This window comes from Acidovorax sp. FG42 (assembly GCF_057809195.1).
Genome location: NZ_JBMDJM010000007.1, coordinates 113196 through 169133 on the forward strand (window position 1 = coordinate 113196; position 55938 = coordinate 169133).

The 55938-nt window shown below is 66.8% G+C and carries 52 protein-coding genes and 1 tRNA gene (2 of these 53 running past the window's edge); 22 read left to right on the forward strand and 31 right to left on the reverse strand.

Features of this window, described 5'->3' with window-relative positions; translation table 11 throughout:
* The 4 genes from ACODSM_RS09765 to ACODSM_RS09780 form a co-directional block, all read right to left on the reverse strand.
* Window positions 1-915 carry the 5' portion of a LysR family transcriptional regulator gene (locus ACODSM_RS09765; RefSeq protein WP_056746814.1) on the reverse strand. It extends 27 nt beyond the left edge of the window, so the window shows 915 of its 942 coding nt (coding positions 1-915); it begins with the start codon at window positions 913-915; the stop codon falls past the left edge of the window.
* A 32-nt stretch (window positions 916-947) separates the two neighbouring features.
* Entirely contained in the window at window positions 948-1412 is a 465-nt protein-coding gene (locus ACODSM_RS09770; protein ID WP_015015512.1) for a MaoC family dehydratase, read from the reverse strand.
* A gap of 96 nt (window positions 1413-1508) precedes the next feature.
* On the reverse strand, window positions 1509-2126 hold the full coding sequence (locus ACODSM_RS09775; protein WP_488805121.1) for a nucleotide-binding protein: 618 nt from the start codon (window positions 2124-2126) through the stop codon (window positions 1509-1511).
* A gap of 129 nt (window positions 2127-2255) precedes the next feature.
* Window positions 2256-2894: a LysE family translocator gene (locus ACODSM_RS09780; RefSeq protein WP_488805122.1), complete on the reverse strand. Its 639-nt coding sequence runs from the start codon at window positions 2892-2894 to the stop codon at window positions 2256-2258.
* A 256-nt stretch (window positions 2895-3150) separates the two neighbouring features.
* Here ACODSM_RS09780 and kefC point away from each other — a divergent pair, with 256 nt between their 5' ends.
* From kefC to ACODSM_RS09800, 4 genes are all read left to right on the forward strand, one after another.
* Window positions 3151-5067, forward strand: a complete 1917-nt coding sequence (kefC, locus tag ACODSM_RS09785) for a glutathione-regulated potassium-efflux system protein KefC (RefSeq protein WP_488805123.1) — start codon at window positions 3151-3153, stop codon at window positions 5065-5067.
* Between the two features lie 97 nt (window positions 5068-5164).
* Window positions 5165-5809, forward strand: coding sequence for a trimeric intracellular cation channel family protein (locus ACODSM_RS09790; protein ID WP_488805124.1), 645 nt, complete (start codon window positions 5165-5167; stop codon window positions 5807-5809).
* A 105-nt stretch (window positions 5810-5914) separates the two neighbouring features.
* Window positions 5915-6601, forward strand: a complete 687-nt coding sequence (locus ACODSM_RS09795; protein ID WP_488805125.1) for a transglutaminase-like domain-containing protein — start codon at window positions 5915-5917, stop codon at window positions 6599-6601.
* Window positions 6601-7062, forward strand: coding sequence for a PaaI family thioesterase (locus ACODSM_RS09800; RefSeq protein WP_015015518.1), 462 nt, complete (start codon window positions 6601-6603; stop codon window positions 7060-7062). The genes ACODSM_RS09795 and ACODSM_RS09800 overlap by 1 nt, the downstream gene beginning before the upstream one ends.
* Before the next feature lie 48 nt (window positions 7063-7110).
* On the opposite strand, the gene ACODSM_RS09805 is transcribed toward ACODSM_RS09800, so the two are convergent.
* Complete coding sequence (locus tag ACODSM_RS09805; RefSeq protein WP_488805126.1) at window positions 7111-7998, reverse strand: LysR family transcriptional regulator; 888 nt, start codon at window positions 7996-7998, stop codon at window positions 7111-7113.
* Between the two features lie 133 nt (window positions 7999-8131).
* Here ACODSM_RS09805 and ACODSM_RS09810 point away from each other — a divergent pair, with 133 nt between their 5' ends.
* Window positions 8132-8734 (forward strand): short chain dehydrogenase, encoded by a 603-nt coding sequence (locus ACODSM_RS09810; RefSeq protein WP_488805127.1) that lies wholly within the window; start codon window positions 8132-8134, stop codon window positions 8732-8734.
* A gap of 96 nt (window positions 8735-8830) precedes the next feature.
* On the opposite strand, the gene ACODSM_RS09815 is transcribed toward ACODSM_RS09810, so the two are convergent.
* From ACODSM_RS09815 to ACODSM_RS09835, 5 genes are all read right to left on the reverse strand, one after another.
* Window positions 8831-9835 carry a Bug family tripartite tricarboxylate transporter substrate binding protein gene (locus tag ACODSM_RS09815; protein WP_488805128.1) on the reverse strand — a complete coding sequence of 335 codons (1005 nt, stop codon included), beginning with the start codon at window positions 9833-9835 and terminating at the stop codon, window positions 8831-8833.
* A 146-nt stretch (window positions 9836-9981) separates the two neighbouring features.
* The gene (locus ACODSM_RS09820) at window positions 9982-10725 is read right to left on the reverse strand and encodes an SDR family NAD(P)-dependent oxidoreductase (RefSeq protein WP_488805129.1); all 744 of its coding nucleotides are present in this window, start codon (window positions 10723-10725) and stop codon (window positions 9982-9984) included.
* Window positions 10722-11930 (reverse strand): 3-oxoadipyl-CoA thiolase, encoded by a 1209-nt coding sequence (gene pcaF / locus ACODSM_RS09825; protein WP_488805130.1) that lies wholly within the window; start codon window positions 11928-11930, stop codon window positions 10722-10724. The genes ACODSM_RS09820 and pcaF overlap by 4 nt, the downstream gene beginning before the upstream one ends.
* Before the next feature lie 43 nt (window positions 11931-11973).
* Window positions 11974-12636, reverse strand: coding sequence for a 3-oxoacid CoA-transferase subunit B (locus ACODSM_RS09830; RefSeq protein WP_488805131.1), 663 nt, complete (start codon window positions 12634-12636; stop codon window positions 11974-11976).
* A 29-nt stretch (window positions 12637-12665) separates the two neighbouring features.
* Window positions 12666-13367, reverse strand: a complete 702-nt coding sequence (locus tag ACODSM_RS09835) for a 3-oxoacid CoA-transferase subunit A (protein ID WP_488805132.1) — start codon at window positions 13365-13367, stop codon at window positions 12666-12668.
* Window positions 13368-13465: 98 nt separating this feature from the next.
* Between ACODSM_RS09835 and ACODSM_RS09840 the strand changes: the two genes are divergently transcribed.
* The gene (locus ACODSM_RS09840; protein ID WP_488805133.1) at window positions 13466-14266 is read left to right on the forward strand and encodes an IclR family transcriptional regulator; all 801 of its coding nucleotides are present in this window, start codon (window positions 13466-13468) and stop codon (window positions 14264-14266) included.
* Between the two features lie 159 nt (window positions 14267-14425).
* Here the strand turns inward: ACODSM_RS09840 and ACODSM_RS09845 are convergent, their stop codons facing one another.
* Entirely contained in the window at window positions 14426-14647 is a 222-nt protein-coding gene (locus ACODSM_RS09845) for a hypothetical protein (RefSeq protein ID WP_015015527.1), read from the reverse strand.
* A gap of 225 nt (window positions 14648-14872) precedes the next feature.
* Between ACODSM_RS09845 and ACODSM_RS09850 the strand changes: the two genes are divergently transcribed.
* Window positions 14873-15307 carry a DUF1841 family protein gene (locus ACODSM_RS09850; RefSeq protein WP_488805134.1) on the forward strand — a complete coding sequence of 145 codons (435 nt, stop codon included), beginning with the start codon at window positions 14873-14875 and terminating at the stop codon, window positions 15305-15307.
* Window positions 15308-15373: 66 nt separating this feature from the next.
* Entirely contained in the window at window positions 15374-15835 is a 462-nt protein-coding gene (locus ACODSM_RS09855) for a hypothetical protein (protein WP_488805135.1), read from the forward strand.
* A 62-nt stretch (window positions 15836-15897) separates the two neighbouring features.
* Here the strand turns inward: ACODSM_RS09855 and ACODSM_RS09860 are convergent, their stop codons facing one another.
* Window positions 15898-17160 carry a putative Na+/H+ antiporter gene (locus ACODSM_RS09860; RefSeq protein ID WP_295938154.1) on the reverse strand — a complete coding sequence of 421 codons (1263 nt, stop codon included), beginning with the start codon at window positions 17158-17160 and terminating at the stop codon, window positions 15898-15900.
* A gap of 217 nt (window positions 17161-17377) precedes the next feature.
* On the opposite strand from ACODSM_RS09860, the gene ACODSM_RS09865 reads away from it, so the two are divergent.
* Entirely contained in the window at window positions 17378-17866 is a 489-nt protein-coding gene (locus tag ACODSM_RS09865; protein WP_295938156.1) for a DUF3429 domain-containing protein, read from the forward strand.
* Between the two features lie 67 nt (window positions 17867-17933).
* Here the strand turns inward: ACODSM_RS09865 and ACODSM_RS09870 are convergent, their stop codons facing one another.
* Window positions 17934-18596 carry a c-type cytochrome gene (locus tag ACODSM_RS09870; protein ID WP_110960166.1) on the reverse strand — a complete coding sequence of 221 codons (663 nt, stop codon included), beginning with the start codon at window positions 18594-18596 and terminating at the stop codon, window positions 17934-17936.
* 106 nt (window positions 18597-18702) lie between these two features.
* Between ACODSM_RS09870 and ACODSM_RS09875 the strand changes: the two genes are divergently transcribed.
* The 7 genes from ACODSM_RS09875 (at window position 18703) to ACODSM_RS09905 (ending at window position 28248) form a co-directional block, all read left to right on the forward strand.
* Window positions 18703-19557, forward strand: a complete 855-nt coding sequence (locus ACODSM_RS09875) for an AAA family ATPase (protein WP_015015541.1) — start codon at window positions 18703-18705, stop codon at window positions 19555-19557.
* On the forward strand, window positions 19558-19797 hold the full coding sequence (locus ACODSM_RS09880) for a hypothetical protein (RefSeq protein WP_488805136.1): 240 nt from the start codon (window positions 19558-19560) through the stop codon (window positions 19795-19797).
* 20 nt (window positions 19798-19817) lie between these two features.
* Window positions 19818-20414, forward strand: a complete 597-nt coding sequence (locus ACODSM_RS09885) for a GNAT family N-acetyltransferase (RefSeq protein WP_209818291.1) — start codon at window positions 19818-19820, stop codon at window positions 20412-20414.
* Between the two features lie 24 nt (window positions 20415-20438).
* A complete protein-coding gene (locus tag ACODSM_RS09890; RefSeq protein ID WP_015015544.1) occupies window positions 20439-21626 on the forward strand; it encodes a vWA domain-containing protein in 1188 nt (395 codons plus the stop codon).
* A gap of 139 nt (window positions 21627-21765) precedes the next feature.
* Window positions 21766-23703 (forward strand): autotransporter assembly complex protein TamA, encoded by a 1938-nt coding sequence (locus ACODSM_RS09895; RefSeq protein WP_488805137.1) that lies wholly within the window; start codon window positions 21766-21768, stop codon window positions 23701-23703.
* A 5-nt stretch (window positions 23704-23708) separates the two neighbouring features.
* On the forward strand, window positions 23709-28118 hold the full coding sequence (locus tag ACODSM_RS09900) for a translocation/assembly module TamB domain-containing protein (protein ID WP_488805138.1): 4410 nt from the start codon (window positions 23709-23711) through the stop codon (window positions 28116-28118).
* Window positions 28119-28173: 55 nt separating this feature from the next.
* A tRNA-Arg gene (locus ACODSM_RS09905) sits at window positions 28174-28248 on the forward strand.
* Between the two features lie 119 nt (window positions 28249-28367).
* Here the strand turns inward: ACODSM_RS09905 and ACODSM_RS09910 are convergent.
* Entirely contained in the window at window positions 28368-28763 is a 396-nt protein-coding gene (locus ACODSM_RS09910; RefSeq protein ID WP_488805139.1) for a hypothetical protein, read from the reverse strand.
* 168 nt (window positions 28764-28931) lie between these two features.
* Window positions 28932-29834: an EamA family transporter gene (locus ACODSM_RS09915; RefSeq protein WP_488805140.1), complete on the reverse strand. Its 903-nt coding sequence runs from the start codon at window positions 29832-29834 to the stop codon at window positions 28932-28934.
* A 100-nt stretch (window positions 29835-29934) separates the two neighbouring features.
* On the opposite strand from ACODSM_RS09915, the gene ACODSM_RS09920 reads away from it, so the two are divergent.
* Entirely contained in the window at window positions 29935-30426 is a 492-nt protein-coding gene (locus ACODSM_RS09920; RefSeq protein ID WP_488805141.1) for an Lrp/AsnC family transcriptional regulator, read from the forward strand.
* A gap of 20 nt (window positions 30427-30446) precedes the next feature.
* Here ACODSM_RS09920 and ACODSM_RS09925 read toward each other — a convergent pair whose 3' ends face one another.
* The 3 genes from ACODSM_RS09925 to ACODSM_RS09935 form a co-directional block, all read right to left on the reverse strand.
* Window positions 30447-31439, reverse strand: a complete 993-nt coding sequence (locus ACODSM_RS09925) for a 2-dehydropantoate 2-reductase (protein WP_488805142.1) — start codon at window positions 31437-31439, stop codon at window positions 30447-30449.
* Window positions 31440-31667: 228 nt separating this feature from the next.
* On the reverse strand, window positions 31668-33017 hold the full coding sequence (locus ACODSM_RS09930; RefSeq protein WP_488805143.1) for an ATP-binding protein: 1350 nt from the start codon (window positions 33015-33017) through the stop codon (window positions 31668-31670).
* Window positions 33017-33676, reverse strand: a complete 660-nt coding sequence (locus ACODSM_RS09935) for a response regulator transcription factor (protein WP_015015552.1) — start codon at window positions 33674-33676, stop codon at window positions 33017-33019. Before ACODSM_RS09935 ends, ACODSM_RS09930 begins: the two co-directional genes overlap by 1 nt.
* A gap of 203 nt (window positions 33677-33879) precedes the next feature.
* Here ACODSM_RS09935 and ACODSM_RS09940 point away from each other — a divergent pair, with 203 nt between their 5' ends.
* On the forward strand, window positions 33880-34923 hold the full coding sequence (locus ACODSM_RS09940; protein ID WP_488805144.1) for an ABC transporter substrate-binding protein: 1044 nt from the start codon (window positions 33880-33882) through the stop codon (window positions 34921-34923).
* A 51-nt stretch (window positions 34924-34974) separates the two neighbouring features.
* Here ACODSM_RS09940 and ACODSM_RS09945 read toward each other — a convergent pair whose 3' ends face one another.
* The 10 genes from ACODSM_RS09945 to ACODSM_RS09990 all read right to left on the reverse strand — a co-directional run bounded on the left by ACODSM_RS09945 (window position 34975) and on the right by ACODSM_RS09990 (window position 46279).
* On the reverse strand, window positions 34975-36498 hold the full coding sequence (locus tag ACODSM_RS09945; RefSeq protein WP_015015554.1) for a DegQ family serine endoprotease: 1524 nt from the start codon (window positions 36496-36498) through the stop codon (window positions 34975-34977).
* 151 nt (window positions 36499-36649) lie between these two features.
* Window positions 36650-37633: a catalase family protein gene (locus ACODSM_RS09950; RefSeq protein WP_488805145.1), complete on the reverse strand. Its 984-nt coding sequence runs from the start codon at window positions 37631-37633 to the stop codon at window positions 36650-36652.
* A 79-nt stretch (window positions 37634-37712) separates the two neighbouring features.
* Entirely contained in the window at window positions 37713-38825 is a 1113-nt protein-coding gene (locus ACODSM_RS09955) for an aldose epimerase family protein (protein ID WP_488805146.1), read from the reverse strand.
* A 9-nt stretch (window positions 38826-38834) separates the two neighbouring features.
* On the reverse strand, window positions 38835-39764 hold the full coding sequence (locus ACODSM_RS09960) for a DMT family transporter (RefSeq protein WP_488805147.1): 930 nt from the start codon (window positions 39762-39764) through the stop codon (window positions 38835-38837).
* Between the two features lie 83 nt (window positions 39765-39847).
* Entirely contained in the window at window positions 39848-41422 is a 1575-nt protein-coding gene (gene garD, locus ACODSM_RS09965; protein ID WP_309822172.1) for a galactarate dehydratase, read from the reverse strand.
* A gap of 69 nt (window positions 41423-41491) precedes the next feature.
* The gene (locus ACODSM_RS09970) at window positions 41492-42784 is read right to left on the reverse strand and encodes a TRAP transporter large permease (protein ID WP_056066169.1); all 1293 of its coding nucleotides are present in this window, start codon (window positions 42782-42784) and stop codon (window positions 41492-41494) included.
* Window positions 42785-42988: 204 nt separating this feature from the next.
* Window positions 42989-43477 (reverse strand): TRAP transporter small permease, encoded by a 489-nt coding sequence (locus ACODSM_RS09975; protein ID WP_015015560.1) that lies wholly within the window; start codon window positions 43475-43477, stop codon window positions 42989-42991.
* A gap of 73 nt (window positions 43478-43550) precedes the next feature.
* Complete coding sequence (locus ACODSM_RS09980) at window positions 43551-44528, reverse strand: TRAP transporter substrate-binding protein (RefSeq protein ID WP_015015561.1); 978 nt, start codon at window positions 44526-44528, stop codon at window positions 43551-43553.
* A 42-nt stretch (window positions 44529-44570) separates the two neighbouring features.
* Entirely contained in the window at window positions 44571-45452 is an 882-nt protein-coding gene (locus tag ACODSM_RS09985) for an SMP-30/gluconolactonase/LRE family protein (RefSeq protein WP_488805148.1), read from the reverse strand.
* A gap of 8 nt (window positions 45453-45460) precedes the next feature.
* Window positions 45461-46279: an NAD-dependent epimerase/dehydratase family protein gene (locus ACODSM_RS09990; protein ID WP_056637251.1), complete on the reverse strand. Its 819-nt coding sequence runs from the start codon at window positions 46277-46279 to the stop codon at window positions 45461-45463.
* A 122-nt stretch (window positions 46280-46401) separates the two neighbouring features.
* Here ACODSM_RS09990 and ACODSM_RS09995 point away from each other — a divergent pair, with 122 nt between their 5' ends.
* The 3 genes from ACODSM_RS09995 to ACODSM_RS10005 all read left to right on the forward strand — a co-directional run bounded on the left by ACODSM_RS09995 (window position 46402) and on the right by ACODSM_RS10005 (window position 51106).
* Window positions 46402-47130, forward strand: coding sequence for a FadR/GntR family transcriptional regulator (locus ACODSM_RS09995; RefSeq protein ID WP_015015564.1), 729 nt, complete (start codon window positions 46402-46404; stop codon window positions 47128-47130).
* A 309-nt stretch (window positions 47131-47439) separates the two neighbouring features.
* Complete coding sequence (locus tag ACODSM_RS10000; protein ID WP_488805149.1) at window positions 47440-48879, forward strand: aldehyde dehydrogenase family protein; 1440 nt, start codon at window positions 47440-47442, stop codon at window positions 48877-48879.
* 436 nt (window positions 48880-49315) lie between these two features.
* Entirely contained in the window at window positions 49316-51106 is a 1791-nt protein-coding gene (locus ACODSM_RS10005) for a sensor histidine kinase (protein WP_488805150.1), read from the forward strand.
* A 37-nt stretch (window positions 51107-51143) separates the two neighbouring features.
* Here ACODSM_RS10005 and ACODSM_RS10010 read toward each other — a convergent pair whose 3' ends face one another.
* Window positions 51144-52781, reverse strand: a complete 1638-nt coding sequence (locus ACODSM_RS10010) for an ABC transporter permease (RefSeq protein WP_488805186.1) — start codon at window positions 52779-52781, stop codon at window positions 51144-51146.
* Between the two features lie 121 nt (window positions 52782-52902).
* Here ACODSM_RS10010 and ACODSM_RS10015 point away from each other — a divergent pair, with 121 nt between their 5' ends.
* A complete protein-coding gene (locus ACODSM_RS10015; RefSeq protein WP_488805151.1) occupies window positions 52903-53967 on the forward strand; it encodes an ABC transporter ATP-binding protein in 1065 nt (354 codons plus the stop codon).
* A gap of 84 nt (window positions 53968-54051) precedes the next feature.
* Here ACODSM_RS10015 and ACODSM_RS10020 read toward each other — a convergent pair whose 3' ends face one another.
* Window positions 54052-55284 (reverse strand): Yip1 family protein, encoded by a 1233-nt coding sequence (locus ACODSM_RS10020; RefSeq protein WP_488805152.1) that lies wholly within the window; start codon window positions 55282-55284, stop codon window positions 54052-54054.
* A gap of 196 nt (window positions 55285-55480) precedes the next feature.
* Window positions 55481-55938, reverse strand: the 3' portion of a protein-coding gene (locus tag ACODSM_RS10025) for a lysophospholipid acyltransferase family protein (protein WP_488805153.1). Its footprint extends 280 nt past the window's final position; the window shows 458 of its 738 coding nt (coding positions 281-738); its start codon lies off the right edge, out of view; its stop codon occupies window positions 55481-55483.

Here is a 55938-nt window from a genome sequence, read left to right on the forward strand (position 1 = left end):
CATGGCGCGGGGCACATGTTCGGTCAGGAAGTCCAGAAACACCCGCGTGCGCGCGGGCAGCATGCGGCCCGAGGGCAACGCTGCGTAGATCGTGTAACGCGAAAAGATCCAGCCCGGCAGGATATGGACCAGCTCGCCCCGGGCCAGGTGCTCCTCGGCCAGCAGGCGCGACGTGACAGCCACGCCTGCCCCATCCACAGCGGCGCGCATCAGCAGCTCGGTGCTGACGGACTGCAGCACCGCCGGTGCGTCCACCTCTTCGTCTGGCACATCCGCCCGCAGCGACTGCAGGCGCAGCTTGCGGCCAGGCCCTGACTGCAGGCGCACGGGCGCGCTCGAGTCGCGCAGGTAGTCGTGGTGAATCAGGTCTTGCGGCTCGCGCGGAATGCCCCGGCGCTCCAGGTAATCGGGGGACGCCACCACAATCGCCTCACCCTGCACCAGAGGACGCGCGACGATGTTGGCATCAAAGTCCTCGCCCGCCACCATGATGGTCACGTCGAACTCATCCACACGGCTGGAGGCATAGGCGTCCATGCTGATGTCGAGCATGAGCTTGGGATAGTAGGCATGCCACACCGCCACCATGGGGGCCAGAAAGTTGGTGGCCAGCACCGGCGCCGCCACGATGCGGATGGTGCCGCGCAGATCGCGCGTGCTGGCGGCAGCGGCGGCCTCGGCGTCGTCGATCTCGTGCAGGATGGCGCGCACCCGCTGCAGGTACGACTCCCCCGCGTCGGTGAGCGCCAGCTTGCGGGTGGTGCGCTGCAGCAGGCGTGTGCCCAGGTGCTGCTCCAGCTCGGCCACCATGCGGGTGACCACGGGGGGCGACATGTCCATGGCGCGGGCGGCGGCGGCAAAGCCGCCCTCCTCCACCACGCGTTCGAAAATTTTCATGGCTTGCAGGCGGTCCATGGTTCAGACCTCCTGCCCGCTGGTGGCCCGGCTCAGGCCGGGGCGCCGAAGTTGCGCGCCAGCGACTCGGCCACGCACACCGGCTTGTCGCTGCCCTCGCGCTCCACGGTCACCAGCCAGGTCATCTGCATGCCATCGGGCGCCACGGGCTCGGCAGCCTGCAGCGTGAGGCGCGCGCGCAAGCGGCTGCCCACCGGCACCGGTGCCGTGAAGCGCACCTTGTTGAGCCCGTAGTTCACGCCCATGCGTGCCCCCTCGATCGTGAGGCCCACCTCGAAGAACTTGGGAATCAGCGACAGCGTGAGAAACCCGTGCGCAATGGGCGCGCCAAATGGCCCGGCCTTGGCACGCTCCGGGTCCACGTGGATCCACTGGTGGTCGCCCGTGGCCTCGGCGAACAGGTTGACCTGTTCCTGCGTGATGGTGATCCAGTCGGTCACAGCGACCTCCTGGCCCACGCAGGCGCTGACTTCGGAATAAGAGCGGAAGATTTTCATCGTTGCAATGTAGCCCCGCGCTCTGGCGCGCCTTGTCTGCCGGGTGACAGGTGTTTTCCCGGGGGAGTGGATGTACGTCGTGCTTCACGCTGTCCTTCAAGAATTGAGCCACGAGCAGATCCCTTGCCACTGCTCCAGGTCGCGCGCAACGCGGCCAGGGGCCACGTCAAACAGCGTGAGTCCGTGCGCTGCCAGGTGGATGTAGTTTTGCGTGTCGCGCAGATAGCCCAGCACCGGAAACCCCAGGCTGTCCACAAAGTGGTGCAGCTGCTCGGCCGCCTTGGTGCGCGCATCCACCCGCATGCCGACGATGCCCACCGGCACCCCGGCGGCGTGGCGGTGCTCGGCCAGCTGGTCCAGGAAGGCGCGCGTGGCAAAGATGTCGAACACGCTGGGCTGCAGCGGCACGATGACCTTGTCGGCCAGCTTGAGCACGTCGTTCAGGCGCCAGCCGTGCAGGCCGGCGGGCGTGTCGAGCACCGCGTGGGTGGTGCCCTTGGGCGGGCGGCTGATGACGTCCGAGCTGGTGTCCCAGCTGCCGATGGGGCGCGCAGCGGGCGGGCGCAGGCCCAGCCACAGCCGGGCGGACTGCTGCCGGTCGGTGTCGCCCAGAATCACGGGATGCCCCTGGCTGGCAAAGTAGCCCGCGATGTTGGTGGACAGCGTGGACTTGCCCACGCCGCCCTTCGGGTTGGCGACAACAACTACTGGCATGACAAGCTCCTTGGAATCTGCAGGTCCATGAAAATACAAGCCAAATCAGCTTCAAGCGCAATATCCATATGCGCTTGCAGCTATCAAATCAGAAGCATCCCCTGACACCCCAGCGGTGCCGCAGCCGCCTCAGGCGTGCTCGCCACCGCGCTTGACGAAGAACAGCCCCGCCCCCACCGCCATCAGCAAACCGCCAAACACGCGGTTTTGCGCCCGCACCGCCCGCGCGCTGCGCATCAGACGGCGCAGGGCACTGGCCCCCGCAGCGTAGCCGTGCATGACCACCACGTCCACCGTCACGGTGGTGGCGGCCATCACCAGCAGCTGCGTCCACAGCGGGCGCGTGTCGGTCATGAACTGGGGCAGCACGGCCACCATGAAGATGATGCCCTTGGGGTTGGTGGCGTTGGTCAGAAAACCTGTGAGGCAGCGTTTTTGCCAGGTGCCCGCCGACTCGGTCTTATCCCCTTGCACCGGCGACTTGTCGCCAGCCCGCCACTGGCAGAAGCCCACATAGATCAGGTAACACGCGCCCAGCACCTTGACGATGCTGAACGCCACCTCGGACGCCAGCAGCAGCGAGCCCACGCCCGCCCCAGCAATCAGCAAAATCAGCAGCAGCCCCAGCTGCAGGCCCAGGATGGTGGCGCCCGTCTTGCGCACGCCAAACGACAGACCATGGCTCATCGACAACACAGCCCCCGAGCCCGGCGACACCGCAATCAGGCAAGACGCCGCAAAAAAAGCCAGCCAAGTCTGCAGATCCATGGGTCACCGTGCCTGTGTGCGAAGAAGGGCCCGCATCTTAGCAACGCAGGGGCCCCGGCACCATGACCTGCATAAAAACAGGCGCAGGCGCTAGATAATCATACCCGAACAGCTATCAAATATATAGCGCCACAGATCCACCACACGGCAACCGCCCCGACGCCTTGCGGCGGTGCCAGAATCTGGCACACCCGCCCCGCACATCGGGAGCGCGGTGTTCTGCCTCCCCACGACGACCTCCAGCGCACTCTGCCCCATGGAACACGCCCCCACCTGGCTCACCTACGGTTTCCTGTACCTCACCGCCGCCGTGCTGGCCGTGCCCATTGCCAAGGCGCTGGGCCTGGGCGCCATCATTGGCTACCTGGCGGCAGGCATCGCCATCGGGCCCTGGGGCCTGGGGCTGGTCAGCAACGTGCAGGACATCCTGCACTTCGCCGAGTTCGGCGTGGTGCTCATGCTCTTTCTGGTCGGGCTGGAACTGCAACCCAGCCGCCTGTGGGCCCTGCGCCGCCCCATTTTTGGCACTGGCACGGCCCAGGTGCTGGGCTGCGCCGCCGTGCTGTTTGCACTGGGCGCGCTGGCCGGCCTGCCCTGGCGCGTGAGCCTGGTGGGCGCGCTGGGACTGGCGCTGTCGTCCACAGCCATTGCGTTGCAGTCGCTGGCCGAGCGCAACCTCATGCGCACGCAAAGCGGACAGGCGGGCTTTTCGATCCTGCTGTTCCAGGATGTGGCGGCCATCCCCATCCTGGCCCTGCTGCCGGTGCTGGGCGCAGCCGCTGGTGAAGGCGCGGGCCACACACCGGGCGAGATGGTGCTGGAGGTGCTCAAGATCGTCGGGGTGATCGCGGCCATCATCCTCGGCGGGCGCCTGCTGCTGCGCCCCGTGCTGCGCTGGATCGCCAAGAGCAAAACCCCCGAAATCTTCACCGCCGCCGCGCTGCTGCTGGTGGTGGGCATTGCCTACCTGATGGTGCTGGTGGGCCTGTCGATGGCGCTGGGCGCCTTCCTCGCCGGCGTGCTGCTGGCCGACAGCGAATACCGGCGCGAGCTGGAGGCCGACATCGAGCCCTTCAAGGGCCTGCTGCTGGGGCTGTTCTTCATCGCCGTGGGCATGAGCATTGACTTCGGTGTCATCTTGCGCTCGCCGGGCCTCATGGCTGCCATCCTGGTCGGCTTCCTCGCTGCCAAGGCGGTGGTCATCTACGCCCTGGCCAAGGTGGTCGAGATTCCCTACCAGGAGCGCCCCGTCTTCACCCTGCTGCTGGCCCAGGGCGGAGAGTTTGCATTTGTGGTGTTCCAGGCCGCTGCGGGCGCCAGCGTGTTCCCGGCAGAGACCGCCTCGCTGCTCATCGGTGCCGTGGCGCTGTCCATGCTGATCAGCCCGCTGCTGCTGGTGCTGCTGGACCGCGTGCTGCTGCGTCGCTATGCCCAGCTCAAGACCGCCAAGCCCCAGGCCGAGGAAATCTCCGAACCCCAAGAGGCGCCCATCATCATCGCGGGCTTCGGCCGCTACGGGCAGATCGTCTCGCGCGTGCTGCTGGCCCAGGGCATCCCCACCACCGTGCTGGACCACAGCGTCGACATGCTGGAGGTGGCGCGCACCTTTGGCTACCGCGTGTTCTACGGCGACGCCACCCGCCTCGACCTGCTGCGCATTGCCGGGGCCGAACACGCGCGCATCCTGGTGGTGGCCGTGGACGATGCCGAGCAGTCCCTGCAAATCGCCAAGCTGGCGCGCGAGCACTTCCCCCACCTGCAGATCGTGGCCCGCGCACGGGATGTGACCCACTGGAACAAGCTGCGCGACCTGGGCGTGACACTGGTGCAGCGCGAGCTGTTCGAGTCCAGCCTGCAAAGCGCCCACACCGTGCTGGAGCTGATGGGCCTGCCCCCCGCGCAGGCCACCGCCATCACCCAGCGTTTTCGCACCCACAACATCGCGCTGGCCGACCGCATGTACCCGCACCACAAGGACCGGGCCAAGTTCATCGCCGTGGCGCGCGAAGGCCGCAACCAGTTTGCGGAGCAGATGGCGCGGGAACGGCAGGAGAGTGCGGCGATGAATGCGGCGGGGGTGGAGTACCCGGGGTATAGCGGAATCGCAGAGGGAGAGAGGCGCGGCGGAGCAGAGGACGCACCGGAGGTAGAAAAGCAGACTTCAAACCGCTGAAGAAGAGAGATTCCCGGTTCCATATTTCATAGTGTTTGTTCCTCAAGCTGTTACTGCTTATAGCGACTTACCCCATTGCCCCGCCGTAATCGTGCCCATGAACATCCCACTCGACGTCCCATGGATTCAGACCCTGCGCCTCATCCTGGAGGTGGCTGCCACCGTGGCGTTCGCACTGTCGGGCGTGATGGCCGCCGCGCGCAAGCGGCTGGATGCCGTGGGCGTGTGTGTGGTGGCCTTTGTGGCAGCGTTCGGCGGGGGCACGCTGCGCGACCTGTTGCTGGACCAGCGGCCCTTCTTCTGGATCCGCCACACCGAATTTGTGTGGGGCATTCTGGCTCTGTGCATTGGCGCCATGCTGTTCATGCGCCAGCGGCACTTTGAGCCCACCGAACGCGCCATGCTGCTGCCCGATGCGATCGGCCTGGGCCTGTTTGCCGCCGTGGGCGTGGACATTGCCACCGCCATTGGCATGCCGCCCATCATCAGCGTGATGATGGGCGTGACCACCGGCGTGTTCGGCGGCGTGCTGCGCGACGTGTTGTGCAACGAAGTGCCCCAAGCTTTCAGCGACCACCGGCCCTACGCCCTGTGCGCATTTGCCGGTGGCTGGGCCGATGTAGCCCTGCGCCACCTGCAGGCGCCCGACTGGGCGCCGCTGGTGGCCTGCGTGCTGCTCACCGCCGGGCTGCGCGGGCTGGCGGTGTGGCGCAACTGGGAGCTGCCTGCGTGGCGGGTGTGACCAAGCCTGCCAGCCCTGGCGCAGCAAGGCTGGCGCACCTGTGACAGCATCGGGTGCCCGAGGCCCGCACACTGGCCTCCGTCCGACTGCAGGAGACACACAACAATGACCACCGCACCCACGCCCGCACACCTGCGTGCCACGGCCCTTATCGACAGCGACGCACCTTCGATCCAGGCCTTTGCTGCCCAGCACGCGCGCGGCACCACCGACCGCGAGCGCGCCGTGGCCCTGTACTTGGCCGTGCGCGACGGCTTTCGCTACGACCCTTACCGCATCGACCTGTCGCCCCAGGGCATGACCGCCAGCACCGTGCTGGCCAACGGTTACGGCTGGTGCGTGCCCAAGGCCGCGCTGCTCACCGCTGTGTGCCGCGCAGCGGGCATCCCCGCGCGCATGGGCTTTGCCGACGTGCGCAACCACCTCAGCACCGAGCGCATGCGCGAGACCATGAAGACCGACCTCTTCATCTGGCACGGCTACACCGACATCTGGCTCGATGGCGCCTGGCGCAAGGCCACGCCCGCGTTCAACATCGAGCTGTGCGAGCGCTTTGGCCTGCTGCCCCTGGAGTTCGACGGCGAGAACGATTCCATCTACCACCCGTTCGACAAGTCGGGCGCACGCCACATGGAATACGTGCACCAGCGCGGCGCGTTTGACGACATGCCCCTCGCGCAGATCGTGGCCGACTTTCGCATGGTGTACAGCGGCTGGCTGCAGGGCGACGCCACCCGCAGCAGCCTGCAGGACGCTAGTTTTGCCAACGACATTGAAAAGGAAGCCCGCTGATGACGCACGCCCCCGAGAACGCCACCACTGCCCCCCTTCCCGAGGGCTTTGCCCCGCTGGTGGCGGGCGGCCCTTACATCCAGCACAACGGCCCGCTGTATGTGCTGCACCAGGGCAACGTGGTGAAGTTCGGCTTTCGCGTGGAGCCGCGCCACACCAATCCCATGGGCAACCTGCACGGCGGCATGATGGCCACCTTTTGCGACATGCTGGTACCCCTGTCGGTGCACCGCAAAAGCGACCAGGTGTCAAACCGCTTCCTGCCCACCATCAGCCTGCAGATTGACTACCTGGCCCCCGCCCCGCTGGGCGCCTGGGTGGAGGGCGAGGCCGAGCCGCTGCGCATCACACGCTCGCTGGTGTTTGCGCAGGGCCTGGTCACCGCCGACGGCGTACCCTGTGCGCGGGTGAGCGGGGTGTTCAAGATCGGGCCTGAAGTGCCCAGCAACGCGGTGGAGTGAGCGGCCCTGGGCCGCAGGCCACGGTAGTCCAAACCTGAACCGCACCGCTCAGGCGGTGCCCAGCGCAGCCACCACAAACTCCACAAACCGCGCCAGCTTGGGCAGTTGCCGCCGGTCGGGCGCATAGACCAAGTGCACCGGGCGCGGCACGGGCAGGCAGTGCTGCATCACCGGCACCAGCGCACCGCTGGCCAGGTCGTCGGCCAATAGCACTTCGGGCTGCATGATGAGGCCCAGGCCGCGCAGTGCCGCCTGGCGCAGGCCGTCGCCCTGGTTGCACACAAAGCGTGCGTTCTCAGGCCAGAAGAACTCCTCCTTGCCGTCGCGCAGCGTCCACTCCACCCGGCGTTGCCACACCGAGTGGCTCAGGCACTGGTGCTGCGCCAGGTCGGCCGCGCGCCTGGGCGTGCCGTGGCGCTGCAGGTAGGCAGGGGCCGCGGCAATCACCATGCGGTAGGGACGCAGCGGGCGTGCCACCAAGCCCTCGTTCACCACCTGGCCAATGCGCACGGCCACGTCAAAACCCTCGCCTGCCAGGTCCACCACACTGTCGGTGAGCTGCAGGTCCACACGCACCTGGTCGTGGCGCTGCAGAAAGTCGGCCACCAGCGGCGCGATCACGTGGTTGCCCAGCGTGAACGGCGCACTCACCCGCAGCAGGCCCTGGGGCACGGCGCGGCTGCGCTCCACGGCGGACTCGGCCCAGCGCACCTGCTCCAGCACGCGTTTGCTGTCTTCGTAGAACGCAGCACCCACCTCGGTCAGGCTGTTCTGGCGCGTGCTGCGCTGGAACAGGCGCGCGCCCAGGTGGGACTCCAGCTGCTGGATGTGCTTGCCCACCATCACGGCGGAGATCTGCAGCTGGCGCGCGGCGGCGGCAAAGCTGCCCGCCTCCACCACAGCCACCATGACTTCCATGTTGCGCAGCTTGTCCATGGCAACCCCCTCAATTACTAATCAATAGTTAGCACAATCATAACTTGCAGGCACTTTATGCATTGATTGATTAGCAAAAGAATCAGGTTGTCAGTTCCTCATCAACCCCTTTTTCACACCCAAGGAAAACACCATGTCCAAGATTCTTCTCATCGGCGCCAGCGGCACCATCGGCCAAGCTGTGCAGGCCAACCTGGGCGCACGCCACGACGTGATCACCGTGGGCCGCAGCAGCGGTACGCACCGCGCAGACTTCTCACAGCCAGGCGCGGTCTCCCAACTGTTCGAGGCCGTGGGCAAGGTGGATGCCATCGTGAGCACGGCGGGCAATCTGCACTTTGGCCCGCTGGCCGAGATGACGGCCGAGCAGTTCAACATCGGCCTGCAGGACAAATTGCTGGGCCAGGTGCAACTGGCGCTGGTCGGCCAGAAGTACCTGAACGATGGCGGCTCCATCACACTGATCAGCGGCGTGCTTTCCACCGAGCCCATCCGCAACGGCGCCAGCGCCACGGCGGTGAACGCGGCCATCGAAGGCTTTGTGGCCGCCGCAGCCATCGAGCTGCCGCGCAGCCTGCGCATTAACGCCATCAGCCCCACGGTGCTGGCCGAGTCGATGGGCAGCTACGGACCGTTCTTCCCAGGGTTCGAGCCAGTGCCCGCCGCGCGCGTGGCGCTGGCCTACCAGCGCAGCGTGGAAGGTGCGCAGACGGGGCGTGTGTACCGGGTGCAGTGAGCCCGGCTGCCTGATATAAAACAAAAATAGCTGCTACCGCCTGTTGTACACGCGGTAGCAGCTATCAATTTGGTAGCTGAAAAATCTCAGTAGCGCTTAGTCCAGGCTCGCCCCAGATTCCTTCACGACCTTGCCCCACTTCACCGACTCGGCCTGGATGAAGGCAGCAAACTGCTCAGGCGTCTCGCTGTAGGTCTCGGCGCCTTGCTCGTTGATCTTCTTCTTCACGTCGGCCTGGTTCAGCACCTTCACCAATGCGCCGTTGAGCTTGGCCAGCACCGGCGCAGGCGTTCCGGCGGGCGCAAACATGCCAAACCACGAGGTGGCTTCATAGCCGGGCACGCCCGCTTCGGAGATGGTCGGCACGTTGGGCAGCTCAGGCGAGCGCTTGGCGGTGGTCACCGCAATCGGCACCAGCTTGCCGCTGCGCACATGCTGGATGGCCGAGGGCATGTTGTCGAACATGATGCCGATTTGGTTGCCCAGCAGGTCGGTCACGGCCGGTGCGCTGCCCTTGTAGGGCACGTGCACCATGTCCACCTTGGCGAGGCTCTTGAACAGCTCGCCCGACAGGTGGATGGAGCTGCCGTTGCCCGACGAGCCAAAGTTGACCTTGCCGGGGTTGGCCTTGGCGTAGGCGATCAGTTCCTTCACCGTCTTGTAGGGCTGGGCGGGGTTGGCCACCAGCAGGTTGGGCACATTGGCCACGCGCGTCAGCGGCGCGAAGTCCTTGATAGGGTCAAACGGCATCTTCTTGTACAGGCTGGCGTTGATGGCGTGGGTGCCCACCGTGCCCATGAAGAGGGTGTAGCCATCTGCCGGCGCCTTGGCCGCCATGGCGCCGCCGATGTTGCCGCCCGCGCCCGCGCGATTGTCCACGATGACCGACTGGCCCAGCTCGGTGGTCAGTGCCTGGCCGATGATGCGGGCCAGGATGTCGGTGGTGCCGCCTGCGGCGAAGGGCACGACGATGGTGACGGGCTTGCTGGGGTAGGCCTGGGCCATTGCGGCGCTGCTGCCCAGCAGGCCGATACCTGCGAGGGCGGTGACAGCGGCGGCCGATAGCGCGAACCGGCGGGTGGTTTGGATGGAACGGGTCATGGTTTGTCTCCTTCAAGAAGGTGGATGAAAGGGGTCTCACGGACGCGGCATCCGGCCGCGCCGTGGCCTCAACCGGGCGCCGAGGCCTCCGGGCGAGAACAGGGGTGCGCCCCTTGCAGGGCGGCAGGGAAGATCAGTTCAGGTTGTCAAACAGGCGCCACTCCCAGCGTGGTGCCGCCGCACACGTACAACACCTGCCCGGTCACAAAACCGTTGTCGGGCGAGAGGAAAAACAGCGCCGCGCGCGCCACGTCATCGGGCGTGCCCATGCGGCCCACGGCGATGCTGTTCAGGATGCGTTGCGTTTGCGGCGCTCCGTCGGGGTTGCTCTGTCGGAAGAGTTCGGTGGCAATCGGGCCTGGACCAATCGCGTTGACGGTGATGCCGTCGCGCCCCAGCTCCATGGCCAGCGTGCGTGTCATGCCGATCATTCCGGCCTTGGTGGCGGAGTAGACGATGCGCTCGCCCTTGCCCAGTGCGGCGCGCGACGACATGTTGACGATGCGGCCCTGGCCGCTCGCGCGCAGCGTGGGCAGGAACGCTTGCACCAGCAGCATGGGCGCGCGCAGGTGCAGGCCCACCACGTCATCCAGCTGCGCCGTGGTGGCGGTGTCGATGGTGCCGGGGCGCGTGGCGCCCGCGTTGTTCACCAGTGCGGTGACGTTGTGCTTGGCCGCAATCTCGGCCGCACGTTCCCGGGTCGATGCCTCGTCGGTCAGGTCGCCCTGGTAGGACGTAAGCAGCGGGTGGCTCCAGGTGGGCAGCACGTAGTCCAGGTTGACCACGGCGTGGCCCTGGGCCAGCACGGCTTCGGCAATCGCGCGGCCGATGCCGTTGCTGGCACCGGTGATGACGGTGACCGGTGTGGGGTTGCGCTCAATCACGGTCACACGCGCTCCAGGATCACGGCAATGCCTTGGCCCACGCCGATGCACATGGTGCACAGCGCGTACTTCCCGGCGTGTTCGTGCAGGCGATTGACGGCGGTGGTGACCAGGCGCGCGCCGCTGGCACCCAGCGGGTGGCCCAGCGCAATGGCGCCGCCCCAGGCGTTCACGCGCGCGTCGTCGTCCTTGATGCCCAGCGCGCGCAGCACAGCCAGGCCTTGCGCGGCAAAGGCTTCGTTGAGTTCGATCACATCCATGTGATCGATGGTCAGGCCCGTCTGCGCCAGCACCTTCAGCGTCGCGGGCGTGGGGCCAAAGCCCATGATGCGCGGCGCCACACCGGCCACGGCCATGCCCACCACGCGGGCGCGGGGCTTGAGGCCGTACTTGGCGGCGTTGGCTTCATCGGCCAGTAGCAGCGCGCAGGCGCCGTCGTTCACACCCGATGCGTTGCCCGCCGTCACCGTGCCGTCAAGCCGCACCACGCCCTTGAGCTTGGCCAGCGCTTCCAGGCTGGTCTCGCGGGGGTGTTCGTCTTGGCTGACGATGATGGCGTCGCCCTTCTTCTGCGGGATGTGCACGGGCACGATCTCGCGCGCCAGGTGCCCAGCCTTGATAGCAGCCACGGCGTTGAGCTGGCTGCGCAGGGCCATCTGGTCCTGGGCTTCGCGCTCAATCTTGAAGTCCGTCGCCACGTTCTCGGCAGTTTCGGGCATCGAATCGACGCCGTACTTTTCTTTCATCAGCTTGTTGATGAAGCGCCAGCCAATCGTCGTGTCATACACCGCGTTGTTGCGGCTGAAGGCCGACTCGGCCTTGGGCATGACGAAGGGCGCGCGGCTCATGCTTTCCACGCCGCCGGCAATCATCAGGCCCGCCTCGCCCGCCTTGATGGCACGCGCTGCTGTGCCCACGGCATCCAGGCCCGAGCCGCACAGGCGGTTGATGGTGGCACCGGGCACGTCGATGGGCAGGCCCGCGAGCAGGCTGCTCATGTGGGCCACGTTGCGGTTGTCTTCACCAGCCTGGTTGGCGCAGCCGTAGAGCACGTCGGTCACTGCGGCCCAGTCCACGCCGGGGTTGCGGTCCATCAATGCCTTGATGGGGATGGCGCCCAGGTCGTCGGTGCGCACGCTGGACAGGGCGCCGCCGTATCGGCCGAAGGGGGTGCGGATGGCGTCGCAGATGAAGGCTTGGCGGGTCGTCATGGTTTTTGTCTCCTCGGTTCTCGGGTGGGTTTGATAGGTGCGGTCAGGCCGCCGTGGTCTGCGGGGCCCGGATGGGCAGGCCCACCAATTGCTCCAGCTCCGCCAGCGACAGGCCGGGCACGGTGTCGATGAGCTGCAGCCCGGTGGGCGTGCAGGCCAGTGTGCACAGATGGGTGTAGATGCGCTTCACGCACGCGACACCGGTGAGCGGGTAGCTGCATTGCGTGACGATCTTGCTCGCGCCCTGCTTGGTCAGCAGGTCCATCATCACCCAGGTCTGCTTGGCTCCAATCGCCAGGTCCATCGCGCCGCCCACGGCGGGGATGGCGCCGGGCTCGCCGGTGCTCCAGTTGGCCAGATCGCCCGTGGCCGACACCTGGAACGCGCCCAGCACGCAGATGTCGAGGTGGCCGCCGCGCATCATCCCAAAGCTGTCGGCGTGGTGGAAGTACGCGCCGCCGGGCAGCAAAGTTACGGGCTGCTTGCCCGCGTTGATGAGGTCGTAGTCCTCCAGCCCCACAGCGGGCGCGGGGCCCATGCCCAAAATGCCGTTTTCGCTTTGCAGGATGACCTCGCGGCCGGGAGGAATGTGGTTGGCCACCAGGGTGGGCTGGCCGATGCCCAGGTTGACGTAGGCGCCGTCGTGGATGTCTTGCGCCACGCGTTTCGCCAACTCGTCCTTACTACGCTTTTGATAGCTGCTCATGCTTATTCTTTCTGCGCTTGCGGCCGATATCACGCGAATTTCTTGAATCCGCCCGCCTGCGTGGCCGTGCGGTCGATCTTCACGACATGCGTCACGTAGATGCCGGGGGTGACTATGGCTTCAGGGTCTAGCGCGCCCAGCTCCACCACCTCGTGCACCGTGGCAATCGTGGTCTTGGCAGCCGTGGCCATCACGGGGCCAAAGTTGCGCGCCGACATGCGGTAGGTGAGGTTGCCCCAGCGGTCGCCCTTTTCGGCCTTGATCAGGGCCACGTCGCCGTGGATGGGGTACTCCAGCACGTAGTGTTTGCCATTGATCTCGCGCGTCTCCTTGCCCGCCGCCAATTCAGTGCCGTAGGCCGTCGGGCAGAAGAAGGCGCCAATGCCCGCGCCCGCAGCGCGCAGGCGCTCGGCCAGATTGCCCTGGGGCACGAGTTCGAGTTCGAGCTTGCCGCTGCGGTACAGCTCATCGAACACATAGCTGTCGACCTGGCGCGGAAAGCTGCAGATGATCTTGCGCACCTGCCCGGCCTTGAGCAGCGCGGCCAGACCCTGGTCGGCATTGCCGGCGTTGTTGTTGACCACCGTGAGGTCACGCGCCCCCTGGGCGATGAGGCCGTCGATCAGCTCACCCGGAATGCCGGCCGTGCCGAACCCGCCTATCAACACCGTGGCACCATCCTTCACCCCCGCAAGGGCCTGGGCCACCGAGTCCGCCAGTTTGTTGATCATTGCAACGCTTTCTTGGTTTGCTTGTATTGTCTCGTTTCTCTGAAATTTGTTCGTATATAGAACAAATGTTCGCTTAAAGAATTATAGTTGGCATACGTATGAATTTCCAAACCCCTGAAGCCAAAGACCCCAAACCCAGCGACAGCTATGTGCAGTCGTTCGCGCGCGGGCTGGAGGTGATCCGCTCGTTCAGCGCGGCCACACCGCAGCAAACCTTGAGTGAAGTCGCCGCGCAGACGGGCCTGACCCGCGCAGGCGCGCGCCGGATCCTGCTCACGCTGCAGACGCTGGGCTATGTGGAGACGGACGGCAAGCTGTTTCGCCTGAGCCCGCGCATCCTGGACCTGGGGTTTGCATACCTGTCCTCGCTGCCCATCTGGAACCTGGCCGAGCCGGTGATGGAAGACCTCGTGGAAGAGGTGCGCGAGTCGTCATCGGCCGCCGTGCTCGACGGCCTGGACATCGTCTATGTGCTGCGCGTGCCCACGCACAAGATCATGCGCACCACGCTGGGCGTGGGCTCGCGCCTGCCCGCGTGCTGGACCTCCATGGGCCGCATGCTGCTGGCCGGGTTGCCGGATGATGAATTGCAAGCCCGGCTGGAGGACCACCCCCTGCAGCGCTTTACCGAGCACACCACCACGGATATGGAGGCGCTGCTGGCGCACATCCGTCAGGCGCGGCAGCAAGGCTGGTGCCTGGTGAACCAGGAGCTGGAAGAGGGATTGATTTCGATTGCAGCACCGCTGACCAATCGCACAGGGCAGACGGTGGCGGCGCTCAACATCAGCGGTCAGGCCAATCGCACGAGTGCGGCCATGATGCAGGAGAGCCTGCTGCCCGCGCTGCTGAGTGCGGCGCGGACCATTTCGCGCATGATGGGAGCGCCAAGGGGGTAGGCGCCTATGGATGAACGGAACATCCTCAACGGGAGTTGGGGGTCACCCATCGTGACGAGCGCCTGAAACTGAAGCTCCAACACTCGTCTTACGTGGATAGGGCAAGGGCCGGAGCCGCAACCCCAGCCGCTCGCCATGACGGGTGAACGATGGGTGACCTCAGTTCTTGCGAAAGCCCAGCACCAGCACCACGCCGCCCAGCACCATCGCGCCCAGGCTCATCCACTGCGGAATGTTGACGGACTCTTTTTCCTTCACGGTGAGCTCTAGTGGCCCCAGCTTGGCCTGGGTGGTGTCCTTGGTAAAACTGAAGCCACCGGTCAAAAACCCGGCCAGGCCCAGCACCAACAGCAGCACACCCACAATTCGCATTGCCTTCATAACAGTTCTCCCAACGTGCCGGGTTTTGAGGACTGCAACAAAGGGGACCCGGCTCCCTGCCTTTGCGCCAGCCCAATGTAGGTGCGCGAACCCGCCGCCCGCGTAGGACGCCGCCCCGGCGCCCTGTAGCGCACAGGCGCGACCCGCACGGCCCAATCTCTGTCCTCCGTACTTACCGCCCCTGCGCATGCCAAGCCCTTGCCCTGCGTGCTACCCTCACGCTCCATGTTCAGCCCCTCCCAAGCCGATGTGCGCCGCTTTCTGTGCGGCGTGCACGCCAAGACCCAGAGCGGCGCCCCTATGGAAGCCATCGAAACTTTGGCCAGCCTGTGGATCGCCGAGCACCCCGAATACCACGCCGACCTGTCGGATGCCGACGCCGCCGTGGCGCGCAACTACGACGAAACCCCGGGTCAGACCAATCCGTTTTTGCACCTGTCGATGCACCTGTCGATCAGTGAACAGTGCAGCATCGACCAGCCCCGTGGCATCCGCCAGGCGGTCGAGTTGCTGACAGCACGCCTCGACTCGCTGCACGACGCACACCACGCCGCCATGGACTGCCTGGGGGAGATGCTGTGGGAGAGCCAGCGCTCCGGCCGCCCGCCGGATGGGAACGCTTACATCGCTGCCGTACAAAGCCGCGCCACGCGCGACTGAGCTGCTGCAGTCAATTCGCTAGAGGCAACCGACGCCCCCCCCCCAGATCGCACCAACCGACAGCCCATGCTCCACTACCTGCTTCATGCATCCACGGTCCCATGGCAAGACCAATTGCTGTACGCAGGTCTCATTCTTCTGGCCATCGCCGTGGTTTTTGGGGGCTTTTGGTGGCGCAGACGCGCGGCACGCCCCCGGCAAGGGGACTTTGCCGCTTTGGTGGAAAAGCACAACATCGCGCAGACGCTGGCTGCTCAGGCCGATAGCCCACTTAAAGATGCGGCAGACGCCTGGCAACAAACCCGACACACCATGGAGCAGGTCAAGTCCGGCGTGGAACGGTCCATTGCCTTGATCTTGGCGCTGCTTTCCGGCGTTCTGTGCGCGATCAGCGTGTCTGCGGTGATCAGCGATGTCTCGCACTTCCCAGCAGTGGATTGGAGCCTGTTTACCTTCTACGCGGGGCTCGGCGGTGTGTGCGCGTGGTTCACCCGCGTGCAATGGCGGAGTTTTCGCGGGCAGAGATAGACGTGCGCCTTAGGCCCCTTGCCATGCTTCGCCACCGGGTAGCCCGGCGTTGTTCTTTGCACCTATAACACCCGAAACGCCATCACCGCCACCAGCGTAGGCGGCAATGCCCCCAGCAGCAGACCCAGCGGATTGATGACGCCGTCAGAGAATTTCTCCTTCAGGATGGATGCCCCGGCCGGGTTGGGCGCGTTGGCAATCACCGTCAGGCCGCCCCCCGTGACGGCGCCCGCCACCAAGGCCACCTTGAACTCGTCACTCAGGCCTTCGACCAGCGAGCCCAGGTAGGTCAGTGCAGCGTTGTCCGTAAACGCGGTAAGCGCCGCCGCCCCAAAGAACACGGCGTTGGCATCCATCTTCATGAGCACGGGCTGCAGCCACCATTGCTGCAGGCCACCCAGCACCACCAGCCCAGCCAAGAAGAACGCCACCAGCAGCGCTTCGCGCAGGATCAGCGGACTTTGGTAGCGCTGGTACGCGGTGGTGAACCCCATGAAGAACAGGAACAGGCCGAGGAACACGGCGGGGTGGTGGGCAAACACCACCACCAGCACCAGGAAGGCAAGGTGCACGCCCGTCACGGTCCATGGCACCGGGGACTCGGAAGCAGGGATCTTGCGGCCCATGTGGCCCAGCTGATTGCGGAAGATCAGCATCGCGATGGCCGCATTGATGAGCACGGCCACTGCCGCCTTCCAGCCAAAGTTGGACAGCATGAACCAGATGTCCCAGTTCCACTTGGCAGCCACCATCAGCACGGGCGGCGCTGCAAAGGAAGTGAGCGTTCCACCAATGGATATGTTCACGAACAGCACGCCGATGGTCGAATACTTGAGCCGGCTGGAGATGGGGTGGGAGAACAGCGTGTCCCGCAGCATCAGCGCGGCCAGCGTCATGGCCGCCGGTTCGGTAATGAACGACCCGAGCAGCGGCACGAACGCCAGCACCACAAAATACATGGCCATGCCGCGCTGCACCGGCAACAAAGCGGCAAGCGCCCGGACGAGCGCCCCGGCCATCTCAAGGATGGGGCGGGTGGCGGCGATCACCATGATCGCGAACACAAACAGTGGCTCGGTGAAATTGCGCGAGTCCAGGTAGGCCGTGGCCTCCTGCTTGCCGCTGATGGAGAACATGAACAGCATGAGTACCATCGCCCAGAAGCCGAAGACGACCTCTACCTCGCCCAGCAGATGCCAGATGCCCGCGTGCCGTGGCTGCGTATGCGCAAGGTGCTCGAAATACTTGGTGGAGAAGGTGTGAAGAATGGCCAGGCCGAACAGGACGGCACCAACCACCTGGATCAGGGTGGGGGAGGAGTTCATGGGTCGCAGAAAAGCCGCGCGGCGGCCCGACCAGCGCATGAACCTGCCGGGCCACCATGGCGCCGACACCCAGCGAATATTTTAACTGGCGATACCGGGCTGCTTTGTAGGCATAGGGCTTGAGGCACCCGCGAAAAGAAGGCTGGCACGCACAACCATGCATGGCACTCGGGAGTCTCACTTTCCAGACAATGCAGACACACATCTGGAGGCTTTCATGTCGACGCATATCCACACGCCCACACCACCTTTGCCTTCGCCCTCCTCCGCCCCTATCCCGCCGGTAGTGGCCTGGCTGGGCTACGGCGGCCTGCTGCCGTTCCTGGCGCTGGCAGCGGTGGGCCTGTGGGCGCCAAGCACACCGTGGTGGAGCGCAGCGCTGCTGGCCTACGGCGGAGTGATTCTGAGTTTTGTGGGGGCGCTGCACTGGGGCTTTGCCATGGCGCAAAGCGGGCTGAGCGCCCCAGAGCGCACGCGCTGCTTTGTATGGAGCGTGGTGCCATCGCTGATGGCCTGGCCTGCCACGCTATTGCCCCCTGTAGCAGGGTCGGTGCTGCTGGTCGCGGGCTTTGCTGCGCACCTGGTGCAAGACCATCGACTGGCTGCGCGCACCTCGCTTCCTGCGTGGTACTTGCCGCTGCGATGGCGCCTCACGGTCACGGCTTGCGTGTGTCTGGCTGTTGGCGCGTGGGCCGCCAGTCGTTGACGATTCAGTCGCCCAGCAAAAAGCCCGCCGAAGCGGGCTTTTTTGTTGCGCTCAGCAAGACTGCTGATCAACGGAAGCGCGACTGGGGCACTGTGTGTAGGTCGCCGTCCAGGCTGCTTACGTAGTTGGCCAAAGCCTTCAGCTCGGCGTTGGTGAACTGCTTGGCCACACCGCCCATGATGGCGTTGCCACGGCCCACATTGGCGTTCTTCTCAACCTTGTAGGACTTGAGAGCGACAAACAGGTAGTCGGCGTGCTGGCCAGCGATCTTGGGGTAAGACGGGTCGATGGGCTTGGCGAAGTTGTCGCCGTGGCAAGACACGCAAGCGCCCTTCTTCAGCAGCTCGGCCACTTGCACGCTGGGTTCGCGCGATGGCTTGGCGGGCAGCTCGGCGCCGGTCTTGCCGTGTTGTTCGTAGTAGGCCGACACATCAGCGATGTCCTTCTCGGACAGCGACTCGGCGATGCCGCGCATGGTGGGGTGCTTGCGCTCACCTTTTTGGTAGGCGACCAGCGCTGCCGAAATGTACTTGGCGCTTTGGCCCGAGATCATGGGCACCTTGTGCACCTCGGGGAAGCTGGCCTGGTAGCCGACGATGCCGTGGCACCCAATGCACATGGCAATCTTTTGCTTGCCGGCTTCCACGTCGCCCTTGGCTTCCTGGGCGTGGGACAAGGCGGTCACGGAAGCGACAGCCAGGGCAAATAGCGTGGTCAACGTTTTGTTCATTTTGCGCGCACAATCTCGTGGAAGTTCAGCTCTGGGCTCTGATCAGCCGTTGATTATAGCCAGCGCCCTGTCAAGCCCATTCATCAACGATCCGGTGTTTTCCCCCATGAAATTCCAAGGCTCCCAGAACTACGTCGCCACCCAAGACCTGATGCTTGCCGTGAATGCCGCCATCACGCTGCAACGGCCGCTGCTGATCAAGGGTGAGCCCGGCACGGGCAAGACGATGCTGGCCGAGGAAGTGGCGCAGGCGCTGGACATGCCCCTGCTGCAGTGGCACATCAAGTCCACCACCAAGGCCCAGCAGGGCCTGTATGAATATGACGCGGTGAGTCGCTTGCGGGACAGCCAGCTCAACGATGGGGACAGCGCCGAGCGCGTGAAGAACATCCGCAACTACATCATCCAGGGCGTGCTGTGGCAGGCCTTCACGGCCGACCGCCCTGTGGCGCTGTTGATCGACGAGATCGACAAGGCCGACATCGAATTCCCGAACGACCTGCTGCGCGAAATCGACCGCATGGAGTTCTACTGCTACGAAACGCGCGAACTCATCAAGGCGAAGCACCGCCCGCTGGTGTTCATCACCTCGAACAACGAGAAGGAACTGCCCGACGCATTCTTGCGCCGCTGCTTCTTCCACTTCATCAAGTTCCCTGAAGCCGACACCATGCGGCAGATCATCAACGTGCACTTCCCCACGCTCAAGAGCGAGCTGCTCACCGTGGCAATGAAGACGTTCTATGACGTGCGCAACCTGCCCGGCCTGAAAAAGAAGCCCTCGACCAGCGAGCTGATCGACTGGCTCAAGTTGCTGGTGGCCGAAGACATTCCGCTCACCGCCCTGCAAAGCGCCGACAACAAGGTGGCCGTGCCCCCGCTGGTGGGCGCGCTGCTCAAGAACGAACAGGACGTGAGCCTGTTTGAAAAGCTGGTGTTCATGAACCAGAGGAACCGCTGAGTGAGCAACGACGACACCCGCCAGCTGCTAGTCAACGGCGTCGCAGATGCCGTGGGCTTCGTGGGCGGTGCGCTACTGGGCTTCTGGCTCGGCCAGCTGCTGGGGCTCGACATCTTCGCGCCCAGCTACGGCACCGGCAGCCTGGTGGGCATTGCCCTGGTGGGCCTCGGTGGTGGCCTGGGACTGCACGGGGCCCGGCGCTGGCAGAACAGCCGCCGCAGCCAGCCGTACAAGGATTGATGATCAAAGGGTAGAGACCCATGGCTTTTGTAGAACCTGTCACGCTGCGGGATCGCGGCGTCCGCCTGGAACCGTTGGCGCTGGCCCACGAAGACGGCTTGCGGGCCGCTGCTGCCGATGGCGAGCTGTGGAAGCTGCGCATCACCTCGGTGCCCGAACCGCAGGACACTCGCGCGTACATCGAAGCCGCGCTCAAGATGCGCGAAGACGGCAACCGCTTTGCCTTTGCCGTGGTGGAAGATGCCACCGACAAAGTGCTCGGTTCCACCAGCTACCACGACATCGTGCCCGCCGTGAAACGCGTGGAAATCGGCTGGACTTGGTACCGCCACAGCGTGCAGCGCACCCACGTCAACACCACCGCCAAGCTGCTGATGATGGGCCACGCGTTCGACACGCTGGGCTGCCATGTGGTGGGCTGGCGCACCGACAACTACAACTTTGCGTCGCAACGCGCCATCGAACGCCTGGGCGCCAAGAAAGACGGCGTGCTGCGCGGCCACGCGCTGCGCCGCGACGGCACCATCCGCGACACGGTGATGTACAGCATGCGTGCTGGCGAATGGCCCGAGGCTAAGGCACAGCTGCTATATCTTTTAGAGCGTCACGCGCAATAAACACTAGCGCTAGAGGCCCAAATCATGCTCATCGACTTCTTCTACACCCTGCGCTCGGCCAAGCTGCCCGTGTCGGTCAAGGAATACCTCACCCTGCTCGAAGCGCTGCAAGCCGGTGTGGTGGGCCCCAAGTCAGATGACGCCTGGAGCCTGGACGACTTCTACAACCTCTCGCGCCTCACGCTGGTCAAGGACGAGAAGCACTACGACAAGTTCGACCGGGCCTTCGGCGCCTACTTCAAGGGCGTCGAAATGGTGGCTGACTTCACCAAGCAGATCCCCGCCGACTGGCTGCGCAAGATCCTGGAGAACGAACTCACGCCCGAGCAGAAAGCCGCCATCGAGAAGATGGGCTGGGACGAACTCATGGAGACGCTGAAGAAGCGCCTCGAAGAACAGAAAGAACGCCACGAAGGCGGCAACAAGTGGATCGGCACCGGCGGCACCAGCCCGTTTGGCCACGGCGGCTACAACCCGCAGGGCGTGCGCATTGGCGGCGCGGGCAAAAACAAGAGCGCGGTGAAGGTGTGGGAGCAGCGCGCCTACAAGGACTACGACGATCAGCAGGAGCTGGGCACGCGCAACATCAAGGTGGCGCTGCGCCGCCTGCGCAAGTTTGCGCGCGAAGGGCATGAGCTGGAGCTGGACCTGCCCGACACCATCCGCAGCACGGCCGCCAATGCGGGCTACCTGGACATCAAGATGGTCCCCGAGCGGCACAACAACGTGAAGGTGCTGCTGCTGATGGACGTGGGCGGCACGATGGACGAACACGTTCAGCGCGTCGAGGAACTCTTCAGCGCGGTCAAGAGCGAGTTCAAGCACCTGGAGTTCTATTACTTCCACAACTGCGTGTACGACTTCATGTGGAAGAACAACCGCCGCCGCTTTGCCGAGAAGTTCCCGACCTGGGACATCATCCGCAAGTACAACAAAGACTACAAGCTGATCTTTGTGGGCGACGCCACGATGAGCCCCTACGAGATCCTGCAGCCCGGCGGCAGCGTGGAATACAACAACGAGGAGCCGGGCGCGGAGTGGATCCAGCGCCTCACACACGCCTTCCCCAAGTTTGCGTGGATCAACCCCGAGCCTCAGGGCGTGTGGCAGTACCGCCAGAGCATCAGCATCATCCAGCAGCTGGTGGGCAACCGCATGTACCCGCTGTCGCTCAAGGGGCTGGAAGAAACCATGCGGCTGCTGTCCAAATAGGCTCTGCCGCAGGGACGGATGCCTTGTGAGCATCTGTCCGACAGGAGGCGCTCCCGTTTCAGGGCATAGTCGGGGATGCATCGGGCGGGCTGGCAGGCTTGCCTTCCCCACACGATCCCCTGACACATCCTCTCGCACCGTGCCCTTCCGCGTTTTGCGCCCCGCCACTGTTAGTACCCCAACGCCGGCCCTGTGGTCGGCGTTGCTGCTTTCCGGCGCGCTGTGCCTGAGCGGCTGCAGCCTGCTTCCGCGCGCCGACGAGCCCACGACCGGCGACACCCGCAGCGACCTGGTCAGCCCCGAAGGCAGCAGTAGCGCCCCATCGTTTGACGTGGTGGTGCGTGCCCCCGACGCGGTACGCGAGACGCTGGAGCGCCACCTGGAGCTGCAGCGCTTTCGCCAGCTGCCCGACCTGCAGGCCAACGAGCTGCAGCGCCTGCTGGGCGCCACCGACGCCAATGCGCGGGAACTGCTGGGCACTCTGGGCTACTTCGCGCCCACCATCACCGTGGAGCTGACGGAGGCGCAGGAAACCACCGGTACCCGCAAGGGCGCGCCCCGCACCGTCACTGTCACCGTGGAGCCCGGCCCCCAAACCCGCATTGCCCGTGCCGACATCACCGTGGCGGGCACCGACGATGCCGACAAAGACAACCTGGCGCGGCGGCAGCAGCGCCTGCAGCGCAACTGGTCCCTCGCCCCCGGGCAGCCCTTCACCCAGTCGGCCTGGGACAACGCCAAGGCCGACGGGCTGCGCCAGCTGCAGGCCCGGCGCTACCCCACGGCACGCATCACCAACAGCCGGGCCGAGATCGATGCCGACCGGCACGAAGCCCAGCTGGGCGTGAGCTACGACCCCGGCCCCGCCTACCGCTTCGGCCCCTTGCGCGTGCAGGGCAGCCAGCGCTACGACAGCGACGGTGCGCGGCGCCTCGCGCGCCTGCCCACGGGCGCCGTGTATGACGAAGCCGACATGCTGGACGCCCAGCTGCGCCTGGCCAGCAGCGGCTACTACGACGCCGTGTTCCTCACCCTCGACACCGAGGGTACCGACCCACAGGCCGCGCCCGTGGTGGCCCAGGTGCGCGAGGCCCCGATGCAAAAGCTGGTCTTTGGTCCGGGCTTCTCGACCGACAGCGGCGCACGCCTGTCCCTGGAACACATCCACAACCAGATGCCCGTGCTGGGCTGGCGCGCGGTGACCAAACTCGCGCTCGACCGCGAAACCAAGCTCGCCAACACCGAATGGACGGACCTGCCCAATGACAACGGCTGGCGCTGGTTTGCGGGCGGCCAGTTGCTGCGCGAGGCCACGGGCGACTACGACGTGAACAGCGGTCGCTTGCGCGCGGGTCGCAGCAAAAGCACCAAATCCATCGACCGCAATTACTTTCTGCAGTACGACTACGCCAACAGCCAGGGCCTGACCGACAACACGCGGTCGCCCTCCGACACCAGCACCGCCCTGAGCATCAACTACGGGTGGACCGGCCGCTACTTCAACAGCATGACCGCCCCCACGCGGGGCCATGGCGTGGCGGTGGAGCTGGGCCTGGGCACCACGCTGCGACCCGAGCGCGACCCGTTTGTGCGCACCCTGGTGCGGTGGCAGTCCTTCCTCCCCGCAGGGCGCGTGCAGGACGACGCAGGCATCGGCCGCAATGCCCGTGTGGCCCTGCGGGCCGAGGCAGGCGCAGTGCTGGCGCGCGAGGGCGCGCAGATCCCCGTCACGCAGCTGTTTGTGACGGGCGGCGACACCACGGTGCGCGGCTACGGCTACCGCAGCATCGGCGCGCGCACCGACAACGGCCAGCTGTACGGGGGCCGCTACCTGGCCGTGGGCAGCGTGGAATGGCAACGCCCCATCGTCTACAAAGGGGCGATGACCGACTGGGAAAGCACGCTGTTTGTGGACGCCGGTGCCGTGGCCGACAAGGTGGGTGACCTGAGCCCGCGCGTGGGCGTGGGTGCCGGCGTGCGCTGGCGCAGCCCCGTGGGCCCGCTGCAGGCCGACCTGGCCTACGGCATCAAGACCAAAGAGGTGCGGCTGCACCTGCGGCTGGGGTTCAGCTTCTGATAGCGATGAGCGACGCCCCCCACACTCCCAAGCCCCGCGCCCGCGCGTCGGACTTCAGCGCCGGGTCCTCGTCGGCACCCCGCCATCAGCCCCCTCGCGCACCGCGCTGGCTCCGAGCCGTGGGCTGGCTGCTGGTAACGCTGCTGGCCTTGCTGCTAGCGGCCAGCGCGCTGCTGTGGTGGTGGGCGGGCAGCGGCACCTCACTGGCCACCACGCTGGCCCGTGCAGCGCAATACTTGCCCGCCAACCAGCAGCTGGAGAGCCGCGATGTCAGCGGCTCGCTGCGCAGCGGCGGGCGCATTGGCTGGCTGCGCTGGAGCAGCCCCACCCTGGCGGTGGAAGTGACCGACATCCGCCTGGGCTGGCAGCTGGCCCCCTTGCTGCAGCGCCGCCTGGAGCTGGGCGAGGTGCATGCCGCCCGCGTGGCGATCACCCCCCAGCCCAAAACCACTGACACACCCGAGCCCCCCCCCACGCCCCCTACCAGCCTGGTGCTGCCGCTGCAGCTGGGCGTGCCGTTCCGGGTCGACCAGCTTGTGTGGGCCGGGTCACCCGCCGTGGAAGCCCAGGGCCTGGTGGGCGACTACCGGTTTGATGGCCGCCAGCACCGCCTGACCATCGGCGCGGTGGAGCTGGCCCAGGGCCAGTACAGCGCCCGCGCCACGCTGGACGCACAGGCCCCCAGGGCGCTGGACGCCACCGTGGACGGCACCGTGCGCACCGCCGCGCCTGGGGGCGGAGCTGCGCTGCAGGTGGGCGCCCACGCCACGCTGCAGGGCACGCTGGCCACCGCCGCTGCCCAGCTGCAACTGCAGGCACGCCTGAAGCCCGAGCCGACCAGCGAAGCCGCCACACCACCCGCAGCCGCGCCCGCCAGCAAACCGGGCGCATCAAAACCTCCTACCCCACGCACAACGCCTACACCCGCTGCCGACCCCATGCAGGCTGATCTGGCCGCCACGCTGGCACCCTGGACGCAGCAACCCCTGCAGTCCGCCAACGCCACGTTACGCGCCGTCAACTTGGCGGCCCTGTGGCCGCAGGCACCGGTCACGCAGCTGCACGGCACGCTGCAAGCCGGGCCCACATCCGGCGGCGCAGGCACGTCAGGCACAGCAGGCTGGAGCCTGCAGGCCGCGCTGCGCAACGACCTGCCTGGCCCCTGGGACACCACCCGCCTGCCCCTGACCGCGCTGGACGCCAGCGCAAGCTACGACGGCACCCGCTGGACCGTGCCCAGCGCCACCCTGCAGGCGGGCACGGGCAGCATCACCGCGCAGGGCCACTACACCCCTGCCACCCACGCGCTGGAGGGCCAGGCGACCCTGCGCGCGCTGCGCCCCGACGCCCTGCACACGCTGCTGGCCGCCGCCCCACTCTCCGGCCGCGTCACCGCGCAAACGCAAGGAGAGGCCGTGCGCTTCAGTGCCGATGTGCGGGCAGACACCGGCACGGCCGCGCGAACGGCAACCGCAAAGCCCCCGGGTGCAGCGGGCGCACCGCTGCGCATCAATACCTTCAGCACACAAGGCACCTGGCAGGCCACCGACGGCGGCACGGTGCGGCTGGACCGCCTGCTGCTGGACGCATTGCAGGCCCGCGTGGAAGCCACCGGGCTGCAGGTCGCACTGGGCACGCAGTCTGCACAGGGCAAGGTCACCCTGGCAGTGCCCGGCGCCACCGCACAGGCACAAGGCACGCTGGCCCCGCGCAGCGGCGCGGGCGACCTGCAGGTGCAGTGGGCCGACGCCGCGCTCACGCAGCGCTGGCTGGCGGGCCTGCCGGTGGTGGGCACCGCCGTGCAGCGCGCTCTGCAAGGGGCCAGCGGCCAGGGCACGGCACAGATCACCGCGCGCTGGAAGGGCGGCTGGCAGACACTGACGGAGCAACTTCAGACTGCCACCGCCCACAGCGCAGCCGCCCGCAACCCCGACCGCTTTGATCTGCAAGCCACGCTGAACACCCCCCAGCTGGACCTGACACTCCCCGCCACCAGCAACGCCAGCGGCGGCACCTCTGCCGGGCAAGCCCTGCAACTGCGGGCCTTCAAGGCCGAACTGGGTGGCAACCTGGCACAGGCCTCTCTGGCGCTGACCGGCGAGGTCCGCACACCAGCGCCCCAGGCCGCGCAGGCGGCGGTACAGACCCGCCTTGCCAGCACAATGGTAGGCGCGGGGCAATGGCAGCTGCAAGTCAGTGAACTGCGCCTGCAAGCCCAGGCCGCGCAGCGCCCCGGGCCGTGGACGCTGCAACTGGCAGAGCCCCTGGGCCTGACCGTGCGCACCGGCACACCTACCTCCAGCGCCCCCCAGTCACGGGCCAGCGGGCGTACGGCACCATCACCCACCACCACCTCCCTCAGCCTGCAGGCATCGGCCGGTCAGGCCCGCATCACCGGCCCCTTACCGGGCACCGTCACCCTGCGCTGGTCGCCCGTGCAATGGTCAGCAGCGACGGCACCCAACGCCCTCTCGCGGTTGCAAACGCAGGGCACGCTGCAGGGCCTGCCCATGGCCTGGGTGGATGCGCTGGGCCTGGGCGAGACCCCTGCCGCCGCAGGCCGGCCCGCGCAGCCGCTGCTTGCGCGCATGGGCCTGGCCAGCAGCATCGTGCTCGATGGGCAATGGAGTGTGGACACCACGGGCGACGCCCTGCGCGCAAGCGCCAGCCTGCGCCGTGCCAGTGGCGACCTGCGCATCCTGGCGGGCGATACCACGGCCGTCACGGCGGTGCAAAGCAGCGGCCAGGGCACCGGTGCAGGCGCCACCACCGTGCTGGCCACTGCAGCCACACCGCCTGCAGGTGCATCAGGTGCAGCAAGCGCATCGAGCGCCCCAGGCACGCCCGCCGGTGTGCGCCAGGCAGAAATCACGGTCACCGCCGAAGGCGACACGCTGCGCGCGCGCCTGCTCTGGGCCAGCGACCGCGCGGGCGAGATCGACGCCACCGCCAGCACACGCCTGTCCGCTGCCAACACCGATGCCCCGATCACCTGGCCTGCCGACGCACCACTGGCCGGCACCTTGCGCGCCCGCCTGCCCGACGTGGGCGTGTGGTCTGCGCTGGCGCCGCCCGGCTGGCGTGTGCGCGGCACGCTGGATGCCAGCGCCACCTTGTCGGGCACGCGCGATGCGCCGCGCTGGGCGGGCACCCTGGGCGCCGACGACATGGCAGTGCGCTCGATGGTGGACGGCGTGGACCTGCAAGGCGGCCGCCTGCGCGCCACGCTGCAGGGCAATCAGCTCAACATCACCGAGTTCCGCTTGCAAGGCGGGCGGGGCAGCAGCGCACGCATCGCAGGCTTCAGCGGCAACCGCACGGCCGCAGCACAAGACGGCGGCACGCTGACCGCCACCGGCCGCGTGGCCTGGGGCGACAGCGCCACGGCAGCCACCGGCCTGTCGGGCATCACCATGTCCCTGCAGGCCGAGGCCAAGGCCCTGCAGGTGCTGGTGCGGGCCGACCGGCAGGTCAGCGTGTCGGGCCAGTTGCAGGCCCAGTTGCAGCAGGGCCAGATCAGCCTGCGCGGCAAGCTCATCACCGACCGCGCCACCATCATCCTGCCCGATGAATCCGCACCGCGCCTGGGCTCGGACGTGGTCGTGCGCTCCGCCGCCAAGGACCGCGAAGACCAGGCCAAGGCCCAGGCCGCCGCCAAGGCCAACCAGGTCGCAGCGCAGGCAGAGACCGCCAAGCCGCCCGACATCGCCATCACCCTCAACCTGGGGCGCGACTTTGCGCTGCAAGGCCAGGGCATCACCACCCGGCTGACGGGCGAGGTGGACATCCGCAGCAGCGCCGTGCCCGGCGCCCCGCCCCGCGTGACAGGCGAGGTCCGCACCGACCAGGGCCGCTACCGCGCCTGGGGCCAGATGCTGGACGTGGAGACGGGCCTCATCCGCTTCAACGGCCCGTACAACAACCCCTCGCTCGACATCCTGGCGCTGCGCCCCAACATCAGTGTGCGCGCGGGCGTGCAGGTCACCGGCAGCGCACAGGCGCCGCGCGTCACGCTGTACTCCGACCCGGAACTGCCCGATGCCGAAAAGCTGTCATGGGTGGTGCTGGGCCGCAATGCCTCGGCCGGAGGCGCCGAAGCGGCCGTGCTGCAACAAGCCGCGCTGGCGCTGCTGGGCCGCAACGGCGGCCAAAGCCCCACCGCCAACGCCGCCAGCCGCCTGGGCCTGGATGAAATCGGCTTTCGCGGCGCCACCACGGGCGAGGACGCCAGCGCCGCCGCCCTCACCTTCGGCAAACGCCTGTCCAAAGACCTGTACGTGACCTATGAGCGCAGCCTGTCGGGCACGCTGGGCACGCTGTACATCTTTTACGACCTCTCGCGCCGCCTCACCCTGCGCGGGCAAACTGGCGAGAAAAGCGCGGTGGACATCATCTACACCGTGAAGTACGACTGAGGCGCAACCGGCTAGGGAGGCACCTGCGCGCCACTACAATGCGCGGCTGCCTTACCTCCTCGTAGTTCAATGGATAGAACGAGTGCCTCCTAAGCGCTAGATACAGGTTCGATTCCTGTCGAGGGGACCAGCTTCATGGCCAAAATGGCTGCAAGCGATAGTGCAATATGCGCTAGCAGCTATCAAATCTGAAGCATCCGCACGCAATACGCGCCCTGCCCCAATCGGCGCATGGCCGTCCTAGCTGCCTTACTTCGAGTCCCTCTTGTCTGCTCGCCCTCGCGCAGACTGCGCAAGGTGATCGCCTTCCACAGCATCGGGCAAAGGCTCGTCCGGGCTGACCATGGTGCCCGCAGCGGCACCTCCCAGCGCACCGGCAATGCCGCCCAAGGTGCTACCGACCACAACACCCACCGGGCCCGCGACGGCCACACCCACGGCGGCACCGGCTGCGGCGCCGGCCATCATGCCGCCGCCCATCAGGGCGGAGTGGGCTTCGCGCTCTGCGTCTTCAGGCTCCAGCGCGGTCTGGGCGCCAGTTCGGGGGTCTTGCGATGGGATGCCGTAGCCGGGGCGTGCTTGCTCGGCCAGGTCTTCGTCCACGGGTGCGGTGGCCGCAGTGGAAGGGGTGGTTGAGGGAATCATGATGGGCTCCTTGGACATAGGGCGACGGCGCCAAGGGGGTGCCGTCACAGACCTTTTTAGCCCTGCAACCCAACCGATCAAGCCAGCCTGCAGACCGCACGCCTGTCAGGCAATGCGCCGTGCCATGGCACCGCCCGCTTGGCAGCCCCGCTCCGCCAGCACGCACCTTCAGGCCGCTTGCGGCGCCGTACGGTCTGCAGCAGCGGGCCGCGTAGCCGTCATGGCACTGCCCATCGACGCGGCCATGATGCAGCCGATGGCCAGCCACTGCACCGCGCTCAGGTGCTCGCCCAGCAGCGCCATGGCCACCAGTGCGGCCACGGCGGGCTCCATGCTGATCATGATGCCGAAGGCCTCCTTGGGCAGGCGTTTCAAAGCCATCATCTCCAGCGAGATCGGGATGGCGCTGGACACCGCCGCCACCGCCACGCCAATGAGCAGCACGGCGGGCGACAGCAGCGCCGCGCCCGCATGCACCACGCCCACGGGCACCACCACCAGCGCAGCCACCAGCAGGCCCAGCGATACCGAATGCCCCGCGTGCAGATGCCCGGCGCGCTTGCCGAACACGATGTACAGCCCCCAAAACACGGCCGCGCCCAGGGCGTAGAAGACGCCCACCGGGTCCAGCGTGCTGCCGTTGAGCCCCAGCGGCAACAGCATGCCCAGGCCCGCGATGGCCAGCGCCACCCACACAAAATCCACCGCGCGGCGCGATGACCAGATCGCCACCGCCAGTGGTCCCGCAAACTCGATGGCCACCGCCAGGCCAAACGGCAAGGTGCGCAGCGACATGTAAAACATGAGGTTCATGCCGCCCAGCGCCGCGCCGTAGAGCATGACGGCCCGCGCGTCCGCGCGCGACAAGTGCCAACGCCAGGGCCGCCACAGCAGCAACACCAGCAGCGCCGAAAAGCCCACGCGCACGGCGGTCGTGCCCTGCGCCCCCACCACGGGGAACAGCCAGTGTTTGGCCCACGAGGTGCCGATGCCCAACGCAGTGACGGAGCCCAGCACGGCCAGGAAGGGAAAGAACCGGTGCAGAAGAGAACGGAGGGGGGAGGCGCTCATGGGCTGAAAATATAGTGCGACCCCAGCGTGCTTTTAACTCGAATTTCGGGGGCTGCGCGCAACTTTCGCTCACCCTCAGAGCATGCTCCAAGGAAATCTCATGGCCACTCAGTCTGCACTTGACCGCTTTGACCTCGCGATCCTCGACATCCTGCAGGCCGACAACACCACGCCCCAGCGCGCGATTGCGCAGGCGGTGAATCTGTCGGCGCCTGCGGTGCAGCGGCGCATTCAGCGGCTCAAGGACAGCGGCGTGATCCGCGCCAACGTGGCCGTGCTGGACCCGGTGAAGGTGGGCAAGCCGCTGACCATCGTGCTGGAGGTGCACCTGGACAACGAGCGCCCCGACCGCACCGCCCCGCTGCGCGCGCGCATCGCCGCGGAAGACGCGGTGCAGCAGTGTTACAGCGTGACGGGCGAGGCGGACTACCTGCTGGTGGTGAACGTGGCGTCGATGGCGGACTACGAGGCGCTGACGCGGCGGCTGTTTGAGGGGGACGACAACATCAAGCGCTTTCGGACCTCGGTGGCGCTGGCCAGCCTGAAGACCGGGCTGCGCGTGCCGCTGGACAGCGCAGCACCCGCGGCCTGATCACGAGGCCATAACCCCGATCACAGCCCCAGCATCTGGCGCATCTGCTTGCCCGTGAGGCGCTGGCGCGGCCCGCCCAGCAGCTCGCACATGCGCGCATTGAGCGGCGCTGCGATGCCCTGTTGCGCCGCCAGCCGCACCACGGCGCCGCACAGCGCGTCGATCTCCGTCACGCGCCCGGCCTCCAGGTCGTCCCACATCGACGAGCGGGCCGTGGCGTCGATCTGCAGCATGCGCTTTGCCAGCCGAGTGAACAGCCAGTTGGGCAGGCGCAGCACATGGGGCAGCAGCGTGGGCGACACGGCGGTGACCTGGGCGGGGGTGATGCCCGCGCGCGCCATCACGCGCAGCGCCTCGGTCTGCAGCGCGGCAAAAACACGGCGGCAGTCGCGGTCCAGCAGCTCTTGCCGCAGGGGCAGGTTGGACAGCGCATTGACCGGGTTGTTGAGGTTGAGCAGCAGCTTGCCCCACTGCACCGCGCGGATGTCTGGCGGCAGCGTGGTGGCCAGGCCGGCGGCGTTGAACAGGGGCGCGATGCGCTCGGTGACCGCGTCGCGCTGCAGCTGCAGATGGCCCGCGGTGGCGCGGTGCACCTGCGCGCCGCGCAGCACCACGTTGTACGGCACCATGCCCGCCAGCACGTTCAGGCCGGGCGCCAAGGCGGCGATGCGGGCCACGTTGTCCACGCCGTTTTGCAGCGAGATCACCGGGGTGCCGGGCGCACAGGCCACCGCCAGCTCGCGCGCGGCAGACTCGGTGGCGCCGCTTTTGACGCACAGCAGGATGACGCTGTCGGCACCGGGCGCGGCGTCGGCCAGCGTGGGGGCCAGTTGCAGCGCGGACGCGGGCACGGTGCGGTCAAAGCCGTCCAGGTCGGTGACCTTCAGGCCGTGCTGCGCGATGGGCTCCAGCGCATGCGGCCGCCCCACCAGGCACACGGGCTGGCCGTGCGCGGCCAGGCGCCCACCCACATAACAACCAATGGCGCCTGCGCCCAAAACGATGAAGTTCATGCCGATGCGTGTGTGCTGAGGTGGAAGTGGGTGCAGGCAGATCGGGAACCGGCACAGCCTGCGCGCTACCCCCGCATTGTGCGGGGCAGGCCCCTGGCGGTGTGGCGCACACGTGACGAGGCGCTTTGAAGCACTCTGCGGGTGCTTATGAAGGCTTTTTGGCCGGTAGCGCTAGTGCAACATGCCTGAAACGCTATGCAATTCATAGCAAACAGGGCATCACACAGCTCAGGGCTTGGGAGCCGCAAACCGCACGGTCACCCGCAAGCCGCCCAGGCGCGGCGAGCTGTCCAGCACCACGGTGGCGCCATGGCCTTGGGCAATGGCCTGCACGATGGCCAGGCCCAGGCCGCTGCCGGGGGCACCGTCGGCGGTGACGCGCACAAACCGCTGCATGGCACGCTCGCGGTGCTCGGGGGCAATGCCGGGGCCGCTGTCTTCCACGGTGAGCACGGCGTGGTCGCCCTCGCTGCGCACCTGCAGGTCCACCTGGCCGCCGGGCGGGCTGTATTTGATGGCGTTGTCCAGCAGGTTGCGGGCCAGCATGCGCAGGGCCTCGGCGTTGCCGGTGACGGTGGCCGCGTCAGAGTCCAGCAGGCCCACATCCATGCTGCGCGCCTGGGCGGCGGCGGCCACGTCGGCCAGCGCCAATTGCGCTGTGGCGCGCAGGTCTACGGGGTCATTCACGGCCGTGCTGGCCTCCTGCCGCGCCAGGGTGAGCAGCTGCTCGACCAGGCGCGTGGCGCGCTCAATGCCGGCCGACAGGCGTTCGACGGCGGCCGCCCGCGCGGCGTCGTCGCCCGCACGCTGCAGGCCCTGCAGTTGCAGGCGCAGTGCAGCCAGGGGGGAGCGCAGCTCGTGCGCGGCGTCGGCCACAAAGTGTTGCTGCGCCTCAAACGCGTGCTGCACACGCTCGAACAGCAGGTTGAGTTCGCTCACCAGCGGCTGCACCTCATCGGGCAGCTGCGCATCGCTGACCGGCGAGAGGTCGTCGGCCTGGCGCTGTGCCAGCTGGCGGCGCACGCGCTCCACCGGGGCCAGCGACCGGCTCACGCCCCACCACACGGCCAGCACCAGCAGCGGCGCCATGATGGCCAGCGGCGCCAGCGTGCGCAGTGCCAGGCTGCGGGCCATGTCGCGCCGCGCGGCCATGTTCTGCGCCACCTGGATGACCTGCGAGCGCGTCTGCATGGAGAACACCCGGTAGGTGCCGCCACGCGCCTGCACGTTGGTAAAGCCCAGCACGGCAATCTGCGGCAGTGCGGCGCCCACGGCGGATTCAAAAATGCGCAGGCCCTCGTTAGTCCACACCTGCACGATGAATTCGTGGTTTTCGTCCTCGGGGTCCAGCCCGGGGCCCAGACCCTGCGCATCCACCGGCAGGCCCGAACGCAAGGCCAGCGCGGTTTGCTGCATGTGGTAGTCGAACAGCGCATCGGCCTCTTCCAGCGCGCCCCGGTAGGCCAGCGCGCCCTGCACCGCCCCGGCCAGCACGATGGCGGCGAGCAAGAACATCAGCAGCCGCATGCGCAACGAGCGCGGGAGCAGGGCCTGAAAGGTGCGTGAGATTTTTTCCATCACATCTTCGGTACCAGATACCCGACACCGCGCACGTTCAGCACCAGCTCGGGCCCCAGCTTCTTGCGCAGGCCGTGAATGTAGACCTCCACCGCGTTGCTGCTCACCTCGTCGCCCCAGCCGTAGAGCTTGTCCTCCAGCTGCTGGCGCGACAGCACCATGCCGGGCCGCGCAATGAGCGGCTCCAGCACCGCCCATTCGCGCCCCGACAGCACCACCGGTGTGCCGCGCACGGTCACCTCGCGCGTGGCGGGGTTGATGCTGACGCCCTGGTGCTCGTACACCGGTTCGGCCCGGCCCGCTGCGCGGCGCAGCAGGGCGCGGATGCGGGCCAGCAGCTCGTCCAGGTCATAGGGCTTGAGCACATAGTCATCGGCCCCGGCATCCAGCCCCTCGATACGCTGCGCCACGGCATCGCGCGCGGTAGCCACCAGCACGGGGGTGCGGTTCTTGCGGGCGCGCAGGTCGCGCAGCACGGCCAGGCCGTCGCGTTTGGGCAGGCCCAGGTCCAGCAGCACCAGGTCGTATGCCTGGGTGCGCAGTGCCGTATCGGCCGCGTCGCCATCGCGCGCCCAGTCCACCGCGTACTGCTCGGCGCGCAGCAGGTCCAGCACGGCTTCGCCGATCATGGAATCGTCTTCAACAAGCAGCAGGCGCATGGCAAGGGGGCAGAAAGGTCGGTCGGTCAGGAGTGCAGGAAAAGGGCCGGCTGCCAAGGATAGCGGCGGCATGGGCGCTGGCGCAGCACCGGGCTGCCAGAACGACTTGAATTTGACACATCACTGTCACAATGAAAGCGCCACGCGCACACCGCCCGCCCCAAGGGCCGGGCCATTACGACAAAAGACAAGGAGCAAGACCGATGGCAATTCCAATCACATTCCCCCCTCTCCACCACGTTGCTGCGGCCGTTGCGCTGGCCGCACTGGCTTCCACTAGCGCCCAGGCGCAGGGTGTGGTCAACGCGCTGTGCAGCACCGACGCGCCCTGGTGCGAAGCGGCCGCCAAGGAGTTCACCCGCAAGACGGGCATCAAGGTGAACCAGGCCCACAAGGGCACCGGCGAGATTGCCGCGCAGCTGCGCGCCGAGGCCAACAACCCCAAGACCGACATCTGGTGGGGCGGCACGGGTGACCCCTTCTTGCAGGCCGCCGAGCAAGGCCTGCTGGCCGAATACCGCCCCGCGTATCTGCACGACCTGCACAGCTGGAGCGTGCGCCAGTACGCCATGTCGGGCCACCAGGTGGGGGGCTTTTACAGCTCGGCCATCGGCTTTGGCTACAACACCGAAACGCTCAAGAAGAAAAAGCTGCCGGAGCCGCAGTGCTGGTCCGACGTGATCAAGCCTGCGTACAAGGGCGAGGTGGAAATCTCGCACCCCGCCTCCAGCGGCACGGCCTACACCGTGATCGCGGGGCTGGTGCAGCTGATGGGCGAAGACAAGGCGTTCGACTACCTCAAGGCCTTGCACAAGAACACCACCACCTACACCCGCAGCGGCCAGGCGCAGGCGCCCAACGTGGCCAAGGGCGAGGTGGGTGTGGGCATCACCTTCATGTTCAACTTTGAAAAATGGAAGGCCGACAAGTACCCGGTAAAAACCCAGGCGCCTTGTGAAGGCACCAGCTACGAGGTGGGCGGCATTGCGCTGGTCAAGGGCGCGCGCAACATGGACAACGCCAAAAAATATTACGACTGGCTGATGAGCCCCGAAGGTCAGGCCGTGGGCGCGCAGGTGGGCAGCTACCAGGTGCCTGCCAACAAGACCTTCAAGATGGACCCGCGCATCCCGACGCTGGACAACGTGAAGCTCATCAAATACGACTTCGAGAAATACGGCAAGGCTGCCGAACGCCGCCGCCTGATCGACCGCTGGACGAAGGAAGTAGAGCCCCTGCCGCGCTGATGCGCAGCGCCCGCCGCAGGGTACCAACCGACGGCGGGCGCAGGCCATGGGTCAGCCCAGGCGCACAGGCACAAAGATCTTGTCGCCGTCGCGCTCAATCAGCAGCGCCACCGACTTGCCCGCCTTGGCCATGGCGGCACGCACCTGCGTGATGTCCTTGATGGGCGCACCGTTGATGGCCAGCAGCACGTCGCCCGGCTGCACACCGGCCGCAGCAGCGGGGCCCCGTGCCTGCTCGATGACCAGGCCTTCATTGAGGCCCGCCGCACGCCGCTCCTGCGGGTCCAGCGGGCGCAGCGACAGACCCAGTTGGCCCTTGCCCACGGCGTCATCGTTGCGCGCCTGCTTGACTGCCTTGTCGCTGGCGTCGCCCAGGGTGGCGGTCAGCTCCAGCGGCTTGCCCTGGCGCCACACCGACAACTTGGCCTGCTGGCCCGGCTGCGCCTGGCCCACCCAGGCGGGCAGGTCGCCCGAAGCGACGATGGGCTGGCCGTCCACCTGGCGGATCACGTCGCCCGCCTGCAGGCCGGCCTTCTCAGCCGGGCTGCCCTTGCTGACGCTGGCCACCAGCGCGCCTTCGGGCTTGTCGAGGTTGAACGACTCGGCAAACGCCTGGTTCACCTCCTGCACTGCCACGCCCAGTTGCGCGTGGCGCACCTTGCCGGTGGCAACGATCTGGTCCTTGATCTTGGCGGCCAGCTCGATGGGGATGGAGAACGACACCCCCTGGTAGCCGCCCGAGCGACTGTAGATCTGCGAGTTGATGCCCACCACCTCGCCACGGGCGTTGAACAGCGGACCACCGGAGTTGCCGGGGTTGACCGCCACGTCGGTCTGGATGAAGGGCACCAGGCTGTCGTCGGGCAGCGACCGGCCCTTGGCACTGACCACGCCGGCCGTCACGCTGTTTTCAAAGCCAAAGGGCGAGCCAATGGCCAGCACCCACTCGCCTACCTGCAGGTCGCGGGTGCTGCCCAGGCGCACGGTGGGCAGGTTCTTGGCGTCGATCTTGAGCACGGCCACGTCGGTCTTGGGGTCAGAGCCCAGCACCTTGGCGCGGAACTCGCGCCGGTCGGTGAGCTTGACGATGACTTCGCTGGCACCCTTGACCACATGCGCGTTGGTCAGCACCAGGCCATCGGGGCTGACGATAAAGCCCGAGCCCTGGCCGTGCGTGGGTACGTTGGGCTGGGCCTGTGGCCCCATGCCGCCCGGAAAGCCGAACTGGCGGAAGAACTGGTAGAACGGATCGTTGGGGTCCATTTGCGGTGCCCGGCCCTGGCGCGCGGCGGGCTGGCCTTCGTCTTCACCGTCGTCATCGGCCATCGCGGCCTTGGTGCTGCCCGTCACGCTGATGTTGACCACAGCCGGGCCGTTTTGCGCGGTGATCTGCGCGAAGCTGGGCAAGGCCCCACCGGGGGCGGCGGGCGTCTGGGCCACGATGGCGGGGGGCGGGGTCAGGGCGCGGGCCTGGTGCCCGGTGATGAGGCCTGCGCCCGTGGCACCCACCGCACCGGCGGCCACCAGGGCCAGGATGAGGCGGCGGGGGGTGGAGGTCAGCGTTGTCGTGTTCATGGTGTGGTGCCTTTCCAATCGGAGTTGCGATGGAGGGCAGTGTGGACACCAACACTTAGACGAAACTTAGAGCGGAATTCAACGCCTTTTCTGCTTTTCTTTAGACCGTTGGTGCTTCCTCACAAAGCACCCGGTCGCCGCATCCTGCATATCACGCGGCGCCACGACCTTTCTGGCTCTCGAAATACACCACCTTGCGGGCCCGCATCACGTCGCCCAGGGGCCGATGCGCAGCCAGCGCCTGCCAGGGGTCGAACACAGCGGCCTCCACCTCGGCGGCCAGGGCTGCATCGGCGGCGGGATCCTGCCGTGGCAGGGTGAGCCGGGCCACGGTGGTGTAGGGCGTGGGCCAGTCCACGCTGGCATCTTCAATCGGGGTGGTGGCCTCGTCCACAAACGGCTGCAGCTGCAGGTCCCACTGCAGGTCTTGCTGGCGCAGGCGGCCGGAGAACTCGGCATCCCAGTCGTGCTGCACCTGCCTGACGGGCGCGCCGTTGGACGCATGGGGCACCATCCGCACCCGCACGGCATAGGGCCCACACGCAATGGGCGCAGCGCTGAACATGGCATGCGACGCAAAGCCGCCAAAGGGCCGCCCGAAGGTCTTGACCGTCTTGGCGATCTGCCGGGCTGCCCCCAGCAAGCCGTGGCGCTGCACCAGAAACTTGATCAACGCACCGCCGCCGTGCGACGCAGCGACCACAAAATCCACAAACTCGGCGCTTTGGGGGAAGGCAAATTTTTCCTGGTTGATGAGCAGGAAGTCCTGGCTTTTGGCGGGCCCGTTGCCCAACGCGGAGTCGCCCTGCACGCCGCGCACACTGATCGCAAAGCCCCGGATGTCGGGTTTGTGGTCCGCCGCCTTGTCCATGCCGCCGTTGCTCAGCCGCACCCGCACGTCGTACTGCGCCGGCCGCGCGAACAAGCCCTGGGCGGCAAACGCGGGCAGATCGCCCAGCACCTCCAGGCGGCCATACGCGGCCGTGAGTTGCTTGCGGTGCAGGCCCCGCCCGTTGCCATATTTTTGCGACTTGCGTGCCTGCAGCTCGGCAAACTGGCGCGCGTAGCCCGCAAAGCGCTGGGCTTCATCGGGTGCCACCACTTCTTTCCACTGGGTGCTGGGGGCGTTGGACATGTGCATGAGCCACCTTGGTTAAAAGCCAGGCGGCATGGTAGCGCGGCACGGGCCTCCCATGCCACCCCACTACGGGCCTTCAACCACTGACGAAGCGGTACACGATGGCGCCCCGCACCACCTCGCCCGGCTGCCACCAGCGCACCAGAAAGCCCGCGTGGTTGGGCGCATCGGGGTACTCCATGGGCTCCAGGCAGATACCGTCGCCCGGCTGCCACAGCCAGCCGCCCTGCCCCGCACCACGCCCCAGGTCCCGGGCGGGGTCGGCCTTGAGGCCGTGGCCTGCATACACCTGCACGCCAGGGGCGGTGCTCCACACCTCCATCGCACGGCGGCTCACCGGCTCGCTCAGCAGCGCGGCCAGGCGCAAGCCCGTTGGCGTGATGGATGACGACGGAGGGGCAAGGGGCGGAGCCTGTTCGTCCAGCACCAGGTAGTGGTCCAGCCCGCCCGCCACAGCGAGCTGCTCATAGGGTATTGCGATGGCATCCGCCACACGGCGGGGCTGGCGGAAGTCGAACGGCGTGCCCTGCACTCCCGACAGCCCGCCCGTGGGGCACACATCAGCGGCCAATGGCACATAGCGGCTGGCGGGCACCTGCAGGGTGTGGCCATGGGTGCTGCCCTGGCCTGCCAGGTTAAAGAACGCATGCCCGGTGAGGTTGAGCAACGAGGGGGCATCCAGCACCTCGGCCGTCCAGGCCATGTGCAGCGCGTTGTCGGCCGTGACCTGCAGGTGGAGCTGCAGGCGCACCGTGCCGGGCACCCCGTCGTCCTCGGGGCGGAAGATGTGGCTCAGGGTCAGGGCATCGGCCTGTACCTGCTCCACCGCAAACACCTGAAAGCGGCTGCCGCGCGGGCCCCCATGGTGGTGGTGTGGGCCACTGTTGGTGGGCAGTTGCCGGTGCGATCCGTCCGGCAGGGTCAGCGTGCCGGCGCGCAGCCGCCCCGCCCAGCGGCCAATGAGGGCGCCCATGGAGAGCTGGCCGTCCAGGTAGCCTTGCAGGCTGTCGTAGCCCAGCGCCACATCAGCCAGACCGCCCTGCCCGTCGGGCACCGCCACCTGCACCAGGCGGGCGCCGTAGTTGCTCACCGCCACCTGAAGGCCGCCGGGGCTGCGCAGGGTGAACAGGTCCGTGCGCTGGCCGTGCAGCTCTTGTTGAAACGCTTCGCGGGAAAGTGTGAAAGCCATGCGCCGAGTCTATTTGGTGGCACTGGCCGTATCGCGCGTGACCAGCCAGATGCCCACACACACCAGCACAAGGGCCAGCAGGTTTTTCCACTCCCACAGCGCCTCGCCCAAAAAAAGCGCCGACAGCGCCGCGCCGAAGACCGGCACGGTGAAGTTGAACACCGTGACCTGACTCACCCGGTTGTGCTTGAGCAAAATGCTCCACAGCGAGAACGCGGCCGACGACAGCAGCGCCAGATACACCAGCAGCACGGTCGAGCCCCAGGTAAAGCCCGTGAGCGAGCCACCCAGCGCCCAGCCTATGGCCAGCAGCGCCACGCCACCCAGGCCCAGTTGCCAGCCCGTCATCACCACCGAGTCCATGCGCTGCGACACCTGCTTGCCGTAGATGCTGGCCGCAGCCAGCACCAACGCAGCGATCACCACAAAACCTTCACCCAGCAGCGTAAAGTCCAGGTCCAGCGTGCCGCGCCCCAGGTTCACCACCATCACGCCCGCAAAGCCCACCAGACAGCCCCACAGCTTGGCGTGGCTCAGGCGGTCGTTGTGGTACACCCAGTGCGCCAGCAGTACGCTGAAGAAAGTACCGGTGGCATTCATGATCGATCCCTTGACGCCCGTGGTGTGCGCCAGGCCCACATAGAAGAATACGTACTGCAGCGTGGTCTGTGCCAAGCCCAGCACCACCAGCTGGCGCCCGGCCCCTGGCCCCAGACCCCAGATGGCCTTGCGCGTGGCCACGGCCCAGGCCAGCAGGATCAGACCTGCGCCCAGAAAGCGCAAGCCTGCGAATACGAGCTGCGTGGGGATGTCATTGCGGGCGATGCCAAACCAGGCGTAGCCGGTCTTGATGGCCGGGTACGAGCTGCCCCAGAGCAGGCAGCACAGCAGCGCCAACGCCACCACGACCTTGCGGTCGGAAAAACGGGTGTGACCCATGAGAAACGGTCTTTCAAGGACAACAGCCCTTGCAGGCAAGGGCTGTTGAAGAGGGAACACAAAGGGCCGGGGCCCGACGGGGTTCAGGTCACCGGCGCCGGGTTGAAAAGCACCAGCGCGTTGTGCAGCTGCCATTGCTCGGCCCAGGTCTTCTTGCGGCCGCTGGCCACGTCGAGCAGCAGGTGGAACATCTCCCAGCCCAGGTCTTCGATGGTGGCCTCGCCATCAGCGATCTTGCCGGCATTGATGTCCATGAGGTCGTGCCAGCGGCGCGCCAGGTCAGTGCGCGTGGCCACCTTGACCACCGGGCATTCGGCCAGGCCGTAGGGCGTGCCCCGGCCCGTGGTGAACACGTGCAGGTTCATGCCCGCAGCCAGCTGCAGCGTGCCGCAGATGAAGTCGCTCGCGGGCGTCGCGGCGTACACCAGGCCGCGCTGGTCGCGGCGCAGCTTCTCGCCCGGGGCCAGCACGTGAGCAATGGGCGCGCTGCCGCTCTTGATGATGGAGCCCATGGCCTTCTCGGCAATGTTCGACAGCCCGCCCGCCTTGTTGCCGGGCGTGGTGTTGGCCGCGCGGTCCACGCGGCCCCGGTCCAGGTAGCGGTCGTACCAGCCCAGCTCACGCACGATCGCGTCAGCCACTTCGGGCGTGGCAGCCCGGCTGGTGAGCTGCTCCACGGCGTCGCGCACTTCGGTGTTCTCACTGAACATCACGGTGGCGCCCGCGCGCACCAGCAGGTCGGCGCAGAAGCCCACGGCCGGGTTGGCGGTGACGCCGGAGAACGCATCGCTGCCACCGCACTGCACACCCAGCACCAGCTCGCTGGCGGGGATGGTCTCGCGGCGGCGGGCGTTCAGGCGCTCCAGGTGGGGCCGCGCGCTTTGCACGATGTGGTCGAGCATGGACATGAAGCCCACGTGCTCGTCGGCCTGCAGGCACACCGTCTCGGGGCCCAGCGCCGCGTCGCGCTCGTCGGTGATGGGGAAGCTGCCCGGGGGCAGCAGGCGGTCGGGCTGCAGCTTTTCGCAGCCCAGGCTCACCACCATGACCTCGCCCCCAAAGTTGGGGTTGAGGCTGATGTTGCGCAGCGTGCGGATGGGGATGATGGCGTCGGGTGCATCAATGGCCACGCCGCAGCCGTAGGTGTGCTCCAGGCCGATCACATCGTCCACATGGGGAAACAAAGGCAACAGCTCGGCCTTGATGCGGCGCACGGCCTGCGCCACCACACCGGCCACGCACTGCACGGTGGTGGTGATGGCCAGGATGTTGCGCGTGCCCACCGAGCCATCGGCATTGCGATAACCCTCGAAGGTGTAGCCTGTGAGGGGTTCGAGCACCGGGGGCTTCACGGTGGCCATGGGCAGGCCTTCGAGCGCGCGGGCCGAAGGCATCTGCAGCAGGCGCTCGTGCACCCAGCTGCCCGCCGCGATGTCTTTGAGCGCATAGCCGATGGGCACGTTGTAGCGGCGCACCACGCCGCCTTCAGAGATGTCTGCCAGCGCCACCTTGTGGCCCTGCGGCACCTTGTCGCGCAGCGTGATGCCTGCGCCCGGCACACCGGCTGGCAGCAGGGTGCCTGCAGGCAGGCCACCGTCGTTGGCGACGATGGCTACGTTGTCATCCGCGTGCATGCGGATGGTGAGAGCTTGTCGCATAAGTCCGTTCAATTCACAAGGTATGCCGGTTTCGCTCCACGCAGTGGCAGAGCCATCACTCCCGCGGGGTCAGCCGCCACCCTTGAGCACCAGGTCTGGCAGCCACATCGAAAACTGGGGCACATAGGTCACCAGCATCAGCGCCACGATGAGCGCACTGTAGAACGGCCAGATGGTCTTCATCACCTCACCCACCGACACGCCCCCGATGGTGCAGCCGATGAACTGGGTGGTGCCCACGGGCGGCGTATTCAGGCCCAGAGCGCAGTTGATGAGCATGACGATGCCGAACTGCTCGGTACTCATGCCGAACTGCTGGCAGATGGGCAAAAAGATGGGCGTGCAGATGAGGATGGTGGCCGCCATGTCGAGAAAGGTGCCCAGCACGAACAGGATGATGTTCACCGACAGGAAGATCACCCAGGGCGAGGTGCTCATGGACTTGAGCGCATCACCGGTGAGCTCAGCCACGCCGTACAGGCCGATGAGGTAGCCGAACATGGACGAGATGCCGATGAGCAGCAGGACCGTGCCCGTGGTCTTGACGGCCTTGGACGCGGCCTTGAGGAACTGCTCGCGCGTGAGCTTTTTGTAGACGAAGACCGAAAGAATCAACGCCCACAACACCGCCACCGACGCCGACTCGGTGGCGGTGAACGCCCCCGACAAAATGCCCGCGATGATGATGACCACCACCGCCAGGCCGGGCACCGAGGCGCGGAACGAGATCCACACAATCTCCCAGCCCGGGAAGGTGCCGGCGGGGTAGCCGCGCTTTACGGCTACGAAGTAGGCGGCTGCCAAGTTGCAGATGGTCAGCAGCAGCGCTGGCACGATGCCCGCGAGGATCAGCGCCGCAATGCTCACCTTGCCCCCAGCAGCCAACGTGAAGATGATCAGGTTGTGCGACGTGGGCATGAGCGCGCCCACCAGCGAAGCGTGGGTGGTCACGTTCACCGCGTAGTCAGCGTGGTAGCCCTCTTTTTTCATCTGCGGAATGAGCACGGCGCCCATGGCGGACACGTCGGCCACCGGCGAGCCCGAGACACCGCCAAACAGCGTGCAAGCCAGCACATTGCTCATGCCCAGGCCGCCGCGCACATGGCCCGCCACGCTCTTGGCAAAGTTGACGATGCGGTCGGCAATGCCGCCGTACATCATGATCTCGCCCGCGAAGATGAAGAACGGGATCGCCAGAAACGAGAACGGGTTCATGCCCGAAATCATCTGCTGGAAGCCCACCGCCAGCGGCAGGCCTTCGTACAGGATGGTGGCCAGCGAGGACAGGCCGATCGAGAAGGCCACGGGCACGCCCAGCAGCAGCAGCAGCGTGAAGCTCACGCACAGGATGGTCAACGCCATGATGGTGATGGAATTTTTATGAAGACGTTTAAGGAGCGGACTTAGAGGCTGGGAATTCCTTGGCTGTGCCCGAAAGGCGCGCCACAACGCTCCGGATCTAGGCGCAAAGCGCAGCCATAGCCAGCGCTATGGCGAGCATTTGCAACGACGGGCCGGGGCGTTTTGGCGTGCAAGGCGGGCATGGACAAGGGATTCCCAGTCTCTTTAGTGCCAGGCAGGCTCGACTTCAACGCCACGCAGGATGGCGATGATGTGCTCCAGCGAGAACATGGCCACCAGCACGCCGGCCATGGCGGGCGGCACGTACTTGAAGGCTTCGGAGATGCCCAGCGTGGGGATCTTGTAAGGCGCCACGGATTCAGCCAGCACACCGCAGTTCCAGGCCATGACGATGCCGAACAGCAGCACCAGGGCGTGGATCAGCAACTCGAGCTTGGTGCGCAGCCAGTCGGGCGCCAGCACCAGGAAGGATTCCAGGCCGATGTGGCCCGCGTCACGCACGCCCACGGCCATGCCCAGCATGGTCACGTACAGCACCAGCAGCACGGCGCCGCTCTCGGCCCAGGTGGGTGTGTCGTTGAAGATGTAGCGGCCGATGACCTGGTAGAGCACGGCGCACACCAGGAGGACAAGCCCCCCCACGCCAAGCTTCAGGCACGTGCGCGCGATGAAGGCACAGAGTCGCGTGTACATAGAAGGAACATTCAGAAGACAAACAAAGAAACCTGCCGCCGGGCGTCGGGCCCTGCGGCAGGGATGGCCAGGTTCACTGGACCGCGTCGATGCGCTTGACCATGTCCTGGAGCTTGGGGTCCTTCAGGAACTTGTCGTACACCGGCTTCATGGCCGCCTTGAAGGGCGCCTTGTCCACTTCCACGATGTCAGCGCCACCAGCCTTGACGACGGCCAGCGACTTCTCCTCCCGCTCGTCCCAGAGCTTGCGCATGTACACCACCGACTCCTTGGCGGCTGCTCGGATCGCCTTTTGCTCGTCGGCGCTCAGCTTGTCCCACACGCGCTTGCTGAACAACAGGATCTCGGGCGCCATGGAGTGCTCGGTCTTGTTGAAGTACTTGGCCACTTCGAAGTGGCGCGAGCTTTCGTAGCTGGGGTAGTTGTTCTCGGCGGCATCCACCAGGCCCGTCTTGAGTGCGGTGTAGACCTCACCAAAGGGCATGGGGGTGGCGTTGGCGCCCATGGCTTCGAGCAGCGAGACCCACAGGTCGCTCTGCTGCACGCGCACCTTCAGGCCCTTCACGTCGGCCAGGGTCTTGATGGGCTTCTTGACGGTGTAGATCGAGCGTGCGCCGGAGTCATAGAACGCCAGGCCCACAAAGCCCTGCGATTCGCAGTCCTTCAGGATCTCGTCGCCAATGGCGCCGTCCAGCACCTTGCGCATGTGCTCCTTGTCGCGGAACAGGAAGGGCATGGTGGGCACCATGGTGGCAGGACAGATATTGTTCATGGGCGCGACGTTCACGCGCGTCATGGCGATGGCGCCCAGTTTGGTCTGCTCGATGGTGTCCTTCTCGATGCCGAGCGAGCCCTTGGCGTACACCTTGATGCTGTGCTTGCCGCCGGTGGCCTTGGACAGCGTCTCGCCCATGTGGCGCACGGCCAGCACGGTGGGATAGTCCTCGGGGTGGATGTCGGACGAGCGGAACTCGGTGGCCTGCGCGGCCAGGCTGCCGAGCAGGATGCCGGCGGCGATGGCCACGCGGCCAAAGAGGTGTGGAACGTTCATGGTGCTTTGTCTCCTGGGTTGAATGGGGTTGGCGCGCTGCGCTCACGCGCTCTGGTACGGGGCTTCTGCGAGCCCTTGGGCGCCCGGGCGGGTCACGAAGACCGCGCCGCCGTGGGCGGCATCGTTGCCCTGCGGCTGGCCGGGGCGGATGGAAGTGATGAACAGCAGGTCCATGTCGGGCCCGCCAAAGCTGCACATCGAGGGCTTGCTGACCGGCACGGCCAGCGAGCGGTCCAGCACGCCCGATGGCGTGAAGCGATGCACCAAGCCCGCGTCGTTGGCGCAGATCCAGTAGCAGCCGTCGGTGTCGATAGCGGCGCCATCGGGCCGCCCTGGCAGTTCGCGCATGTCCACGAACTCGCGGCGCGGCCCCAGGCTGCCATCGTCGTGCAGGTTCAGCGACCAGATTTTCTGCACACTGGGGTGGCTGTCGCTGAGGTACATGGTGGCGCCATCGGGGCTGAAGGCCAGGCCGTTCTGGGTGACCAGGCCCTGCACCTGCGGCGCCGAGAGGCCACGTGCATCCTGCCGGTACAGGCCGCCCGCTGGCTGGGCCAGCGACATGTCGCGCACCATGGTGCCAGCCCAGAAGCGCCCTTGGCGGTCGCAGCGGCCGTCGTTGAAGCGCATGCCGGCTTGCGGGTGCTGCACGGCAGAGATAAGGGTGCAGACCAAAGTGCCGTCGTCGGCAGGCTGCAGGTGGAATACGCCGGTGTCCATGCCGGCGATGAGCCCACCGCTCGCATGCAGCGCAATACAGGCCAGCCGCTCAGGGGTCGTCCAGCTCCTCAGTTGCCGATCGGCCCAGCGCAGGCGGCGCAGCGCGCGGCCTTCAATGTCCACCCAGTACAGCGCCTGCTCGGCAGGGCTCCACAGCGGGCTTTCGCCCACCTGGTCCTGGTGGTGAGGCAGCAAGAGTTCCATCGGCTCGCTCACTCGAACGGACCGGTGCGCACAAACGGCCCGCCCTGGTAGATCACGGCCGGGTCGGTCAGGTCGGGCTGCGGGTCTGCGGCCTCTACCTTGGCGCGGAAGGGCTCGGAGCTGTCCTGCGGGCGGTAGCCAATGTGGCGGGCGAGTGTGTTGTCCCACCAAGTGGTGGTGTTGTCGCCCATGCCATAGATGATGCTGTGGCCCACCACCGGCGCCGTGAGGCTGGCCACCACCAGGCGCTCCAGGTCGTCGTAGCTCATCCATGTGGCCAGCATGCGGCGGTTGCGCGGCTCGGGGAAGGAGGAGCCGATGCGCAGGCACACGGTTTCGATGCCGTAGCGGTCAAAGTAAAAGCGCGAGAGGTCCTCGCCAAACGCCTTGGACAGGCCGTACAGGCCATCGGGCCGCGCCGGGTCGCGCAGGCCCACCACTTCGTCCTGGCGGTAAAAGCCGGTCACATGGTTGGAGCTGGCAAACACCACGCGCTTGACGCCTTGCTTGCGAACGGCCTCATAGAGGTTGTACGCCCCCACGATGTTGGCCTGCAGGATAGGGTCCCAGGGCTGCTCGGTGGACACGCCCCCCAGGTGCACCACGGCGTCCACCCCTTCGAGCAGCGGCAACATGGCACTGGCGTCTTCCAACCGCGCGGGGCGCAGTTCTTCGCCCGGCGCCTCGCTGCCCAGGTCGGCGATGTCGGACAGGCGCAAGGTGGTGCAGTACGCCTTCAGGCGCGTGCGCAATTCACGCCCCAGTCCGCCAGCGGCCCCGGTCAATAACAAGCGTTGAAAACGGATCGGTGTCGGGTGACAGGGCATGGCTTTTGCGGAGGTTCTTGGTACAGTGGCGTTACAAGTGGTTGAACGTCATCAGTTGTCATACAACGAGGAGGCAATGTACTCCTTTCAACCCGTCCAACACATAGGGATAACACCGAGACATGAGCACCGACATTGCCCCACGCCGCAAGCCCCGCACCCTGGCCCTGGAGCTGGTGGACTCCCTGGGTGACCGCATCCGCGACGGGCGCCTGGCACTGGGCGACAAGCTGCCCACCGAGGCCGCGATCATGGCCGAGTTCAACGTCAGCCGCACGGTGGTGCGCGAGGCCATTTCCAAGCTGCAGGCGTCCGGCCTGGTAGAGACACGGCATGGCATCGGCACGTTTGTGCTGGGTCTCGGGCAGGCCCCGGGCTTCAAGATCACCCCCGACCAGTTCAGCACCCTGCGCGATGTGATTGCCGTGCTGGAGCTGCGCATCGGCGTAGAAACCGAAGCCGCCGCGCTGGCGGCGCAGCGCCGCACCCCCGCCAACCTCAAGACGATGCGCGAGGCGCTGGACGCCGTGGCAGCAGCCGTGGACGCCGGGCGCGACGCGGTGGCGGCGGACTTTCAGTTTCACCTGGAGATCGCACGCGCCACGCAGAACAGCCACTTTGCCGAGCTGATGGGCACGCTGGGCAGCATGATCATTCCGCGCGCGCGGCTGGATTCGGTGGAGGCCCCTAATGACGAGCGCAGGCAGTACCTGCGCCGCGTGAATGGAGAGCACGAAAGCATCTACGACGCCATCGTCGGCCAGGACCCCGACGCCGCCCGCGCTGCCATGCGCACCCACCTGGCCAACAGCCGCGAACGCCGCCGGCGCGCGCAGGCCGAGGCCGGCTGAAGTCCGGGGGACCCGGCAATGCCGCCCACCCGGCGCGCTGACCTGTCGCCCTGCGGGTCCGATGAGCCAGATACGACAGCAGGGCCCAGGCGGCAAGGAGTGATCTCATGAGTAGTTACCCGAAGTACCCATAGATGCGCTTATGTTGTACGATGACATACAACAAATCCACCATTGCCCCGCATTGGTACCCCAAGTGGCCTGGATGGACGCCGCCCGCAGCGGACAGCGCTCTCGGCCACGCCGTCCTGGCCCCTGGGCTTTGATCCGACTTTCTTCAACCACCCACCCTTTCACACCACCACCGCCATGCACGCAAACCTGATCGCCGGCAACTGGACCGAAGGCGTCCGCACGTACCAGAACACCAACCCCTCCGACACGCGTGACGTGATCGGCGACTACGCCGTGGCCAGCCGCGAGCAGGCACTGGAGGCTGTGGCCGCAGCGCACGCGGCCTTTCCGGCGTGGAGCCTGTCCACGCCCCAGCAGCGCTTCGACATCCTCGACGCGGTGGGCAACGAGATCATTGCCCGCAAGGCAGAGTTGAGCGACCTGCTGGCCCGCGAAGAAGGCAAGACCCTGCCCGAGGCCATTGGCGAAGTGGGCCGCGCGGCTGCCATCTTCAAGTTCTTTGCGGGCGAGGCGCTGCGCCCCGGCGGCGAGATGATCCCCTCCGTGCGCCCCGGCGTGGGCATCGAGATCACGCGCGAGCCGCTGGGCACCATCGGCATCATCACGCCGTGGAACTTCCCCATCGCCATCCCGGCCTGGAAGATCGCCCCGGCCCTGGCCTATGGCAACACCGTGGTGTTCAAGCCTGCCGAGGTGGTGCCAGGCTCTGCCTGGGCGCTGGCCGACATCCTGCACCGCGCGGGCCTGCCCGCCGGTGTGTTCAACCTGGTGATGGGTCGCGGGTCAGACGTGGGCGCCGTGCTGCTCGAAGACGAGCGCATTGCGGGCGTGAGCTTTACCGGCTCCGTCGGCACCGGCCAGCGTGTGGCGGCGGCCTGCGTGCCACGTGGCGCCAAGGTGCAGCTGGAGATGGGCGGCAAGAACCCGTTTGTGGTGCTGGACGACGCGGACCTGAACGTGGCCGTGGGCGCGGCCATCAACAGCGGCTTCTTCTCCACCGGCCAGCGCTGCACCGCCAGCAGCCGCGTGATCGTGACCGAAGGCATCCACGACCGCTTCGTGGCCGCCATGGTCGAGAAGATGAAGACCCTGAAGGTGGATGACGCACGCAAGACCGGCACCGACATCGGCCCCGTGGTGGACGACCGCCAGCTCGCACAAGACCTGGAATACATCGGCATCGGCCAGCAGGAAGGCGCCAAGCTGGCCTTTGGCGGCGAAGCACTGGAGAAGAACGCCGACGGCGCCCCTGGCTACTACCTGCGCCCCGCCCTGTTCACCGAGACCACGCCCGGCATGCGCATCAACCGCGAAGAAATCTTCGGCCCCGTGGTGAGCGTGTTGCGCGCCAAGAACTACGAAGAGGCGCTGGCTCTGGCCAATGACACGCCCTTCGGTCTGGCCAGCGGCATTGCCACCACCAGCCTCAAGCACGCCACGCACTTCAAGCGCCACGCCCAGGCCGGCATGGTGATGGTGAACCTGCCCACAGCGGGCGTGGACTACCACGTGCCATTCGGCGGCCGCAAGAGCAGCAGCTACGGCCCGCGCGAGCAGGGGCGCTACGCGGCAGAGTTCTACACCACGGTAAAGACGGCCTATACCCAGGCCTGATGCAGGCCTGACACAGTCGCCCGCACCAGCCGCGACGTCCCAAGGCGACTGGACAGGGCGCCAGCGCAACCCTGCGCCCGCCCCGCAATGCCGTTTGGCATGGATTTACAGCCAAAATGGCAGCAAGCGCAGGTGAATCATGCATATATTGCTACACTATTTATAGCATATGTGATTCACCAATGCCCCCTGCGAAACCTGGGGCCTCCCTTGCGTGGCAGAGACTGGGCGCCTCTGCCAGGGGCGTCACCTGTGGTGGGACGTTGTGTCGGTTGGGCACTGCCTGCGCCGTGCGGCAGTGCGCCTGACCAGCGCGGTGGCGGGATGACACGGCCTGTCGCACCGTTGCGTGAACCTCCCGCGCCCATCGTCCGCCCGTGACCAGGGCGGGCCGCGCGCCTATGATGGCTGCAGTTGCGTTTTGAAACACCCGCCCATGACGGCTCCTGCATCCCCCTCCGCAAGCCCCACTGGGCGTCCGCTCATCGACGACCCGTCATCGCCGCACAGGCGGGCGTCCAGCCTGCCCCTGCGCACCATGGTGGCTTGGGGCACGGCCCTGGTCCTGGTGATGGCCTGGGTCACGGTGGCCATCCTGATGAATGTGTCCTGGCGTGACGCGATGAACGCGCAGGTCCGGCAGAACAGTAACCTGGCACTGAGCCTGGGCGAACAGACCGTGCGGGTGATGGCAGCGGTGGACCAAGCCACGATCCGCATGCGGGACGCGGTCCAGGCCAACGACTTTGAAAAGGCGGATTTCACACGGTTTGCCAACGAAACCGGGCTGGCGCCCAAAATCCTGACCCAGCTCTCGCTGGTGGGGCCGGATGGCCGGTTTGTCGGCAGCAACATCGACCCCTCCGGCGAAAAAACCGGCCATGTCGATCTGTCGGACCGCGAGCATGTGCAGGTGCACCTGAACCCGAAAGCGGCAGAGGCCACGCGCCTGCAGCAGACACCCCATGGACTGTTTGTCGGCAAGCCGGTGGTGGGCAAGGTGTCTGGCAAGGCCACCATCCAGCTATCGCGAAAGATCCCGGATGCCAACGGCGGCACCGCGGGTCTGGTGGTGGCCTCCGTGAACCCCGGCTATTTTGAGGATGTCTATCGGGGGGTGCAGCTGGGGCGCATTGGGGTGGTGACCCTCATCGGCAACGACAGCACCGTGCGCGCCCGCGTCATGGGCGGGCAGAGCGTAGGCATGGGCAGCGTGGTGGCACGTGCTGCCAACAACAACATGGACGAACTGGGGGCCAACGGCAACTACGTGCGCTCCAGCGGCCTCGACGGCGTCGAACGCATCTATGCCTACAGCCGCGTGGGCGAATACCCCTTGCTGGTTGTGGTGGCCACCAGCACCGACGAGGCCTTGCAGGAATGGCGCGCCAGCCGCAATGTGGCGCTGTTCACCATGGCGCTGTTCAGTGTGGCGCTGGTGGGCGCAGCGATCATCTTCGTGCGCAGCGTGCGCAAGCTCGAAAGCACCAATGCCGCCTTGCGCATCAGCGAGGCCGAGGCCCGCTCTGCCAGCCAGGCCAAGAGCGAGTTCCTGGCCGCCGTGTCGCACGAGCTGCGCACCCCGCTTACCAGCATCCGGGGGTTTGCCGAGCTGATGGAACTGCGACTGGACCAGCCCCGATACAAAGAGCAGGCCGGACTGATCCGCAAGGCAGCCGACCACCTCAACGCCCTGCTCACCGAGATCCTGGACCTGGCCAAGGTGGAAGCAGGTGCCATGCCCCACATGCCCACCGAACAGAACGTGACCGAGATTGTTCAGTCCACCGCCGACTTCTTTGCCGTCACGGCCGCCAACAAGAACCTGGCGCTCCATGTGCGCATTGCCCCTGACGCCCCCCACACTTTGATGTGTGACGGACTGCGGCTCAAGCAGGTGCTCAACAACCTGCTGTCCAACGCCATGAAATTCACGACCGCAGGCTCGGTCACCATCGAAGTGGATGCCAGCAACGACGCAGTCCGCTTTCATGTGGTGGACACCGGCCCGGGCATCCCGGCGCACCTGCACGAAACGATCTTCGAAAAATTCCGCCAGGGCGACGACCAGGTGAGCTACCAGCACGGTGGCACCGGATTGGGCCTGGCGCTGTCGCGGGCGTTGGCGGTGCTGATGGGGGGCACGCTCACGCTGTCATCCGCAGAAGGCCAAGGCGCGCGCTTTACGCTGACCCTGCCGCGCAACCCGGGCACTGAGCCTCAGTAAGCAGGTTCGTACTGGTGGGACCTACGGCGTTGCAGAGTCAGTGCCGGCTGCGCAGCGTACGGCTGAGCAAAATGACCGGCACCAGCCCCACGGCCACCAGCGCCAGTGACGGCAAGGCCGCCTCGCCCAGGCGCTCGTCGCGGGCCAGCTGATAGGCCACCACGGCCAGGGTGTCGCTGTTGAAGGGGCGCAGCACCATGGTGGCGGGCAGCTCCTTCATCACGTCCACAAACACCAGCAGCGCTGCGGCGGCGGTAGAGCTCTTGAGCAGCGGCCAGTGCACGCGCGCCAGCAGGCCTGCGCTGCCCATGCCCAGCATGCGGGCAGAGTCGTCCAGGCTGGGCGGAATCCGCGCGTAGCCGCTCTGCATGGATTGCAGGGCGACTGCACAAAACCGCACCAGGTAGGCCCACACAATGCCAAAGGCCGTGGCCGTGACCAGCGCGCCCACACCCCACTGCGGCATGGCCGCCTGCAGCCAGCCTACGGGCAACAACAGCCCCACCACGATGACGGCGCCCGGCACGGCATAACCCACGCTGGCCAGCTGCACCACGCCACGCGTGATGGCGTCGGGCTGGCGGCGCACCGCAAAAGCCAGAGCGAGCGCGATGGCGACGGCCAGCGCCGCAGTGATGCATCCTAAGCGCACGCTGTGCCAGGCCCATTCCATGAACCGCTCCCACGGCAGCACCGACCAGTCGGCCGCCAGCGGCCGCAGCATGAAGACCACCGGGGCGACAAAACCCATGACCACCGGCACCGTACAGACCGCCCAGGCGGCCCACCGGCGCGCACCATGGAGCCGCAGCGGCTGCGCCTCGGCAGAGCCTGCGCGCCCGCCGCCGGTGGCAAAACGCATGCGCTTTTGCGCGCGGTGCTCCAGGTGCAGCAGCGCCATCACCACCACCAGCAGCATGGTCGCCAACTGCGCGGCGGCCAGGCGGTTGTCCATGGACAGCCAGGCCTTGTAGATACCCGTGGTGAAGGTCTGGATGCCGAAGTAGCTGGCCACCCCAAAGTCGGCCAGGGTTTCCATCAGCACCAGCGCCACGCCAGCCGCCACGGCCGGGCGTGCCAGCGGCAAGGCCACGGCGCGGATGCGGCGCGGCAGCGGTGCGCCCAGCAGGCGTGCGGCCTCCATGAGGTGGGCGGCGCGCTCACCCAGGGCCGTGCGCGCCAGCAGGTACACGTAGGGGTAGAGCGAGAAGATGAACACCCAGACCGCGCCGCCCAGGCTGCGCACCTCGGGCAGCAGGCGGCCTTCCAGGCCGAAGGTGTTGCGCAGGCCCACCTGCAGCGGCCCGCTGAACTGCAGAAAGTCGGTGTAGGCGTAGGCCGTCACGTAGGCGGGCATCGCCAGCGGCAACAGCAGCAGCCATTCAAAGGTGCGGCGGCCCGGAAAGTCGAACAGCGTCACGGCCGCAGCCGCCAGCGTGCCCACCACGGCCGCTCCCAGCGCAACCAGCACGCTGAGCCACAGCGTGGTCCACACATAGCCGGGCAGCACCGTGGCCGCCATTTCGCGCAGGATGGCGCCCGTCTGCGCATCGCCCTGCCCGGTGGGCGAGAACGGCAGCCACGACGCCAGCACCGCCAGCACCGGCAAGGCCAGAAAGCCTGCAAACAGGATCAGCGGGATGCTGCGAAAGACAGAGGACGGCGTGCGGCGCAAGGCGATGGGCTCGGCAGAAGGAAGAAAGCGCACACCTGCCGAAAGGCATGGGCACCGCAGCACCCAGGAATGCAAATGCGAATTTTAAGCATTCACTCCACCCCGCCTAAAATGCACAGATATGTTTCTTGAGGTCTCCCAACTCGAAGTGCACTACGCAGGCCGCGCACAGGCCGCCGTGCAAGGCGTCACGCTCAGCCTGAAAGCGGGTGACATCGGCGTGCTGATCGGCCCCTCCGGCTGCGGCAAGACCACCCTGCTGCGCGCCGTGGCCGGGCTGGAGCCCGTGACGGGGGGCGAGATCCGCCTCACCAAAAGCGTGGTCAGCAGCGCTCGCCTGAGCGTGCCACCCGAGCTGCGCCGTATCGGCATGGTGTTCCAGGACTACGCGCTGTTCCCGCACCTGTCGGTGGGCCGCAATGTGGCGTTTGGCATCCACCAGCTGCCCCGGGCCGAGCAGGCCGCGCGCGTGGCCGAGGTGCTGAAGCTTGTGGGGCTGGAGGGCAGTGAGCACCGCTACCCCCACGAACTCTCTGGCGGCCAGCAACAGCGTGTGGCACTGGCCCGCGCGCTGGCGCCGCGCCCACAACTCATGCTGCTGGACGAGCCGTTCTCCAACCTCGATGTGGACCTGCGCGAGCGCCTGGCGCACGAGGTGCGCGGCATCCTGAAAGCCGCTGGCGCCACGGCCCTGTTCGTCACCCACGATCAGTTCGAGGCGTTTGCGATCGGCGATGTGATCGGCGTGATGAACGAGGGCCACCTGCACCAATGGGACGACGCGTACACCCTGTACCACCGCCCCGCCACGCGGTTTGTGGCGGACTTTATCGGCCACGGCGTGTTTGCGCCGGCGACGCTGGTGCAGCGCGGCAACAACGTGGTGGCGCAAACCCCCTTGGGCGACCTGACCGACCTGGACGAGTGTCCCCTGCCCAGCAGCTACCCCGCTGGAGAATGTGATGTGCTGCTGCGTGCCGACGACATCGTGCACGACGACCATGCGCCCGTGCAGGCGCAGATTGTGCGCAAGTCGTTCCGGGGTTCGGAGTTTCTGTACACCCTGCGCCTGGCCAGCGGCCACACGGTGCTGGCCCATGTGCCCAGCCACCACGACCACGCGCTGGGCGAGTGGATCGGCATCCGCGCCCAGGTGGACCACGTGGTGACGTTTCCGCGTGGCTGAGGGGGTGTTGGAGTCAAAATCGGCCGGATGCGCTAGTCGAACATGCCTGAATAGCTATTGAATCAATAGCAACCACCCTTCCGCTCAGGACTTGCCCTTGCGCTGCAAGCCCTCCAGGCCGTTCAGGTCCACCTGCGACATCAGGCCGCGCAGCTCTTTCACACCGATCTTGTCTCCTTCGATGCTGACCACCAAGCCGTTCTTCAGGATGGTCTTGAACTCGGCGTGGCTGCCGTCCTTGTCGTAGCGCTGGTGCAGGGTGCGGCCACCTTCCTGCCAGGTCTTTTCGGCGCTGGTCTGGTCTTCCTTCTCGCCCTGCACCATGCCCATGGCCATCACCGCCATCTGCCCGAGGCCGCCCACATCCACGATCTCCAGGCGCAGCTGCTTGTCATCGTTGCCATATTGGGCGCTGGCCTGGCTGGTGGGCAAGCCCAGTGCGGCGCCGTCCTGCACATCAAAACCCGTGCGGGGCAGGCCTGCCAGCTTCTCCGGCAGGGCCGCCTTGAGCGACTGGGCCGCGATGGCCTGCCCCCCACCCAGCACACCGGCCGCAGCCTTGGCGGCATCGCCCGTGGCGGCGGCGATGGCGGCCGGGTCCTGGCTCTTCTGGGCCTCTTCCATCTTGCGGGCGGCTTCTTCCATCTTCTTGCCCGCGGCTTCCAGGCCGGCAGTGTCGATCGACACCTTGCCGCCGGGTGTGTTCATGGTGATGGCAGGGGCGTCGGCACCGCCCAACAGCGCACCGCTGCGCGGCATGAACAGCGCACTGACGGCACCGATGACCACACCCATCACGATGGCCGCAATGACCACCACCACCGTGTAGCCCACCGACTTCTCGGGCGCACTGCGCATGAGCACCGGCAGGCCGGTATAGAGCAGGTAGATGGAGTACAGCGCCGCCAGCAGGCCCAGCATGGCCAGCGAGGGCAGCAGGCTGAAGATGCCGCCCAGCAGGGCAGCCGTGCTGGCGTACACCGCCACCTTCTGTGCCTGGATGGCGTTCTTTTGCCCGCCGAAGGTGGGCGCCAGCGCATCGATGATGAAACCGAGCACTAGCAGGCCCACCAGGCTCAGCCCATACGACACGACCATGTTCACCAACCCGGACACAAACGGCACGCGGATGGTGACGCCAAAGCCGCCAAAACCGATCAGCGACATGCCGATGAAACCGCAGACCGCCGGGATGGCGGCCAGGATCATGGCGTAGCTGGTGAACAGGGTGGCGGTGTCGGTAGCCTCCGTGTCGATGGTGGCCCAGGCCTCCTTGGGTTGCAGAAGAATGCTTTTGGCGCGTTCAATCAGGTTCATGGTGCCCTCCCGGCAGTGTGCAAAGGCCTGCGATGACCCGCAGGCAAACGGAAAGCGCGGACGATACGGGACATTGCACCGGGCAGACCACCCGCGCCATCGCCTGCACGACCCAAAGCGTGGAATATGCACGCTTTTGCCGCACAAAGACGGCTTTTGGGGAACCTAGCGCAGGACCCGGAGCCTGCGAGCGTTCTCAGGCTTTGCGCAGCTGATCGACCGTGTCGTGCAGGTGCTGCGTCCAGGTGCGGCGGTCGCGCTCGCCCGCCAGTTCGGGGGCGCCGTAGTGCACCACGGCTTCGATGGGCGGGGCGCTGAGCGTGCGCCAGATCGAGCCCACCAGGGTTTCGTCGCCGATGTAGCTGGGAGCAAAACTGGTGGCGCCCGTGGCCTTGTCGGCAAAGCGCAGGCCTACGGGCTGCACGGGCGCCTTTGCAGCCACGGCGGCCTGCAGCAGGTTGGCGTGGAAGGGCAGCATCTCGCGCCCGTCGCCCGTGGTGCCTTCGGGGAAAACGGCCAGCACCTCGCCGCGCTCCAGCGACTCCTGCATCGAGCGCACCATGCGCAGCGCATCGCGGCGCGAGCTGCGCTCGATGTAGAGCGTGCCAGCGGCCGTGGCCAGGGTTCCGATCAGCGGCCAGCCCTGCACGTCGG

Excerpts from the sequence above, each read along its gene's own strand:
- ACODSM_RS09770 (WP_015015512.1), bottom strand. The coding sequence starts at position 1,412 with ATGAAAATCTTCCGCTCTTATTCCGAAGTCAGCGCCTGCGTGGGCCAG.
- ACODSM_RS09775 (WP_488805121.1), bottom strand. The coding sequence starts at position 2,126 with ATGCCAGTAGTTGTTGTCGCCAACCCGAAGGGCGGCGTGGGCAAGTCC.
- ACODSM_RS09780 (WP_488805122.1), bottom strand. The coding sequence starts at position 2,894 with ATGGATCTGCAGACTTGGCTGGCTTTTTTTGCGGCGTCTTGCCTGATT.
- kefC (WP_488805123.1), top strand. The coding sequence starts at position 3,151 with ATGGAACACGCCCCCACCTGGCTCACCTACGGTTTCCTGTACCTCACC.
- ACODSM_RS09790 (WP_488805124.1), top strand. The coding sequence starts at position 5,165 with ATGAACATCCCACTCGACGTCCCATGGATTCAGACCCTGCGCCTCATC.
- ACODSM_RS09795 (WP_488805125.1), top strand. The coding sequence starts at position 5,915 with ATGACCACCGCACCCACGCCCGCACACCTGCGTGCCACGGCCCTTATC.
- ACODSM_RS09800 (WP_015015518.1), top strand. The coding sequence starts at position 6,601 with ATGACGCACGCCCCCGAGAACGCCACCACTGCCCCCCTTCCCGAGGGC.
- ACODSM_RS09805 (WP_488805126.1), bottom strand. The coding sequence starts at position 7,998 with ATGGACAAGCTGCGCAACATGGAAGTCATGGTGGCTGTGGTGGAGGCG.
- ACODSM_RS09810 (WP_488805127.1), top strand. The coding sequence starts at position 8,132 with ATGTCCAAGATTCTTCTCATCGGCGCCAGCGGCACCATCGGCCAAGCT.
- ACODSM_RS09815 (WP_488805128.1), bottom strand. The coding sequence starts at position 9,835 with ATGACCCGTTCCATCCAAACCACCCGCCGGTTCGCGCTATCGGCCGCC.
- pcaF (WP_488805130.1), bottom strand. The coding sequence starts at position 11,930 with ATGACGACCCGCCAAGCCTTCATCTGCGACGCCATCCGCACCCCCTTC.
- ACODSM_RS09830 (WP_488805131.1), bottom strand. The coding sequence starts at position 12,636 with ATGAGCAGCTATCAAAAGCGTAGTAAGGACGAGTTGGCGAAACGCGTG.
- ACODSM_RS09835 (WP_488805132.1), bottom strand. The coding sequence starts at position 13,367 with ATGATCAACAAACTGGCGGACTCGGTGGCCCAGGCCCTTGCGGGGGTG.
- ACODSM_RS09840 (WP_488805133.1), top strand. The coding sequence starts at position 13,466 with ATGAATTTCCAAACCCCTGAAGCCAAAGACCCCAAACCCAGCGACAGC.
- ACODSM_RS09845 (WP_015015527.1), bottom strand. The coding sequence starts at position 14,647 with ATGAAGGCAATGCGAATTGTGGGTGTGCTGCTGTTGGTGCTGGGCCTG.
- ACODSM_RS09850 (WP_488805134.1), top strand. The coding sequence starts at position 14,873 with ATGTTCAGCCCCTCCCAAGCCGATGTGCGCCGCTTTCTGTGCGGCGTG.
- ACODSM_RS09855 (WP_488805135.1), top strand. The coding sequence starts at position 15,374 with ATGCTCCACTACCTGCTTCATGCATCCACGGTCCCATGGCAAGACCAA.
- ACODSM_RS09860 (WP_295938154.1), bottom strand. The coding sequence starts at position 17,160 with ATGAACTCCTCCCCCACCCTGATCCAGGTGGTTGGTGCCGTCCTGTTC.
- ACODSM_RS09865 (WP_295938156.1), top strand. The coding sequence starts at position 17,378 with ATGTCGACGCATATCCACACGCCCACACCACCTTTGCCTTCGCCCTCC.
- ACODSM_RS09870 (WP_110960166.1), bottom strand. The coding sequence starts at position 18,596 with ATGAACAAAACGTTGACCACGCTATTTGCCCTGGCTGTCGCTTCCGTG.
- ACODSM_RS09875 (WP_015015541.1), top strand. The coding sequence starts at position 18,703 with ATGAAATTCCAAGGCTCCCAGAACTACGTCGCCACCCAAGACCTGATG.
- ACODSM_RS09885 (WP_209818291.1), top strand. The coding sequence starts at position 19,818 with ATGGCTTTTGTAGAACCTGTCACGCTGCGGGATCGCGGCGTCCGCCTG.
- ACODSM_RS09890 (WP_015015544.1), top strand. The coding sequence starts at position 20,439 with ATGCTCATCGACTTCTTCTACACCCTGCGCTCGGCCAAGCTGCCCGTG.
- ACODSM_RS09900 (WP_488805138.1), top strand. The coding sequence starts at position 23,709 with ATGAGCGACGCCCCCCACACTCCCAAGCCCCGCGCCCGCGCGTCGGAC.
- ACODSM_RS09910 (WP_488805139.1), bottom strand. The coding sequence starts at position 28,763 with ATGATTCCCTCAACCACCCCTTCCACTGCGGCCACCGCACCCGTGGAC.
- ACODSM_RS09915 (WP_488805140.1), bottom strand. The coding sequence starts at position 29,834 with ATGAGCGCCTCCCCCCTCCGTTCTCTTCTGCACCGGTTCTTTCCCTTC.
- ACODSM_RS09920 (WP_488805141.1), top strand. The coding sequence starts at position 29,935 with ATGGCCACTCAGTCTGCACTTGACCGCTTTGACCTCGCGATCCTCGAC.
- ACODSM_RS09925 (WP_488805142.1), bottom strand. The coding sequence starts at position 31,439 with ATGAACTTCATCGTTTTGGGCGCAGGCGCCATTGGTTGTTATGTGGGT.
- ACODSM_RS09930 (WP_488805143.1), bottom strand. The coding sequence starts at position 33,017 with ATGGAAAAAATCTCACGCACCTTTCAGGCCCTGCTCCCGCGCTCGTTG.
- ACODSM_RS09935 (WP_015015552.1), bottom strand. The coding sequence starts at position 33,676 with ATGCGCCTGCTGCTTGTTGAAGACGATTCCATGATCGGCGAAGCCGTG.
- ACODSM_RS09940 (WP_488805144.1), top strand. The coding sequence starts at position 33,880 with ATGGCAATTCCAATCACATTCCCCCCTCTCCACCACGTTGCTGCGGCC.
- ACODSM_RS09945 (WP_015015554.1), bottom strand. The coding sequence starts at position 36,498 with ATGAACACGACAACGCTGACCTCCACCCCCCGCCGCCTCATCCTGGCC.
- ACODSM_RS09950 (WP_488805145.1), bottom strand. The coding sequence starts at position 37,633 with ATGTCCAACGCCCCCAGCACCCAGTGGAAAGAAGTGGTGGCACCCGAT.
- ACODSM_RS09955 (WP_488805146.1), bottom strand. The coding sequence starts at position 38,825 with ATGGCTTTCACACTTTCCCGCGAAGCGTTTCAACAAGAGCTGCACGGC.
- ACODSM_RS09960 (WP_488805147.1), bottom strand. The coding sequence starts at position 39,764 with ATGGGTCACACCCGTTTTTCCGACCGCAAGGTCGTGGTGGCGTTGGCG.
- garD (WP_309822172.1), bottom strand. The coding sequence starts at position 41,422 with ATGCGACAAGCTCTCACCATCCGCATGCACGCGGATGACAACGTAGCC.
- ACODSM_RS09970 (WP_056066169.1), bottom strand. The coding sequence starts at position 42,784 with ATGGCGTTGACCATCCTGTGCGTGAGCTTCACGCTGCTGCTGCTGCTG.
- ACODSM_RS09975 (WP_015015560.1), bottom strand. The coding sequence starts at position 43,477 with ATGTACACGCGACTCTGTGCCTTCATCGCGCGCACGTGCCTGAAGCTT.
- ACODSM_RS09980 (WP_015015561.1), bottom strand. The coding sequence starts at position 44,528 with ATGAACGTTCCACACCTCTTTGGCCGCGTGGCCATCGCCGCCGGCATC.
- ACODSM_RS09985 (WP_488805148.1), bottom strand. The coding sequence starts at position 45,452 with ATGGAACTCTTGCTGCCTCACCACCAGGACCAGGTGGGCGAAAGCCCG.
- ACODSM_RS09990 (WP_056637251.1), bottom strand. The coding sequence starts at position 46,279 with ATGCCCTGTCACCCGACACCGATCCGTTTTCAACGCTTGTTATTGACC.
- ACODSM_RS09995 (WP_015015564.1), top strand. The coding sequence starts at position 46,402 with ATGAGCACCGACATTGCCCCACGCCGCAAGCCCCGCACCCTGGCCCTG.
- ACODSM_RS10000 (WP_488805149.1), top strand. The coding sequence starts at position 47,440 with ATGCACGCAAACCTGATCGCCGGCAACTGGACCGAAGGCGTCCGCACG.
- ACODSM_RS10005 (WP_488805150.1), top strand. The coding sequence starts at position 49,316 with ATGACGGCTCCTGCATCCCCCTCCGCAAGCCCCACTGGGCGTCCGCTC.
- ACODSM_RS10015 (WP_488805151.1), top strand. The coding sequence starts at position 52,903 with ATGTTTCTTGAGGTCTCCCAACTCGAAGTGCACTACGCAGGCCGCGCA.
- ACODSM_RS10020 (WP_488805152.1), bottom strand. The coding sequence starts at position 55,284 with ATGAACCTGATTGAACGCGCCAAAAGCATTCTTCTGCAACCCAAGGAG.